This window comes from Nocardia colli (genome assembly GCF_008704205.1).
GTDB lineage: Bacteria > Actinomycetota > Actinomycetes > Mycobacteriales > Mycobacteriaceae > Nocardia > Nocardia colli.
In genome coordinates, this window is the sequence record NZ_VXLC01000021.1 from 172045 (window position 1) to 228898 (window position 56854).

The 56854-nt window shown below is 66.4% G+C and carries 57 protein-coding genes and 1 tRNA gene (1 of these 58 cut by a window edge); 27 read left to right on the plus strand and 31 right to left on the minus strand.

All coding sequences use genetic code 11. The features are described from left to right. Positions 1-985, minus strand: partial view of an MFS transporter gene (locus F3087_RS34670; RefSeq protein ID WP_150406335.1) — the 5' portion only. 362 nt of this gene lie to the left of the window's left edge; only the first 985 of its 1347 coding nucleotides appear in the window; its start codon is at positions 983-985; the stop codon falls past the left edge of the window. Positions 986-1284: 299 nt separating this feature from the next. Then, entirely contained in the window at positions 1285-2451 is a 1167-nt protein-coding gene (locus tag F3087_RS34675; RefSeq protein WP_150406336.1) for a pyridoxal-phosphate-dependent aminotransferase family protein, read from the minus strand. Positions 2452-2542: 91 nt separating this feature from the next. Here F3087_RS34675 and F3087_RS34680 point away from each other — a divergent pair, with 91 nt between their 5' ends. Continuing rightward, positions 2543-3280, plus strand: coding sequence for an IclR family transcriptional regulator (locus F3087_RS34680; RefSeq protein ID WP_150406337.1), 738 nt, complete (start codon positions 2543-2545; stop codon positions 3278-3280). Between the two features lie 334 nt (positions 3281-3614). On the opposite strand, the gene F3087_RS34685 is transcribed toward F3087_RS34680, so the two are convergent. Genes F3087_RS34685 through F3087_RS34700 form a run of 4 tightly spaced genes read right to left on the minus strand, consistent with a single transcriptional unit; the run spans position 3615 to position 8312 of the window. Beyond that, positions 3615-4781, minus strand: coding sequence for a glycerate kinase (locus F3087_RS34685; protein WP_150406338.1), 1167 nt, complete (start codon positions 4779-4781; stop codon positions 3615-3617). A 7-nt stretch (positions 4782-4788) separates the two neighbouring features. After that, the gene (gcl, locus tag F3087_RS34690) at positions 4789-6564 is read right to left on the minus strand and encodes a glyoxylate carboligase (protein WP_150406339.1); all 1776 of its coding nucleotides are present in this window, start codon (positions 6562-6564) and stop codon (positions 4789-4791) included. Between the two features lie 2 nt (positions 6565-6566). After that, on the minus strand, positions 6567-7457 hold the full coding sequence (locus tag F3087_RS34695) for a 2-hydroxy-3-oxopropionate reductase (protein ID WP_150406340.1): 891 nt from the start codon (positions 7455-7457) through the stop codon (positions 6567-6569). Between the two features lie 33 nt (positions 7458-7490). Further along, complete coding sequence (locus tag F3087_RS34700) at positions 7491-8312, minus strand: hydroxypyruvate isomerase family protein (protein WP_150406341.1); 822 nt, start codon at positions 8310-8312, stop codon at positions 7491-7493. Positions 8313-8457: 145 nt separating this feature from the next. Between F3087_RS34700 and F3087_RS34705 the strand changes: the two genes are divergently transcribed. Continuing rightward, on the plus strand, positions 8458-9222 hold the full coding sequence (locus F3087_RS34705) for an IclR family transcriptional regulator (protein ID WP_150406342.1): 765 nt from the start codon (positions 8458-8460) through the stop codon (positions 9220-9222). Positions 9223-9235: 13 nt separating this feature from the next. Here the strand turns inward: F3087_RS34705 and F3087_RS34710 are convergent, their stop codons facing one another. From F3087_RS34710 to F3087_RS34720, 3 genes are all read right to left on the minus strand, one after another. Next, entirely contained in the window at positions 9236-12016 is a 2781-nt protein-coding gene (locus tag F3087_RS34710; RefSeq protein WP_150406343.1) for a P-loop NTPase fold protein, read from the minus strand. Between the two features lie 82 nt (positions 12017-12098). Further along, positions 12099-12632: a DUF3145 domain-containing protein gene (locus tag F3087_RS34715; RefSeq protein ID WP_150406344.1), complete on the minus strand. Its 534-nt coding sequence runs from the start codon at positions 12630-12632 to the stop codon at positions 12099-12101. Between the two features lie 95 nt (positions 12633-12727). Beyond that, positions 12728-13561, minus strand: coding sequence for a serine hydrolase domain-containing protein (locus F3087_RS34720; protein ID WP_150406345.1), 834 nt, complete (start codon positions 13559-13561; stop codon positions 12728-12730). Positions 13562-13603: 42 nt separating this feature from the next. Between F3087_RS34720 and F3087_RS34725 the strand changes: the two genes are divergently transcribed. Further along, positions 13604-14797 (plus strand): serine hydrolase domain-containing protein, encoded by a 1194-nt coding sequence (locus F3087_RS34725; protein WP_150406346.1) that lies wholly within the window; start codon positions 13604-13606, stop codon positions 14795-14797. Here F3087_RS34725 and F3087_RS34730 read toward each other — a convergent pair. Continuing rightward, positions 14794-15081 carry a hypothetical protein gene (locus tag F3087_RS34730; protein ID WP_150406347.1) on the minus strand — a complete coding sequence of 96 codons (288 nt, stop codon included), beginning with the start codon at positions 15079-15081 and terminating at the stop codon, positions 14794-14796. The two genes, F3087_RS34725 and F3087_RS34730, sit on opposite strands and share 4 nt — an antisense overlap. A 192-nt stretch (positions 15082-15273) precedes the next feature. Here F3087_RS34730 and F3087_RS34735 point away from each other — a divergent pair, with 192 nt between their 5' ends. The 3 genes from F3087_RS34735 (at position 15274) to F3087_RS34745 (ending at position 16944) form a co-directional block, all read left to right on the plus strand. Beyond that, the gene (locus F3087_RS34735; RefSeq protein WP_150406348.1) at positions 15274-15774 is read left to right on the plus strand and encodes a GNAT family N-acetyltransferase; all 501 of its coding nucleotides are present in this window, start codon (positions 15274-15276) and stop codon (positions 15772-15774) included. Between the two features lie 86 nt (positions 15775-15860). Continuing rightward, entirely contained in the window at positions 15861-16208 is a 348-nt protein-coding gene (locus F3087_RS34740) for an iron chaperone (RefSeq protein WP_150406349.1), read from the plus strand. Between the two features lie 88 nt (positions 16209-16296). Next, a complete protein-coding gene (locus F3087_RS34745) occupies positions 16297-16944 on the plus strand; it encodes a peroxiredoxin-like family protein (RefSeq protein WP_150406350.1) in 648 nt (215 codons plus the stop codon). 31 nt (positions 16945-16975) lie between these two features. Here F3087_RS34745 and F3087_RS34750 read toward each other — a convergent pair whose 3' ends face one another. The 3 genes from F3087_RS34750 to F3087_RS34760 form a co-directional block, all read right to left on the minus strand. Next, positions 16976-18106 carry an NDMA-dependent alcohol dehydrogenase gene (locus tag F3087_RS34750; RefSeq protein WP_150406351.1) on the minus strand — a complete coding sequence of 377 codons (1131 nt, stop codon included), beginning with the start codon at positions 18104-18106 and terminating at the stop codon, positions 16976-16978. A gap of 146 nt (positions 18107-18252) precedes the next feature. Next, positions 18253-18783 carry a DinB family protein gene (locus F3087_RS34755; RefSeq protein WP_150406352.1) on the minus strand — a complete coding sequence of 177 codons (531 nt, stop codon included), beginning with the start codon at positions 18781-18783 and terminating at the stop codon, positions 18253-18255. Between the two features lie 72 nt (positions 18784-18855). After that, complete coding sequence (locus F3087_RS34760) at positions 18856-19911, minus strand: phosphotransferase family protein (RefSeq protein WP_378717398.1); 1056 nt, start codon at positions 19909-19911, stop codon at positions 18856-18858. A gap of 89 nt (positions 19912-20000) precedes the next feature. On the opposite strand from F3087_RS34760, the gene pabB reads away from it, so the two are divergent. Further along, positions 20001-22241 carry an aminodeoxychorismate synthase component I gene (pabB, locus tag F3087_RS34765; RefSeq protein WP_150406354.1) on the plus strand — a complete coding sequence of 747 codons (2241 nt, stop codon included), beginning with the start codon at positions 20001-20003 and terminating at the stop codon, positions 22239-22241. Positions 22242-22335: 94 nt separating this feature from the next. After that, positions 22336-24117 (plus strand): TerD family protein, encoded by a 1782-nt coding sequence (locus F3087_RS34770; protein WP_150406355.1) that lies wholly within the window; start codon positions 22336-22338, stop codon positions 24115-24117. A gap of 7 nt (positions 24118-24124) precedes the next feature. On the opposite strand, the gene F3087_RS34775 is transcribed toward F3087_RS34770, so the two are convergent. The 4 genes from F3087_RS34775 to F3087_RS46895 form a co-directional block, all read right to left on the minus strand. Further along, positions 24125-24850: a TetR/AcrR family transcriptional regulator gene (locus F3087_RS34775; protein WP_150406356.1), complete on the minus strand. Its 726-nt coding sequence runs from the start codon at positions 24848-24850 to the stop codon at positions 24125-24127. Positions 24851-24858: 8 nt separating this feature from the next. Then, positions 24859-26088: a cytochrome P450 gene (locus F3087_RS34780; protein ID WP_150406421.1), complete on the minus strand. Its 1230-nt coding sequence runs from the start codon at positions 26086-26088 to the stop codon at positions 24859-24861. A gap of 188 nt (positions 26089-26276) precedes the next feature. After that, on the minus strand, positions 26277-26450 hold the full coding sequence (locus tag F3087_RS46890; RefSeq protein ID WP_223885570.1) for a hypothetical protein: 174 nt from the start codon (positions 26448-26450) through the stop codon (positions 26277-26279). 154 nt (positions 26451-26604) lie between these two features. Next, positions 26605-27297 (minus strand): epoxide hydrolase family protein, encoded by a 693-nt coding sequence (locus F3087_RS46895; RefSeq protein WP_223885571.1) that lies wholly within the window; start codon positions 27295-27297, stop codon positions 26605-26607. Positions 27298-27391: 94 nt separating this feature from the next. Here F3087_RS46895 and F3087_RS34790 point away from each other — a divergent pair, with 94 nt between their 5' ends. Further along, positions 27392-27832, plus strand: a complete 441-nt coding sequence (locus F3087_RS34790; RefSeq protein ID WP_150406357.1) for a globin domain-containing protein — start codon at positions 27392-27394, stop codon at positions 27830-27832. Between the two features lie 2 nt (positions 27833-27834). Here F3087_RS34790 and F3087_RS34795 read toward each other — a convergent pair whose 3' ends face one another. Continuing rightward, positions 27835-29250, minus strand: coding sequence for a DUF1254 domain-containing protein (locus F3087_RS34795; protein ID WP_150406358.1), 1416 nt, complete (start codon positions 29248-29250; stop codon positions 27835-27837). Positions 29251-29332: 82 nt separating this feature from the next. Further along, positions 29333-29626 carry a hypothetical protein gene (locus F3087_RS34800; RefSeq protein WP_150406359.1) on the minus strand — a complete coding sequence of 98 codons (294 nt, stop codon included), beginning with the start codon at positions 29624-29626 and terminating at the stop codon, positions 29333-29335. Between the two features lie 385 nt (positions 29627-30011). Between F3087_RS34800 and F3087_RS34805 the strand changes: the two genes are divergently transcribed. After that, positions 30012-30290: a hypothetical protein gene (locus F3087_RS34805; RefSeq protein ID WP_150406360.1), complete on the plus strand. Its 279-nt coding sequence runs from the start codon at positions 30012-30014 to the stop codon at positions 30288-30290. A 73-nt stretch (positions 30291-30363) separates the two neighbouring features. On the opposite strand, the gene F3087_RS34810 is transcribed toward F3087_RS34805, so the two are convergent. Together F3087_RS34810 and F3087_RS34815 are read right to left on the minus strand one after the other, a co-directional pair. Further along, the gene (locus F3087_RS34810) at positions 30364-31668 is read right to left on the minus strand and encodes a carotenoid oxygenase family protein (RefSeq protein ID WP_150406361.1); all 1305 of its coding nucleotides are present in this window, start codon (positions 31666-31668) and stop codon (positions 30364-30366) included. 18 nt (positions 31669-31686) lie between these two features. Beyond that, on the minus strand, positions 31687-32241 hold the full coding sequence (locus F3087_RS34815; RefSeq protein ID WP_150406362.1) for a DUF3159 domain-containing protein: 555 nt from the start codon (positions 32239-32241) through the stop codon (positions 31687-31689). A gap of 105 nt (positions 32242-32346) precedes the next feature. Here F3087_RS34815 and F3087_RS34820 point away from each other — a divergent pair, with 105 nt between their 5' ends. Beyond that, positions 32347-32865: a PadR family transcriptional regulator gene (locus F3087_RS34820; RefSeq protein ID WP_150406363.1), complete on the plus strand. Its 519-nt coding sequence runs from the start codon at positions 32347-32349 to the stop codon at positions 32863-32865. Between the two features lie 13 nt (positions 32866-32878). Here F3087_RS34820 and F3087_RS34825 read toward each other — a convergent pair whose 3' ends face one another. Next, positions 32879-34147 carry a vWA domain-containing protein gene (locus tag F3087_RS34825; RefSeq protein ID WP_150406364.1) on the minus strand — a complete coding sequence of 423 codons (1269 nt, stop codon included), beginning with the start codon at positions 34145-34147 and terminating at the stop codon, positions 32879-32881. 141 nt (positions 34148-34288) lie between these two features. Between F3087_RS34825 and F3087_RS34830 the strand changes: the two genes are divergently transcribed. Both F3087_RS34830 and F3087_RS34835 read left to right on the plus strand, forming a co-directional pair. Beyond that, positions 34289-35665: an MFS transporter gene (locus tag F3087_RS34830; RefSeq protein WP_396897599.1), complete on the plus strand. Its 1377-nt coding sequence runs from the start codon at positions 34289-34291 to the stop codon at positions 35663-35665. Continuing rightward, a complete protein-coding gene (locus F3087_RS34835; RefSeq protein ID WP_150406365.1) occupies positions 35655-36074 on the plus strand; it encodes a MarR family winged helix-turn-helix transcriptional regulator in 420 nt (139 codons plus the stop codon). The genes F3087_RS34830 and F3087_RS34835 overlap by 11 nt, the downstream gene beginning before the upstream one ends. Positions 36075-36080: 6 nt before the next feature. Here the strand turns inward: F3087_RS34835 and F3087_RS34840 are convergent, their stop codons facing one another. Together F3087_RS34840 and F3087_RS34845 are read right to left on the minus strand one after the other, a co-directional pair. Continuing rightward, entirely contained in the window at positions 36081-36764 is a 684-nt protein-coding gene (locus tag F3087_RS34840; RefSeq protein WP_150406366.1) for a hypothetical protein, read from the minus strand. 161 nt (positions 36765-36925) lie between these two features. Then, positions 36926-37099 (minus strand): CsbD family protein, encoded by a 174-nt coding sequence (locus F3087_RS34845; protein ID WP_150406367.1) that lies wholly within the window; start codon positions 37097-37099, stop codon positions 36926-36928. Positions 37100-37325: 226 nt separating this feature from the next. On the opposite strand from F3087_RS34845, the gene F3087_RS34850 reads away from it, so the two are divergent. The 7 genes from F3087_RS34850 to F3087_RS34880 all read left to right on the plus strand — a co-directional run bounded on the left by F3087_RS34850 (position 37326) and on the right by F3087_RS34880 (position 43934). After that, positions 37326-37652, plus strand: coding sequence for a hypothetical protein (locus F3087_RS34850; RefSeq protein ID WP_150406368.1), 327 nt, complete (start codon positions 37326-37328; stop codon positions 37650-37652). Further along, a complete protein-coding gene (locus tag F3087_RS34855) occupies positions 37624-38340 on the plus strand; it encodes a chemotaxis protein CheB (protein WP_223885572.1) in 717 nt (238 codons plus the stop codon). The genes F3087_RS34850 and F3087_RS34855 overlap by 29 nt, the downstream gene beginning before the upstream one ends. Beyond that, a complete protein-coding gene (locus F3087_RS34860; protein WP_223885573.1) occupies positions 38337-40247 on the plus strand; it encodes a CheR family methyltransferase in 1911 nt (636 codons plus the stop codon). Before F3087_RS34855 ends, F3087_RS34860 begins: the two co-directional genes overlap by 4 nt. Positions 40248-40417: 170 nt before the next feature. After that, positions 40418-41170, plus strand: coding sequence for a GAF domain-containing protein (locus F3087_RS34865; protein WP_191094289.1), 753 nt, complete (start codon positions 40418-40420; stop codon positions 41168-41170). 15 nt (positions 41171-41185) lie between these two features. Continuing rightward, positions 41186-41941, plus strand: a complete 756-nt coding sequence (locus tag F3087_RS34870) for a GAF and ANTAR domain-containing protein (protein ID WP_150406370.1) — start codon at positions 41186-41188, stop codon at positions 41939-41941. Positions 41942-42118: 177 nt separating this feature from the next. Then, entirely contained in the window at positions 42119-42850 is a 732-nt protein-coding gene (locus F3087_RS34875; protein ID WP_150406371.1) for a phosphoribosyltransferase, read from the plus strand. Positions 42851-43031: 181 nt separating this feature from the next. Then, the gene (locus tag F3087_RS34880) at positions 43032-43934 is read left to right on the plus strand and encodes an STAS domain-containing protein (RefSeq protein WP_150406372.1); all 903 of its coding nucleotides are present in this window, start codon (positions 43032-43034) and stop codon (positions 43932-43934) included. A gap of 3 nt (positions 43935-43937) precedes the next feature. Here F3087_RS34880 and F3087_RS34885 read toward each other — a convergent pair whose 3' ends face one another. Beyond that, positions 43938-44618: a PAS and ANTAR domain-containing protein gene (locus F3087_RS34885; protein WP_150406425.1), complete on the minus strand. Its 681-nt coding sequence runs from the start codon at positions 44616-44618 to the stop codon at positions 43938-43940. A 192-nt stretch (positions 44619-44810) separates the two neighbouring features. Between F3087_RS34885 and F3087_RS34890 the strand changes: the two genes are divergently transcribed. Both F3087_RS34890 and F3087_RS34895 read left to right on the plus strand, forming a co-directional pair. Beyond that, on the plus strand, positions 44811-45293 hold the full coding sequence (locus F3087_RS34890) for an anti-sigma factor (protein WP_150406373.1): 483 nt from the start codon (positions 44811-44813) through the stop codon (positions 45291-45293). After that, positions 45283-46119: an RNA polymerase sigma factor SigF gene (locus tag F3087_RS34895; RefSeq protein ID WP_150406374.1), complete on the plus strand. Its 837-nt coding sequence runs from the start codon at positions 45283-45285 to the stop codon at positions 46117-46119. Before F3087_RS34890 ends, F3087_RS34895 begins: the two co-directional genes overlap by 11 nt. A 1-nt stretch (position 46120) precedes the next feature. Here F3087_RS34895 and F3087_RS34900 read toward each other — a convergent pair whose 3' ends face one another. Both F3087_RS34900 and F3087_RS46170 read right to left on the minus strand, forming a co-directional pair. Next, the gene (locus F3087_RS34900; protein ID WP_150406375.1) at positions 46121-46627 is read right to left on the minus strand and encodes a flavin reductase family protein; all 507 of its coding nucleotides are present in this window, start codon (positions 46625-46627) and stop codon (positions 46121-46123) included. Positions 46628-46753: 126 nt separating this feature from the next. Further along, positions 46754-47116, minus strand: a complete 363-nt coding sequence (locus tag F3087_RS46170; protein ID WP_191094290.1) for a MerR family transcriptional regulator — start codon at positions 47114-47116, stop codon at positions 46754-46756. A gap of 51 nt (positions 47117-47167) precedes the next feature. On the opposite strand from F3087_RS46170, the gene F3087_RS46175 reads away from it, so the two are divergent. Further along, positions 47168-47815, plus strand: coding sequence for an NAD(P)H-dependent oxidoreductase (locus F3087_RS46175; protein ID WP_191094291.1), 648 nt, complete (start codon positions 47168-47170; stop codon positions 47813-47815). Here the strand turns inward: F3087_RS46175 and F3087_RS34910 are convergent. Then, positions 47795-48217: a YdeI/OmpD-associated family protein gene (locus F3087_RS34910; protein WP_150406377.1), complete on the minus strand. Its 423-nt coding sequence runs from the start codon at positions 48215-48217 to the stop codon at positions 47795-47797. The genes F3087_RS46175 and F3087_RS34910 overlap by 21 nt on opposite strands. A gap of 152 nt (positions 48218-48369) precedes the next feature. Between F3087_RS34910 and F3087_RS46180 the strand changes: the two genes are divergently transcribed. The 3 genes from F3087_RS46180 to F3087_RS34920 all read left to right on the plus strand — a co-directional run bounded on the left by F3087_RS46180 (position 48370) and on the right by F3087_RS34920 (position 54525). Then, positions 48370-48807, plus strand: a complete 438-nt coding sequence (locus F3087_RS46180) for a hypothetical protein (RefSeq protein ID WP_191094292.1) — start codon at positions 48370-48372, stop codon at positions 48805-48807. A 71-nt stretch (positions 48808-48878) separates the two neighbouring features. Further along, positions 48879-51731: an ATP-binding protein gene (locus F3087_RS34915; RefSeq protein ID WP_191094293.1), complete on the plus strand. Its 2853-nt coding sequence runs from the start codon at positions 48879-48881 to the stop codon at positions 51729-51731. A gap of 67 nt (positions 51732-51798) precedes the next feature. Beyond that, positions 51799-54525, plus strand: coding sequence for an ATP-binding protein (locus F3087_RS34920; RefSeq protein WP_150406379.1), 2727 nt, complete (start codon positions 51799-51801; stop codon positions 54523-54525). Between the two features lie 331 nt (positions 54526-54856). On the opposite strand, the gene F3087_RS34925 is transcribed toward F3087_RS34920, so the two are convergent. Then, positions 54857-54930: transfer RNA gene (locus tag F3087_RS34925), tRNA-Ile, on the minus strand. A 119-nt stretch (positions 54931-55049) separates the two neighbouring features. Between F3087_RS34925 and F3087_RS34930 the strand changes: the two genes are divergently transcribed. Beyond that, positions 55050-55481, plus strand: a complete 432-nt coding sequence (locus tag F3087_RS34930; RefSeq protein WP_150406380.1) for a nitroreductase family deazaflavin-dependent oxidoreductase — start codon at positions 55050-55052, stop codon at positions 55479-55481. A gap of 6 nt (positions 55482-55487) precedes the next feature. Here the strand turns inward: F3087_RS34930 and F3087_RS46185 are convergent, their stop codons facing one another. Both F3087_RS46185 and F3087_RS34935 read right to left on the minus strand, forming a co-directional pair. Further along, positions 55488-55655 carry a hypothetical protein gene (locus F3087_RS46185; protein ID WP_191094294.1) on the minus strand — a complete coding sequence of 56 codons (168 nt, stop codon included), beginning with the start codon at positions 55653-55655 and terminating at the stop codon, positions 55488-55490. 55 nt (positions 55656-55710) lie between these two features. Then, positions 55711-56718: a zinc-binding dehydrogenase gene (locus F3087_RS34935; protein ID WP_150406381.1), complete on the minus strand. Its 1008-nt coding sequence runs from the start codon at positions 56716-56718 to the stop codon at positions 55711-55713. Between the last annotated feature and the right edge of the window lie 136 nt (positions 56719-56854).

The window sequence follows — 56854 nt, forward strand, 5'->3', positions numbered from 1 at the left end:
ACGCCGCCGTGCCCAGGATCATCGCCCCGAGCACCACCCACTTCTGTTCCGGCGAAACAAGACTCGCGCCGCCGAGAATGATCGCCGCGGACCCGAGCACCAGCGCCATATGCGCGATATGCCCACCACGGCGGTCCACCGACCGTCCGACGAGAATGATCGCGATACCCGCCGCGATCTGCGGCAGCATGGCGACGAGCCCCACCTTCAAATCGGTATGGAAGGCCTTCTTGAGCACGCTGGGCAGCCACAGCGTGAGCCCGAGCAAGCCCATCTGCGTACAGGTGTAGATCAGCGCGAAATGCCAGACGATCTTGCTCTTGAACGCGGCTTTGAACGTTCCGTGATGCTCGAGCGGCTCACCTTCCTCGAGCCGGGAACGCTCGATGTAGTCCCGCTCGGCCGCCGACAGCCAACCCGCCTTGGCCGGCGTATCGCGAACTACCGCCAGCCAGGCGATGAGCCCGACGACCAGCGGCGCACCGCCCTGAATGATGAACATCCAGCGCCAGTCGAAATAGGTCAGGATGATGCCGGAGAACGGCGCCGCGACGATGGCCGCGATCGGCGTGTACAGCTTGAAGATCGCGTAGGCCCGGCCGCGTTCGGCGAACGGGAACCAGGAGCGGATGGTCGCCATCAGCGCCGGCTGCACACCGCCCTCGGCGACCCCGAGCAGGAAACGCGCGATCAACAACTGACCGACGGAATTGGTGAGGCCTTGCGCCATCGCGGCCACGCTCCACAGCACCATCAGGATCGCGATCCACTGTCTGGCACTCCATCTTTCGGCCATATACCCGCCGGGAATCTGCAACAGCAGATAACCCCAGAAGAAAATGCCGCTCGCCAGACCCTGCTGAGCTTTGGTGAGTCCCATGTCGGTCTCGAGGTGCGGCAGCGCGAAACTGATGTTGGTTCGGTCGATATAACAGATGACGTAGATGAAGACGACGACCGGCAGAATATAGGTCCACCGCTTCATTTCGGACAGGCGTCGGGCTGGGGAAGTTCGCTCGGACAACGACCTACCTCCTCGTAGGTGGCCGACGAAAAGCGTCGGCGTATTGCGGATCCCGGCTCGTGGCGGAGCATCGGGAGAGTCACTCGGGGCGGAGCATCGAGGGGTCGAGATCAGGAGGCCGGTATCGCGGTGAGGCGCCGATCTGGCGGATCTGTCTTTGCGGCCCAACGCCGTTGCACGGCGGGGGCTTACGACTTGCCCAGCGGGGAGCGAGAGAATTCAGTTGGAATGGGCTGTATCCGGCTGCACCGGAGGGTATTTCACTCGGCGCGTAACACCGACAGTGCGGCTTGCAAGCCGTTGGGGTCGACGTTCACGCCGGCCAGTTCGAGACCCATCTGCACGCCGGAGAGGGTGCCGGCGAGGGTCAGGTCGTTCAGGTCGCCGAGATGTCCGATCCGGAACACCCGCCCGGACAGCTTGCCGAGACCGGTGCCGAGCGACATGTCGAAGCGGTCCAAGATGATTCGGCGCACCTTGTCCGCGTCGTGCTCCGCGCCGAGCAGCACGGCGGTCAGCGAGCTGGAGTACTCCCGCTCGTTGACGCACAGCACCTCGAGGCCCCAGCCGCGGACGGCCGCCCTGGTGGCGGCGGCGTGCCGGCTGTGCCGGGCGAAGACGTTGCGCAATCCCTCTTCTTCGAGGAGCTGCAACGCTTCGCGGAGGCCGTAGAGGAGGTTGGTGGCGGGGGTGTACGGGTAGAAACCGTGCTCGTTCGCGTCGAGGATCGGCGTCCAGTCCCAGTAGGACTTGGCCAGCCGCGCCGTCGGTGCGAGCGCGAGCGCCTTGTCGCTGATTGCGTTGAAGCCCAAGCCCGGTGGGAGCATGAGACCCTTCTGCGAGCAGCCGACGGTGACGTCGACGCCCCAGTCGTCGTGCCGGTAGTCGATCGAACCCAGCGACGAGATCGTGTCGACCAGCAGCAGCGCGGGATGATCGGCCTCGTCGATGGCGGCCCGGATCTCCGGGATGCGGCTGGTGACGCCGGTCGAGGTCTCGTTGTGCACGACCATGACCGCCGCGATGCCGTGGCCCTTGTCGGCGGCGAGCCGCTCGGCGACGACCGCGGCGTCGACGCCCCGGCGCCAATCCCCGGGCACGAAATCGACGACCAGACCGAGGCGTTGCGCCATGTCGCGCCACAAGCTGGCGAAGTGACCGGTTTCGAAGGCGAGCACGCGATCGCCGGGCGAGAGCGTGTTGACCAGCGCCGCCTCCCACGCGCCGGTGCCGGACGAGGGGTAGATGACGACCGGGCCGCCGGTGCCGAACACCGGTTTCACCCGCTCGCGCAGGTCCAAGGCGAGTTCGGCGAAGTCGGGTCCGCGGTGGTCGATGGTCGGTTGCGCGATGGCACGCAGCACCCGGTCCGGGACGTTGGTCGGGCCGGGGATTTGCAGGAAATGCCGTCCACTGTGAGCGGTCATTACATCGGTTCCATTCCGTGCCGTGATATGGCACACTGTGCCGTGAAAAGGTGCAGCAAGGGTAGGGATGTGTGATGAAGGAGTCAATACCTTGCGAAACGTTCTGAATACGCTCCGCGTGCTGGAGGAGGTCGCGGCGCGACAGCCGATCGGCGTCGGTGAGCTGGCGCGGGTGCTGGAGATGCCGAAGAGTTCGGTGCAGCGCGCGTTGCTGACGCTGGATGAGGCCGGATGGATTCGGCCTGCGTCCGGCGAGGTGACGCGATGGGCGCTGACCACGAAGGCGCTGGCGGTCGGCAGTCGCGCCGGCGGGGATCTCGGGCTGCGCGGAGTCGCCCTGCCGATCATGGAGAACCTGCGGCGGCAGACCGAAGAAACCATCCACCTGACCGTGCCCGAAGACAGCAAAATGGTGCTGATCGAGCGCTTGGAGACCGACAAACCGGTGCGCACCAACATGGCGCTCGGCCACTCGCTCCCCATGCATGCCTCCGCCAACGGGAAAGCGGTTCTCGCGCACAGCAATCCGGAGTTCGTCCGCCAACTCCTCGTCGCCGAATTACCGCGCTACACCGACACGACCGTCACCGACCCGGACGACTTACGTGCCGAACTGGCCGTGATCCGGGAAACGGGCTACGCGGTCAACCGCGGCGAATGGCGCTCCGACGTTGGAGCAGTCGCCGCAGTAGTACTGGGCGAAAACGGCACCCCAGTCGCCAGCCTCAGCGTAAACGTCCCCTTCAGCCGCCTAACCGAAGAAACCGAACCCATATTCGGCGCAGCAGTAAACGCAGCCGCAACCACCCTCACCGCCCGCCTCGGCTAACCAGCCTCGAACCCTTACCCACCACACCCGCACGCCTTCTGACACACGCACGCGTGTCAGGGCGGCGATTCGCTGTGCGGGACATCAGAACTGGTGCGGCTGTTGCTGGGGGCATCAGCCGGCGGGCGGGGTGATCGGCCAAGTTGTGGTCGACGGCGTGCACGCCAATGATTCGTTCCAGCGGTGACTCCACGATCGCTTCTCACCGAACGGGACCACACTGCGGTCGCTAGCGCGTGGATGCTCCGCCAGGTCCCGTTCCAGACACCTCCGTGTGTCGAGCGGGACAGAACCGGAGACGTATCAGCGCCCGAGAGGCGGACGGGGTTGGCGCTCAGTGAGTTGCGTGGTTCAGCGCTGGGTGTGGGGCGGTAGTTGTTTGGGTTAGGTGGTGCTTGGCGATGTGGGTGCCTAGGTGTTTCAGTAGTTCCTCACCCTCGGTGAAACAGCGGTTGATGTCAGGCTCGATTGCTAGTAGTGAATAGGCGGCTTTGAAGCCGGCGGACTGTAATCGGGTTTCGGGCAGTGTGTTTCGGCCACAGACTGCTATCACTGGGATGCCTGCTGTCAGGGCGGCGGTGGCCACGCCGGCGGGGGTTTTGCCGTGCAGGGTTTGTTCGTCGAGGGTGCCTTCGCCGGTTATGACCAGGTCTGTGTCAGTGAGGTGGTTGGCGAAGTCGGCTAAGTTCAGGATCAATTCGATGCCGGGGGCCAATGTGGCGTCGAGTATTGCTACGGCGGCGAAGCCGACTCCTCCGGCGGCGCCGGCTCCGGGGGTCTCTCGGTGGTCGGTGCCGGTGGTTGCGGTGACGACGTCGGCCCAATGGGCTAAAGCACCGTCGAGTGCGGCTATCTGGGTGTCATCCGCGCCCTTCTGAGGGCCATAAACGGTTGCCGCACCGCGTGGTCCGGTGAGGGGGTTATCTACGTCGCAGGCGATGGTGATCTCGACGTCGGCCATTCGGTTGCGTAGGGCCGTCAGGTCGATTGTCGCTATTTCTGCCAAAGCCGCACCGCCGTCGCCGATTTCGCTGCCGTCGGCGTCGAGTAGGCGGGCGCCGAGGGCGCGCGCCAGTCCTGCGCCGCCGTCGGTACCTGCGCTGCCGCCGATGCCGAGCACCACTCGGCGGCAGCCCGCGTCGATGGCTGCGGCGATGACCTCGCCGGTTCCACGGCTGGTTGCCGACATCGGGGCGAATGTGCCGCCGGGTAGGCGGAGCAGGCCGGATACGTCCGCCAGTTCTACGACGGCGAGGTTGTCGCGACGTGCGTAGGTGGTGTCGACCGGTTCTCCGGTCGGGCCAGTGGCGGTCACCGGAATCGCCTCGAAACCGGCTGCCAGGGCGGCGGCGACGGTGCCGTCGCCGCCGTCCGCGACAGGTACGACGGTCACCGACGCATGCGGCAGGACCTGTCGGATACCTGCCGCGACGGCCGCGCCGACCTGGGCGGCGGTCATCGAACCCTTGAACTTGTCGGGTGCGATGAGGACTCTGGTCATTGCGTCCTCAGTCCAGCAGTGCGGTCGCGGTGGGGGCGTCCGCGGCGGTTTGGGCCAGTTCCTCGAATTCGACGATGTTGTCGATTTCCAAGCCCATGGACACGTTCGTGACGCGCTCGAGGATGCATTCCACAACCACCGGGACTCGATGTTCGGCGAGCAGCTTCTTCGCATCCTCCAATGCGGGGCCGATGCCGTCCGGCTCGAAGACTCGAATTGCCTTGCAGCCCAAGCCCTCGACGACCTTGACGTGGTCGACGCCGTAGCCGCCGACCTCGGGGCTGTTGATGTTGTCGAAGTCGAGCTGCACATAATAGTCCATGCTGAACGCTCGTTGGGCCTGACGGATCAGCCCGAGATACGAGTTGTTCACCAGCACATGGATATACGGGATACCGAACTGGGCGCCGACGGCCAATTCCTCGATGAGGAACTGGAAGTCGTAGTCGCCGGACAGCGCGACCACGGTGGAGTCCGGGTCAGCCGTGGCGACGCCGAGCGCCGCGGGCAAGGTCCAGCCCAGCGGACCGGCCTGCCCTGCGTTGATCCAGTGCCGCGGACGGTAGACGTGCAGCATCTGCGCGGCTTGGATCTGCGACAGGCCGATGGTGCTGACGTAGCGAGTGTCCGGACCGAAGGCCCGGTTCATCTCCTCGTAGACCCGCTGCGGTTTGATCGGCACATTGTCGAAGTGAGTCTTGCGCTGACTCAACTGCTTTCGTGCACGCACCTGCCCGGCCCAATCGCTACGGTCGGACAGTTTCCCAGCCGCCGCCAGCTCGCGCGCGGCCTCGATGAACACCCTCAGCGCGGCACCGGCATCGGAGGTGATGCCGAAATCCGGAGCGAAGACCCGCCCGATCTGCGTCGGCTCGATGTCGACATGCACGAAAGTCCGGTCCTTGGTATAAGTCTCGACCCCACCCGTGTGTCGGTTGGCCCATCGATTACCGATGCCGAGAACGAAATCGGACTCCAGCATCGTCGCGTTGCCGTAGGGGTGCGAGGTTTGCAGCCCGACCATGCCCGCATACAGCGGGTGATCGTCGGGGATCGTGCCCCACCCCATCAGCGTCGGCACCACCGGAACGCCGGTCAGCTCAGCGAATTCGACCAACAAGCCCGCAGCGTCAGCGTTGACGATGCCACCGCCCGCCACGATGAGCGGACGCTCGGCCGCGTTCAACATGGCAATAGCCTTCTCCGCCTGCGCCCGAGTCGCAGCGGGCCGATGCACCTGCAACGGCTCGTAAGTGTCGATGTCGAACTCGATTTCGGCGAGCTGCACATCGATCGGCAGATCGATCAGCACCGGCCCCGGCCGGCCCTCACGCATCAGCTGAAACGCCTTCTGAAAGGTGCCCGGCACCTGCGCGGGCTCCAGAACAGTCACCGCCCACTTGGCCACCGGCCCAGCGATAGACGCGATATCGACAGCCTGGAAGTCTTCCTTGTGCAGCTTGGCCACCGGCGCCTGCCCGGTGATGCACAGGATCGGAATGGAATCCGCACTCGCCGAATACAACCCGGTGATCATGTCGGTGCCGGCCGGGCCCGAAGTACCGATGCACACACCGATGTTGCCGGCGGCAGCACGCGTATAACCCTCCGCCATGTGCGAAGCGGCCTCGACGTGCCGGGCCAGCACATGCTTGATCCCGCCATGCGCCCGCATCGCGCTGTAGAACGGATTGATCGCCGCCCCAGGCAGTCCGAACGCCTGTGTCGCGCCTTCCTTTTCGAGAATCAACACCGCGGCGTCCGCGGTACGCATCCGTGCCATCGTCAGTTCTCCTTGTCCGCACGCCCGCTCAGGCGCTCCACCCCGCGCAGCAGGGCACTGTGGTCGAGTCCGCCGTCACCGATCGCCCTGGCGGAGGCCATCAACTGCTCGACCAGCGAACCGATCGGCACCACCACCCCGGCCTCGCGCGCGGCGGCGGTCACGATGCCCATGTCCTTGTGGTGCAGGTCGATTCGGAATCCGGGCTTGAACGAGCGGGACAGCATGTTGCCCTGCTTCTGGTCCAGCACCTTCGAACCGGCCAGGCCGCCGCCGAGCACGCGCAGGGCCGCCTCGGTGTCGACGCCATACGCCTCGAGGAAGATCACGGCCTCGGCGAGCGCCTGCATGTTGGCGGCGACGATCAGCTGGTTGGCCGCCTTGACCGTCTGCCCCGAGCCGCTGGGGCCGACGTGCACAACGGTTTTGCCGACCGCGTCGAAGATCGGTTGCGCCGCTTCGAAGTCCGCGGCGTCACCACCGACCATGATGGACAACGCGGCGTCGACCGCGCCCTTCTCCCCGCCGGACACCGGTGCGTCGAGCATCCGGAAGCCCCGCGCGACAGCCTGTTTCGCGAGCTCGACGGTGACATCGAGCCGGATACTGGAGAAGTCGATGATCAGCGCGCCGGGTTCGGCGCTGTCGAACACGCCCTTCTCGCCGGCCAGCACGGCCTTGACGTCGGGCGAATCGGGCACCATCACGCAGATCACCTCGGCGCGATGCACCGCGTCGGCGATCGAGGTGGCGGCGCGGCCGCCCGCGTCGACGAGCGGTGCGGCTTTGGCGACGGTGCGGTTGTAGGCGGTGACGGTGTGGCCCGCCTTGGCCAGGTGGACGGCCATCGGGCTGCCCATTATGCCCAGGCCGATGAAAGCGATAGTGGTCATCTGTGATCCCTGAAGTCGTTCGTCGACAATGGTTTACGCGGTCGTGCGGCGCTCGCGCGGCAGCCAGTCGAAGCTGTCGGCCGAGGCCACGGACGGTTTGTATTCGAGTCCGACCCAGCCGCGGTATCCGCGGGTCTCGAGTTCGGTGAGCTGACGCTGCAACGGGAGTTCGCCGGTACCGGGCTGATTCCGGCCGGGGCTGTCGGCGATCTGCACGTGTGCGATGCGGGCGGTGTGCTCGGCGATGACCTTGTCCACGTCGTCACCGTTGACCGCGAGGTGGTACAGATCCGCGAGCAATCCCAGATTCGTTGCGCCCGTAGATGTTTGCACGCGATCGAGGACAGCGAGCGCGTCGGCGGCGGTCCGCAGCGGATAGCGATCCGCGCCGCTCACCGGCTCGACCAGCACGACGCCGTCGATGCGGGCGGCGGCTTCGGCTGCGCGCGCGAGGTTTTCGGTCGCCACCTCGTCCTGCTCGACGGCGGTGTTCTCCGCGGTCCGATTCCCGTAGAGCGCGTTGAACGCCCGGCAGCCGAGACGCTCGCCGATACCGATGGTGACGTCGATGTTGTCCCGGAACTCCGCGGAGCGGGCGGGCCAGGACAGCAGCCCACGGTCGCCGCCCGGCATGTCACCGGCGGCAAAGTTCAAGCCCACCAACGACACTCCCGCGTCCTCGACGGCGGCGACGAAGGCATCGACCTCCTTGTCGCCGGGCACCGCGCGGTCGAACGGCCACCAGAACTCCACCGCGTCGAATCCGGCCTGCCGTACCGCCGCCGGACGTTCGAGCAGGGGCAGCTCGGTGAACAGGATCGAGCAGTTGACCTCGTATCGGAGTGAATGACTCATGGATCCCTCCAGATTTAATTCCACAATGCGGAAAAACTATTCTGATATACGGAATAGCTTAAGAGCAGGCTCTGACCTGGTCAAGGAAAGTGCCGGTCGATCACCGCCGGTAGGCTTCCACCATCCGGAAACATGGAGGCAGGCAGTGACCGCAGCGAACGAAACCAAGGGACGCACCGGCGGCGTCCAGTCGATCGAGCGTGCGTTCGGCCTGCTCGAGACCATGGCCGACGAGGGCGGCATGATGGGACTCTCGCAGCTCGCCACCGCCTCCGGCCTGCCGCTGCCCACCATCCACCGCTTGGTCCGCACGCTCGTCGACCTCGGCTACCTGCGGCAGGAACCGTCGCGCCAATACGTCCTCGGCCCGAAGCTGATCAAGCTCGGCGAGAGCTCCGCGCACATGCTGGGCCTGCGCGCCCGCCCGCACCTGGCACGACTCGTCGACGAACTCGGCGAGTCCGCCAACATGGCCATGCTCGACGGCGACCAGATCGTCTACGTCGCCCAGGTCCCGTCCCGCCATTCGATGCGCATGTTCACCGAAGTCGGCCGCCGGGTCCTCCCCCACTGCACCGCGGTAGGCAAAGCCCTGCTCGCCGGCATGCCCGCCGAACGAACCCGAGACCTGTTGCAGCGCAACGGGATGCCCCGCTACACCGAGCACACCATCACCGACCCCGAAGAATTCACCCGCCAACTGGAAACCGCGGCCCGCAACGGCTACGCCATCGACGACGGCGAACAAGAACTAGGCGTCCGCTGCGTAGCCGTCGCCGTCCCCCAAGCGCCCGCTCACCTGGCCATTTCCATCTCCGGCCCGGTAGGCCGCATGTCCGAACAGCTGGTAGACCGGGCCGTCCCGCTCCTCACCGAGGTGAGCCGAGCCCTCTCCACCGATCTCCGCTGAAATCAACCGACCGTCAGGCGGTCTCGCCGGTCATGAGGACGTAGGAGAAGCGGCGGATTCGAGGGAGCCAGGCTTGGAGGGCGGTGAGGTCTTGCAGGTCGACGGTTTCCGAGAGTTTGCTCAGACCTCGGTGGAGTCGATTCCAGTGCGGGAGATGGGGATTCGGGAACGGTCCGACTACCCGGTTGGACCAGGTCGAGTCCGTGCGGCGAGGTTCGAGATCGTGCACGAACTGGGTCCAGGAGGTGTCGGGTGAGCGGTGGGCGATTCCGCCTTCGACGCCGTTGACGGGGTCCGGTGCGGTATCGAGGACGCCGCCGAGCAGGCGGGCGTGCGCGGTGAGCAGGCCGAGCAGCAGGACGACGGCCTGGTATTCGCCGGGGTGGCCGTCGGTGCCGAGGAATCGGGAGGCCTCGGAGAGGTCGCGGGTGGCGCGCACCATGCGGTAGAGGTTGAAGAGGCGTTTGGCTTCGCGTGGGGTTTCGATCAGGAGATCCAGTGAAGTCAGCAGGGCCAGTTCGGGTTCGGTGAGCGGCCTCGGTGGGGCTGGGGTGGCTCGCGGCTGGGTGTCGACCTCGGATCCGGGCTCGATGATGGTGAAACCGCCCTCGTTGTACACGCGGTTCGTGGAATTGGGCAGGAGTTGCCTGCGGGTATTCGCCTGGGCCACTACTTGTTCGGGCGGGGGCGGAATATCGCCGGGATCCTGATCGATCGATCGGAGCAGTCGGCCGAGACTTCCTTCCGACATGGCGGGCAGGGCGAGCGGGATATTGAGGATCTTCTCCAGGTAATCCTCGGGCGTATGCCAGTCATCGGCCATTCCGTCATGCAACAGGTCCGCGTACTGACTGCGCAGCGAACGCAGCAACCACCTCGGGTCGACGCCGACGACGACTACGAACAACTTGAACGCCAGTAGGAGATGGACTGCCTGCAAAACGGCGACAACCTGGTCCGGACGGCAGCGGTCGAGATCATCTATGTACAAAACGATTCGGTCCGCAGGGCATTGGGTACCAGCCCATTCCTCCGGATTCTTGCGCCATTCCTCCATCAACTGAACGAGTTGCGCGAGGTCCTTACGGATTGTCGAAACCAGGCCCAGATTTCCGGAGTAAGAGTTCCCTTGCGCGCGATCGGCGAGGAACGAGTACAACCGTCTGCCGGGCGCTAGCTGTGCCAGCTGCCGGCCGAGCTCGCCGACGTGCGCGACCACGTCGTCGAGTTGGGCCTGGGCGACCCGCTGTTCGGCCTCGGCCGTGCGCAGTTCGGCGAGCTTGTCGGCCAGTTCCTCGACGGCCGAGCCCCGGGTCGCCTGGCTCAACTGGGACTGCACGTCCTCGGTGACCTCGCGCAGATTCCGCAGTCCCGCACGGGTGCGGGCAAGTAGCCCGATCCCCATGCTGCTGAAGACCGCCACCGTGGCGGCGACCGGAGCCACCCACTCGCGGACCACCGGCGCCACCATCGCCACCACCACGCCGGACAACAGCAGCACGACCGCGACCGCCAACGACAAGCGGCCCCAGCGGTCATACGCCCCGCGCCGCAGCTGAGCCGCCTCGGTCAAGGTGCCGTGCAATTGGGCGGTGAACAGCTGCGTCTGTTCCACCTGATCGTCGACGCCCAGCTGACTCCACAGCTGACCGACCCGGCTGCCGAACACCGGCGATGCCCGCAGCGCCGTCATGAGATCGGCTGCCGTGGTTCGTCGTTTGGCGATCGCCCGGTCCACGTCGGCCTGTAGGCGAGCCGCGGTCACCCCGGCCTGCTCCGTCACGAATTCCAGCTGATCTCGCTGGTCGAGCCGCTCGGCCAGTTCGGAGCGGATCTGCTTCGCGTGCTCCTTCGGGTCGAAGGCCGGTCCGGCGAGCTGCCGGAAGATCTCGTCGCCGAGACTCGCCCACAGGTTGGTATCCGCGTAATGCCATGCGTTGAAACCGATTTGCGCGACTTGTTCGCAATATCGAGTGCCGTCCGATCCGGCGAGTATGGTCACTCTGTCGCGCAGCATCGCCATGAAAGTGCTCTTGCCCGAGCCCCATTCGCCGAAGACGCCGATGGACAGCGGCAAAGGTGTTGTCTTGTCGGCGATTACGGTCGCCAGCATGCTGACGTAGGGAGCGAAGCCCAGTTGGTCGCTGGAGAGTGGGAGTCCCTCGTTGGGGTCGACCAGATCGCGGGCGGTTCCGCCGGCCAGCTCCGATCCGCCCTGTTGCAGATAGCGGGTGAACTCCCGGTTGATCAGTTCCTCGTCTTCGGTTGTCCGACACACGAAGACGAGGAAATCCGGGTGCTCGCTCGGCAGCGCCTGCACCGCATCCAGGACGGCGGGCACGAGCACGGCCGCGATGCCGTCCGCGGGTTGGGCCATCGCACCGGTGCCCAGCAACGGGAACCCGAGCGCCCTCGACCCATGCGCCGCGGCGGCGGCGGCGGCGCTCTTGGCAACGAGACGCAAGGAGTCCTCGGTGATTTCGCCGAGGTCACCGACCTGATCCCGCGGAGTGGCCAGGATCGCCCGCTGCAGATGCGTGACAGCACTCGACGAATTCCCCGACAACTCCAGTACGGCCGGAGCATCGGCGCGGATCTCGTCGAATCGAATGGAATCCCAAGCCGCGTCCGGGAATCGGCCTTCCAGTGCCCGCCCCAAGTTTCCGAGACTGCTGCCCAAAGACACCACGATCGTGTCGATCTCCAGGTCCCACGGCCGACTCGTCCGCGCGACCGAACACAGCACATCCCCGATCAGACCGAGCGCGATTCCGGACGGGACCTCTTCAGGCACGTGCAACCCCCTGCCGACCTGCGTTCACTAGGCCGAAAGGGATTGTAGTGCAGTAGACATCGGCAAAGCGGGGAGTTGCGGACTAACCCACGTCCCGCCGCAACCAGGTCACCTCGGCCCCCGATTCGGTCCCGTACCGATAGATCTCCAGATCTTCGTCCCACGGCGTCCCGAGCGCCCGATCGATCTCGGCGGCCAGGTCATAGGTGTTGTACTTCCCGAGTTCCCCCGCGGCCTGCAACATTGCCCGCAACCGCATCTCACCGAGGGTGACATCACCGTTGGCACTCGTGGAACCGTGCCAGAGCCCGAGTCCGGGCACGAAACAATAACGTTCGCCGTCGACTCCCTCGCTGGGATCCTCGGTCACCTCGAACCGCAGCACCGGCCAGGAGCGCAGGGATTGGGCAATCCGCGCGGCGGTGCCGACCGGGCCCAGCCATTCACTGGTTGCGCGCAGTTGGCCGTCGGCGGGTTGGGCGGTCCAGCGCAGCTTGGCGGTCGAGCCGAGTGCGGAGGCGAGCGCCCATTCGACGTGCGGGCACACCGCAGCGGGCGACGAGTGGATGTACACCACACCCGCCGTCACGTCCGCGAACTGACTCGATGCGCGCACTACTAACACCTCCAGCGTCGACGGGGGACGTCTTCCCCAACGAGCCCGTCTGCTGGTGTTGCCTGAGTGTACTGGAGTGCCCGATGTTACGTGTGTTACTTCACCGCCGTGTTGCGTGGGATTGTCGCCTCCGCAATAACGGCATCACTGAGGGGCGGCCAGGCCGCTCTCGCCCAGTCGCCGAAATTCTGGTCGGTCAATACGAGACACGCCAACGACGACGCGGGGTCAACCCACAAAAACGTGCCGGATTGCCCGAAATGACCATACGTTTCCCCCGAATTGGCGCTACCCGTCCAATGCGGAGTCTTCCCGTCCCGAATCTCGAAACCCAGACCCCAGTCATTGGGGCGCTGCGACCCGTAACCGGGCAGCACCCCATTGAGCCCGGGAAATTGGATGGAGGTCGCCTCGGCGTGGGTCTGCGCGGAGATCAACCGCGGGTCCAGCAATTCCGCCGCGAAACGCGTCAGATCGGCGGCGGTGGATCGCCCGGCGTGACCCGCGGGCCCGGCCAGAATCGAACCTTTCATGCCGAGTGGCTCGAACACCGCGTCGTGCAGATATTCGTCGAACGCGATCCCGGTCTGTTCGGTGACAAAACTCGCGAGCACCTCGAATCCGGCGCTGGAGTAGATGCGGCGGGTGCCGGGCGCGGCCTGGATCTCGGTGGTGTCGAAGGCGAGTCCGGAGGTGTGCGCGAGCAGGTGCCGCACGGTCGAGCCGGGCGGGCCGGCGGGCTGATCGAGTTCGACCGCCCCCTCCTCCACCGCGACGAGCACCGCATAGGCCACCAGCGGCTTGGTCACCGACGCCAGCGGGAACACCCGGTCGAGGTCGCCCTCGGTCACCGTCTCCCCGTCCCGGACGACGACCGCCGCCGCGGCGTGCCGAACCGGCCATTCCTTGATCTGCTCGAGTGCGCCCACTCAGCGAGCGTACGAGAAGAACGCCGTTACCATCGAAACACCATGAGTGAACAGCTAACGATCCACGGCGAGGTCGAGTCCGGCTTCGGGCCCGTCGCCGACGCTTTCCGGCGCAACTTCGCCCAGCACGGCGAGATCGGTGCCGCGGTCGCGGTGTACGCGGGCGATCGGGCGGTGGTGGATCTGTGGGCCGGTCACCGCGATCGGCGCCGGACGCTGCCGTGGGAGCGGGACACGATCGTCCCGGTGTTCTCCTCGACGAAGGGGCTGGCGGCGTTCACGGTCGCGTCGGCGGTGTCGAAGGGGCTGCTCGATTACGCGGAGCCGGTGGCGAAGTACTGGCCGGAGTTCGCCGCGCACGGCAAGGGCGCGGTCACCGTGCGGCAGCTGATCGACCATCAGGCCGGACTGTCCGGCCTCGATTCGGTGGTGCGGCTGAGTCAGGTCGCGGATCTGGACGGGCTCGCGCCGATCCTGGCCGCGCAGAAGCCCGCATGGAAGCCGGGCACCCGGCACGGTTATCACGCGATCACCCTGGGTCTCTATCAGGGCGAGCTGCTGCGCCGGGTCGACCCGCAGCACCGCACGCTCGGCCGAATCTTCGCCGAGGACATCGCGAAACCGCTCGGCCTGGATTTCTTCATCGGCCTGCCCGCCGAGCAAGGGCTGGAACGCATCGCCACCATGGCCGCCACCCGCGGCTTGGACGCGCTGCGCTACGAGCGCGACTTCCCGCTGCGCATCGGCGCCGAGATCGCCGCCAAGCGCGGGTTCGCCTATGCCGCCCTGACCAATCCGCGCACCGGCAGTCCCGCGCGGGCGACGCGACGCGAATTCCTCGAGGTGGAGCTGCCCGGCTCCAACGGTGTCGGCAACGCCCGATCGCTGGCCCGCGTCTACGGTGCCGCGGCAGGCCGCACGGGCGTCCTCCCGATCGACGACACCCTGCTCGACCGGCTGGCCGCCGCGGACACCGCCGACGATGTCCCCGCCGGAGATCTGGTGCTGCACATCAAGACTCGCTACCACCTCGGCTTCCGCAAGTCCGGCGGCGAGTTCCGCTTCGGCTCGGACAAGCGCGCCTACGGCACCACCGGACTCGGCGGCTCCTTCGGATTCGCCGACCCCACAACGGGTCTCGGCTTCGGCTACACGATGAACCGCCTCGGCCTTGCCGTCCTGGACGACGTCCGCAGCCGCAACCTCCGCGAAGCCCTGCTCCGCAGCGCGGGCTAATTACTCAGCGCCACACAGAGATCCTCGTACGGTCCCACCAAGGCGAGCTGCTGCCGCACGGTCTGGCCGTTCTTCGACGTGACCCGGACCGACATGAACCCGCGCGAGATGTACCAGTGGTGTTGCGCGGAGGCGGGTAGGTCCGTCCCGTGCATGCCTGCGGCCCAATCCCGGCCGCTCAGGATGAAATCGCTCGGGTCCCGCATCGGATACACCAGGGAGCCGTCACCAGAAATGTCTCGTTCGACGGTCCACACGGTGCCCAGTTTCGTCGCACGCAGCACCAACGCCCCTCTCTCCGTGCCGAATAGCGGCCGCCCCTGCCCGTCATACCAGACGCTTTGAGTCAGATCGCTGCGCATCACGCGCACGCCGCGCACACAATGGCCGGGCGCGCATGAGATCGTCAGCGATTTCGGGCGCACGGAGACGATCGGTGCGCGGCGGGCAGGTGTCGTCGCCGATAACCTGACGCGATGACTGCTACGGGTGGGTGGGCCGTTAGTGCTGAGTGCTTCGACTCGGCGGACGCCGTTATGTTGTGGCGGGCCTACTACACCGAAGTCAGTGACCGGTGGTATCAGGTCCACGAGGGACGTTCGACCGATCCGGCGGAGCTCGAGCGCGAGATCGCGGCGGCCACGGGGGCCGAATTCACGCCGCCTCGTGGCGTATTGCTGGTCGCTCGATATGCGGGTGAACCCGCGGGAACGGCCGGCGTGCGCCTGCTCGACGATACGACGGCGGAACTCAGCCGCGTATTCGTCCTCCCGGCTATGCGCGGAAAAGGCGGGGCGGAACTTCTCGGCACCGCCGCCGAACAGCACGCGCGCACCCTCGGCGCCGCGCGAATCGTCCTCGACACCCGCCGCGACCTGGTCGAGGCCCGGGCCCTGTATGCCCGGCTCGGATACGCGGAGTCGCCACCACACAACGACCAGATGTACGCCGAGTGCTGGTATCAGAAGAAGCTGTGACCGAGCGGCAGTCCTGCTTACACTGACGATGCTCCACCCGCTTCAGCGATTCGAATCACCACTCGAGCACGGAATCGAGGGACCTCGTGGCAGAGCAGCCCACCACCGTCGACACATACATCGCCGCGTTTCCCGAAGACGTGCGCGGCATCCTCGAGGAAATCCGGCACACCATTCAGCGCGCCCTGCCGGAGGCGACCGAGGCGATCAGCTACGACATTCCGACCTTCAAGGTGAACGGCCACAACACCGTCCATTTCGCCGGCTGGAAGAAACACATCAGCGTCTATCCGATCCCGGACGGCGACAAGGCCTTCAATCGCGCCGTGGAACCCTATCGGGCGGGCAAGGGAACGCTGAAGTTCCCGCTGACCAAGCCGATCCCGTACGAGCTCATCGCGCAGATCGCGGCCACCCTCGCCGCCCGCTCCTGAAGGCCCACAACTAATGGGTCTACGCCGTCATCACGGTAGGCGGCATCATGATCGACGTCTCGATGTCGATCAGCGGTGAGGATTTCTGATGTCAAGTGGTCGCTATGGATACGACCGGCTGCCCCCGATCCGGGACCGCCTGGTCGAGATCGACGAAGCGATCGCCGAGCTCAGCCAGACGCACATTCGCAGTGCCGTGATCGTCACGGAGAACTCGGTCCCGCTCGGCTACACCGTGCCCGCCTTCGCCATGGTCGATGACGCCTGCCAGCGGGTCACGCTCGACGACATCGTCGCGCACGGCCCGGCTGTGCTGATCTTCTACCGCGGCGCCTGGTCGCAGCGCTGCACCGAATCCTTGCGCCGATACGAGCGGGAACTCCTGCCCGAACTGTCCCGGCGCGGCGTGAATCTGGTCGCGATCAGTCCCCAACTCCCCGACGGATCGCAGTACACCAGGGTGTTGAACAACTTGACCTTCCCGCTGCTGACCGACGCGGGCAACGTGATCGCCCGCACGCTCGGCATCGCCCACTTCGCGGACCCGAAGACCATGGACGCGATCGAGCTGGCCGGCTACGCGGTCGGCAGTCGCAATTCCGACGGCGAGTGGGAGCTCCCCCATCCCACGACGCTCATCCTCGACCAGCAGCGCTCAGTGCGCTTCATCGATGTCCGCATCGAGGGCCTGCCGCCCACCCACCCCAAAGACATTCTGGCCGAACTGCATTCGTGACCTGGCCGGGCCAGGTCACGAACACGCTCGGTTACCAGTCGGCTTCGGTGTACTTGATGATGCCGCGAATGTTCTTGCCGTCCAGCATGTCCTGGTAGCCCTGGTTGATTTCCTCGAGCGCGTAGGTGCGGGTCACCATATCGTCGAGGTTGAGCTGACCGGCCTTGTACAGGCGGAGCAGGTTCGGGGCGTCCTGGCGGGCGTTGCCGCCGCCGAAGATGGTGCCCTTCACCGTCTTCTGCAACATGGACAGCAGGAAGCTGTTCATCTTGACGTCGCCGGCGTCCATCCGGCCCATCGAGGTGACCACGAGCGTGCCCGCCTTGGCGGTCAGGATCAGGCCCTCTTCGACGTAGTCGCCGTGCATTTCGCCCATGGTGAGGATGACCTTCTCGGCCATCCGGCCCTCGGTCGCCTCCAGCAGCGGCATGATCGCCGCGGCCATGCTCTCGTAGGTGTGCGTGGCGCCGAACTTCTGCGCCTGCTCGCGCTTCCACGGATTCGGGTCGATGGCAACGACTTTCGACGCGCCGGAGAGCACCGCGCCCTGCAGCGCGCTCATGCCGACGCCGCCGATGCCCGCGATCACCACGGTCTCACCGGGCTCGACCTGCGCGACATGGGTGGCCGAGCCGAAGCCGGTGGGCACGCCACAGCCGACCAGGCAGGCGACCTCGAACGGGATGCTCGGGTCGATCTTCACGACCGAGGTGTGATGCACCGTCATGTACGGCGAGAACGTGCCAAGCAGGCACATCGGGATGACGTTCTCCCCGCGCGCCTGGATCCGGTAGGTGCCGTCGCTGATCGCCTGGCCCATCAGCAGGCCCGCGCCCAGGTCGCACAGCGCCATGTTGCCGCTCACGCAGGACGGACAGCGCCCGCACGCGGGAATGAACGACAGGATGACGTGGTCGCCCACGGCCAGGTCGGCGGGGCAGTTCGGCCCGAGCTTGGTGATCACGCCCGCGCCCTCGTGCCCGCCCATCACCGGGAACGCGGGCATCGGCGTCGCGCCGGTCACGATGTGATGATCCGAATGGCACATGCCGGCCGTTTCCAGCCGGATCTGCACCTCGCCGGAGACCGGATCGCCGACCTCGATCTCTTCTACCGACCATGGTTGGTCGATCCCCCACAGGATCGCGCCCTTCGTCTTCATTCCTGTCGACCCTCTCGCATGCACGTGCTTATATGTGACTGCACCCACACTAAGCCAAAAGTGGAACGCGTTCTAGTACCGAGTTGGAAATTGAGCGGTATCGGCACTCGAGGGTTCGGAACACGTTCTAGTCTTGGGCGCGAATATCAGCCACGCACGTCGTGCACGTGGTGGACCAGATCGTGGATGAAGTAGAGCGCGAACGAGTCGACGGTGAAGTCCGCGCCGTCGCTGCGCTCGCCACGCAGGCCGCGCCGATCGAGCGGGACGGACTCGAAGGCGCGCGCGATGGTCTCGGCCGCGCCGGCGAGTTCGGTAGCGACCCGCGCCGGGTCCTGCCGGTCGTAGCGGTCGGCCACGGCCGTCTCGTCTTGATCCCAGTTCGCGAAGCGCGGAACCGTGCCGTCCGGCGTGCCGCGCAGGATCTGCGCGAGGCGGTGATCGAAGAGGCGGCACACGTCGCGCACGTGCGCGCCGTACTCCAGCGGCGACCAGGTCGCGTCGTCCGGACGGACCCGGACATCGGGCCGGGCGAGCACCTCGGCGAACCGCGTCGCGGTGTCCCGGGTCAGCACCGGAACATCCGCGTAGCCGGTCGCGGCGGGGTCGAAACCGCAATCGGCACAGGCACGTTCGAGCACCCAGGTCCAGTTCTTCACATCAGGAACGATCGGCATGCGGCAAACCTAACCTGGCTGGATATCACCGGCCACGGATATTCAGCCAACTGTCGGCAACATTCCGACAAATCACTCCATCAGTCGGTGCGCGCGCTCGAACAACTCCAGCGTGATCGCGTGCAGGAAGTCGCCGACCTGCTTGGGCGCCTTGCCCGCGAAGGCGCGTGCATGCGTCCCCTCCAGCACGATGCCGAGCTTGAAACAGGCCAGCACGGTGTACCAGGGGACGGCGCTGAGGTCGCGATCGGAGAACTGCCCGTAGTGCGCCACCATCTCCTCCGGCGTCGGCAGCCCGCCCGCGGCGCCGAGCTTGCCGACCAGCGCCGCACCGGTGGTGCCCGGTTCCGGCCTGGTCGCGATCTGCCAGCCGAGGTCGAGCAGCGGATCGCCGATGGTGGACATCTCCCAGTCGACCATCGCCGCGACCTGCGGGCCGTCGTAGGCGAACATCATGTTCGCGAGATGGCAGTCGCCGTGCAGGATGCCGGGCGTCCACTGCGCGGGCCGATTGCGGTCCAGCCATTCGCCGGTCCGTTCGACGCCGGGGATCTGCGGGCCGGGGTAGCCCTCGTTGGCCGAGTACGACTCCAGCTCGCCGAGCCAGCGCGGGACCTGCCGCTCCAGGAAGCCGTCCGGCTTGCCGTAGTCGGCCAGGCCGAGGGCCTGATAATCGAGCGCGCCGAGCCGGGCGATGGCCTCGACCGCGGACAGGCCCATCGCCTTGCGCACGGCCGGATCGCCCGCGTGCAGCTCCGGCAGCTCGTTGGCCGGGTTGAAGCCGTCGATCGGCTCCATCAGATAGAAGACGGCGCCGATCACCGAGTCGTCGGGGCAGGCCGCGATCACCCGCGGCGCACGCACGTCGGTGCCGTTGATCGCGGCGAGCAGGCGGGCCTCGCGGCGGATCACGTCGTTGCTCTTGGCGCGCAGATGCTTCGGGCCGCGGCGCAGCACGTAGTCCGCGCCGCCGCGACCGAAGCGCAGCATGACGTTCTGCGTCCCGCCGCCGAGGGCGGTCACGTCCTCGAATTCCCCTGCGGGCAAGCCCTGCTCATCCATCCACTTGCCGACGAGGGCGAAATCGACGAGTGCCGGATCGACGCCGACTGGTTGCGCAACAGACATGTCCCACATTGTGCACCACCCGCCGAACCGAACTGAGGGCACTGGACAACAGTTGGGCCCAACCTGGGCGGCGTAGGGTTTCGAGCACCATGCGCACGTTGTTGATCGACAATTACGACTCGTTCACCTATAACCTGTATCAGCTGATCAGCGAGGTGAACGGCATCGAGCCGACTGTCGTGCGCAACGACGAGGCCGGCGAGCTGGAATTGGCCCGCTTCGACAACATCGTCATCTCCCCCGGACCCGGTCGGCCGGACGTCGCGCGCGATGCCGGCATCTCGGCCGCGGTGATCCGCGAGACGGCCCTGCCGCTGCTCGGCGTGTGCCTCGGGCACCAGGGCATCGTGGTCGCCGCGGGCGGGACCGTTTCCGTCGCGCCGGCCGCACGGCACGGCTACCTGGACCGGATCGAACACGACGATCGGGACCTGTTCGCGGGCCTGCCCCAGGGCTTCACCGCCGTGCGCTACCACTCGCTCGCGGCCGAGCAGCCGCTGCCGGACAGCCTGGAGGTCACCGCGACGGCCGCCGACGGCGTGATCATGGGGGTGCGGCATCGCACCCGGCCACAGTGGGGCGTGCAGTTCCACCCCGAGTCGATCGCCAGCGAGTGCGGCGCCGCGCTGCTGCGCAACTTTGCGAAACTCACTGCGGCACACCGGGCCCGGGCGACCGTCCGGGAGACCGCCACGCAGCGAGTGGATCCGGTGACCATGCGGCTGCGGCCCGTCACCGTCGCGCAATCGCGTTCCGCGGCAACCCAATCCACCACCTCGACGTTGACCCACGAGCAGTTCCCCGCCCTGGTCGAGCAATTCGGCGCGCTGGGCAGCGACCTGCTGACCGGTACCGCCCGGCCCGACATCCTGGATCGCTACGGCGGTGCGCCGCGGCATTGGCAGCTCCAGCACGCGGTGCTCGACCGCGCGATCGATACCGAGAGCGCGTTCGTGCGGCTGTATGGCAACTCCCCCACCGCTTTCTGGCTCGACAGCGAGCACGTCGAGCCGGGACTGGACCGGTTCTCGTTCCTGGGTGACGCGAGCGGACCGCTGGCCGAGGTGGTGCGTTACCGGGTCGGCACGGGCGAGGTGACCGTCGAATCGTCGGACGGGAATCGGCGCGTCGTCGCCGGCGGGATCCTGGATTATCTGGCCGCCGAGTTACGGCTGCGCCAGCTCGAACTGCCCGATCTGCCTTTCGATTTCGCGGGCGGGTACGTCGGCTACCTGGGGTACGAGGTGAAGGCCGACTGCGGCGGGCCGTCCGCCCATCGGGCGCCGACCCCGGACGCGCAATGGATCTTCGCCGACCGGATCGTGGTGGTCGATCACGTCGGCGGCCGCACTCATCTACTGTCCCTGACGGATTCGACGGCGGACTCGCTGCGCGCGGGCGCCGACTGGCTGCGCGACACCGGCGAAACCCTGGAAACCCTTCCCACCTGGGCGAATCCACCGACCCTGGAGATGCCGTCGGACGGCGAGGCGGTCGAGCCGCTGCTGACCCGCGGCCGGGAACGCTATCTCGCCGACATCGCGATCTGCCGGGAACGGCTGCTGGCCGGGGAATCCTACGAAATCTGCCTCACCGACAGCGTGACCGTGCCCGCCGCCGAGGACGGCGGCCTCGACTTCTATCGCACACTGCGGCGCTGCAACCCGGCCCCCTACGCGGCCTTCCTGCGCTTCGACGACCTCGAAATCGCCTGCTCCTCACCGGAACGCTTCCTGAAGGTCGACCGGAGCCGCACGGTGGAGAGCAAGCCGATCAAGGGCACCGCCGCGCGCGGCGGCACGCCCGCCGAGGACGAACGGCTGGCCCGCGAACTGGCCGACAGCCCGAAGACCAGGGCCGAGAACCTGATGATCGTCGACCTGCTGCGCAACGATCTCGGCCGGGTCTGCGAGATCGGCAGCGTGCACGTGCCGAAGCTGATGGCCATCGAGTCGTACATGACCATGCACCAGCTGGTGTCCACCGTGCGCGGCACGCTGCGCCCCGGCGTCGGCGTGATCGACTGCCTGCGTGCGTGTTTCCCCGGCGGCTCGATGACCGGCGCGCCGAAGTTGCGCACCATGGAGATCATCGACGAGCTGGAGACCGAGGCGCGCGGCATCTACTCGGGCACCATCGGCTTCCTCGGGCTCGGCGGCACCGCCGATCTCAACATCGTCATCCGCACCGCCGTGCGCTACGCCGGGCGCTGGCGGATCGGCGCGGGCGGGGCGATCGTGCTCGACTCCGACGCCGAGGACGAGTACCACGAGATGGTGCTCAAGGCCGCCGCCACATTGCGGGCGGCGACGGACCGCGTCGCTCGCTGACCCCGGCGAATCCGGCCGTTATGCGGCACGGCCCGCCGAGTGGAGGGGTCGGCGGATTCGGCGTGTCGGTGGGTCGTGGCATAGTTCGGTCACGATGAAACTCAGCAAAGGCGCCAACGCAGCGGTACCGACATCCCTTCTTGCCGTGGTTGTTTCGTGGCGGTCGGACCACACGGTGGACGCGCATGCCCTCTTGCTGGGCGAGTCCGGGACGGTGCGCACGGATCGCGATCTGGTCTTCTACAACGCCCCGCGCCACGTTTCCCAGGCGGTGATCCTCGATCAGGAGCCCGCGCCGCGGACCGCCCGGCTCAGCGTGTCGCTGCCGCGCACCGAGGCGGACGTGGACCGGATCGTGATCACCGGCTCGGTCGACGACGGGACCTTCGGCGATATCACCGGCTTGTCGCTCACCATCCACGATGCGCACGGCCCGATGGCCGGGTTCGCCATCGAGGACGCCGATCCGGTCACCGCGCTGATGTTCGGTGAGTTCTATCGGCGCGACGGACAGTGGCGATTCCGGGCCATCGCGCAGGGGTGGTCCACCGGATTGCCCGGTCTGGTCACCGAATTCGGGGTCAGCGTCGACGAGCAGCCGCGCGCGCAGCATCCGGCGAATCCGTTCGGCGGGCGGCCGACACAACCCCCGACGCTGGAGCGCCTGCCCGTCGACGACGGTGCAATCGACCAGAGCGCCGTGACGAATCCGCGGCTGCGGCAAACAGATCTGATCGACCACCGCCCCCACCAGCGACCGATCGATCTCGGCCGCCGCCTCGCCGACCCGGTGCCGCCACCGCCCCCACCGCCGAATCCCGAGCTGGCCGACTGGCATTCGGACCCGGAGAACCCGGCCCGCCTGCGCTGGTGGGACGGCACCGAATGGACCAGCGCCACCCACCACCGGCAGCAGCCGCGCGACCGGCACTGTGACCGATGCGGAAACCTCCGGCGCCGCAAGCTGTTCGGCGGTCTGGCCCCGTGCGAGTCGTGTGCGCTGGAGATCGAGGAGTTCCTGACCCACTGGCACACCCAGGCCTGGCGGGTGCTCACCGTGCACGGGCCGCGCGGCCCCGAATGGGCCTCGCTGTGGGCGTCGTTGCGGTATCAGCGAATCGACGAGAACGTGGGCCGGGCGGCGCTGCGCGACGGGGCGCTCAGCTATGTGGAGCGGTTGGTCACGTTCACCTTCGCCGACGGCGAGGTCGAGCAGGCCGAGCTGGCCGCCTTCGAGCACGCCGTCGCCGAACTGGCGCTGGACGGTCCGCTGATCGAAGACCTGCGCCGGCGAATGCATCGCGGCCGCACCCTGTCCCGGCTGCGCGCCGGCGATCTACCGGTGGTGCGGACACCGGGCCTGCATCTGGATCCCGAGGAGAAGGTGCACCTCGATCTGCCCGCGGTACACGTCCGGCAACTGGCCCGCGGGCCGCGGCTCACCGAGGGCCGGTTGATCGTCAGCAACAAGAAGCTGCGCTTCGTCGGCGACGGCACGGGCACCGAATTGCCATGGTCGCGTGTCGTTTCCGTGCACACCGAGCAGAACACGGTGGTGCTCGCGGCCACCTCGGCGCGCGGCGGCGCCAGCTTCACCGTCAGCGACCCGGACTACGTCGCCGCCGCGCTGGAGGGCGCGCTTCGAGTGGCCAAGCGGCTGATCCTCACGCCGGGCCAGCTCGACACCCGCAGCATCCCGCAGGAGGTGAAAGCCGAAGTGTGGCAACGCGACGGCGGCAAATGCGTCGAATGCGGCGACAGCCACTACCTGGAGTTCGACCACATCATCCCGCTCAGCCGCGGCGGCGCGACCAGCGCGACGAACCTGCAAATCCTGTGCCGCGCGTGCAACCGCGCGAAGGGCGCGCGGATCTGACCCGGGTCTACTCGATCAGCAGGCCCGCGGTGTGACCGAGGTCGACCAGCATCGCGTCGAACAGGATCTCCGGGTTCGACAGCGGAACCGGGTAGTTGCCGAAGACCTCCAGCGTGACGTGCCCGTACAACCGCGCCCACATCTGGATCATCAGGTACATCACCCCCAGATCGAGCTTCTCCGCCGGGAACTTCTGCCCGGTCTCCGACAGCGCCGCGAGCAGCTCGGTCTGGAAGTGCACGAGGTCTTCGCGCAGCTCCGGCGGGATGACGTCGGTGGGCGGGGTGACGATGTCGTAGTTGGCCAGCAGCCGGCCCGCGGCGGCGAGGAAGATCCGGCCGAAGGGTTCGTCGAATCGGCGCAGCGCGCGGGCCTCGCCGCCGCCGGGCGAGGCGAACACCAGGGTGAATTCCCTGGTGTGCGCCAGCGCCCAGCGGCGAAAGCCCTTGCAGATGGCGAAGAACTGGACCACGCCGTCGTCCGGCAGCGTCGCGATCTCGGCGGACAACTCGTCGGCGAGGTCGGCACAGAACTCCAGGCGCAGCCGTTCCAACAGGTCGTCCAGCGACCCGTAATAGCGGTACAGCGCGGGTGCGGTGATGCCGAGCTCGCGCGCGATCGCGCGCAGGCTCACGGCTGCTTGTCCATGGTCGACTAGCAGCGTCCTGGCCACCCGCCGGATCTCAGCGTCGGTCACGATCGGCGAGCGGCCCCGGGGTTTGGGGTTACTCATCCTGTGATTCAAGCGTATTCGACATCCCACCGCTTGATGCCGTTCAACCAGCCGGAACGCAACCGCACCGGTTCGGCGACCTGGCGCAGGTTCGGCATGGCGTCGGCGATGGCGTTGAACATCAGATCGATCTGCAACCGGGCCAGGTTCGCGCCGACGCAGTAGTGCGTGCCGGTGCCGCCGAAGCCGACGTGCGGGTTGGGGTTGCGCAGCACGTCGAAGCTGAACGGATCCTGGAACGCTTCCTCGTCGAAGTTGGCCGAGCCGTAGAACAGCCCGATCCGCTGGCCCTTCTTGATCTGCTGGCCGCCGAGCTCGAGGTCCTGGGTCGCGGTGCGCTGGAAGGCATTCACCGGGGTGGCCCAGCGGACGATCTCGTCGGGCGCGGTGCGCGGGCGCTGCTCCTTGTACAGCTCCCACTGCTCGGGGTTGTCCACGAAGGCCTTCATGCCGTGGGTGATCGAGTTGCGGGTGGTCTCGTTGCCGGCCACCGAGAGCAGGATGACGAAGAAGGCGAATTCGTCGGAGGCCAGGCCCTCGCCGTCGATGTCGGCGTTGACCAGCTGGGTGACGATGTCGTCGGCCGGGCACTTGCGCCGGTCCTCGGCCATGTTCCAGGCGTAGCCCATCACCTCGGCGGTGGCCACCTGGTGATCGCCCTCGAATTCCGGATCGTCGTAGGAGATCATCTGGTTGGACCAGTCGAAGATCTTCTTGCGATCCTCCTGCGGGATGCCGATCAGCTCGGCGATCGCCTGCAACGGCAGTTCGCAGGCGACCTGCTCGACGAAGTCGCCGCTGCCGTTCTTCTTCGCCTCGTGCACGATCTTTGCCGCCCGCTCGGTGAGCGCGGCGCGCAGGCTCTCGATCGCGCGCGGGGTGAAGCCCTTGGAGATGATCCGGCGGACCTTGGTGTGCTTGGGCGGATCGAGGTTGATCAGCAGCATGTCGCTGAGCATGCCGATCTGCTCCGGGGTGACCTCCTCGTTGAACCGGATGATCGACCCGTTCTCGTGCGAGGAGAACAGCTCCGGGTGCTTGGAGATCTCTTTGATGTGGTCGAGCTTGGACACGACCCAGTAGCCGCCGTCGTCGAAGCCGCTGGCCCGGCCGGATTGGGCGCACCACCAGACGGGGGCGGTGCGGCGCAGCTCGGCGAACTCCTGCACGGGCAGTCGGCTGGCGAGCACGTCGGGGTCGGTGAAGTCGAATCCTGCGGGAATCGCGGGCGTGGTCACGGTCACGGGGCTATCTCCTACCGGTCTGGACTGCAGACCTCACAACATTGTGTGGAACACGTTCCAGAAACGATGGAACCACAGAACCGGGGTCGGTGAACAGTGTTTAGTAAAACCCGTTTACTTGATTCCGCTCGATGGACGTCCGCGTGCCCAGCCCCGTCCGGCTGGGCGCGCGGGTGCCCGGCTCACCCGAGTTTGCCGAAGAATACGCGCAGGTCGTCGACTACCGCCTGCGGATCTTCCATCGATAGGAAATGCCCGCCGCGACCGAGTTCAGTCCAGTGCACGATGTGGTGATCGCGTTCGGCCCAGCGGCGGATGGGCACGTCATGGGCGGAGACCAGCACACCGGTCGGCACAGTCGAGCGCGTCGCCCAGTCGGGGTTGCCATCCGCCGCTTCGACACCCCAGTTGCCTTCGGATTTGCTCAGTTGCTTCCTCGGCCGAACTCCAGTCGTTCGCCGAGATCTCCTCGTAGTAGATCTGCGCCGCCGAACCCGCGGTCCCGGTCAGTCAGTACAGCGACACCTCGAGCAGTATCCGATCGCGATCGATGCTGTCCTCGGGCAGACCGTCCATCTCCCCTTCGATCCCCATCGGGAAGGTAAGCAGCCCGTTGACGTGCACGCCGACGACCCGCTCCGTGTCCTGCTTGCCCACCTGCGGCGCGACCCACGCCCCGGTGTCGTACCCGTGCACTCCGTATCGGTCGTACCCGAGCCTGGCCATCACTTGACTCAGTGCCCTAGCCATTTTCGCCGCGCTCATGCCCGGTCCGGCCAGCGGAACCGAGAAGCCGAAGCCGGGCAGCGACGGAATCACCAGGTGGAAAGCGTCGTCCGGATCGCCGCCGTGTGCACCCGGGTCCGACAGCGGGCCGATCACGTCGAGGAAGTCGGCGACTCCGCCCGGCCAGCCGTGCAGAAGCAGCAGCGGTGTCGCGTCCGGTTCGGGCGAGCGCACGTGCAGGAAGTGGATGTTCTGGCCGTCCACATCGGTGACGAACTGCGGGTGTGCGTTGAGCCGGGATTCCTGTGCCCGCCAATCGAATCCGGACCGCCAGTAGTCGGCGAGCCCCTTCAGGTAGTCGACCGGAACGCCACGGCTCCAGCCGACCTCGGGCAGCTCTGTGGGCCAGCGGGTGTTCGCCAGTCGCGCGTGCAGGTCATCGAGTTCGGCCTGCGGGATGTCGATGTGGAATTCCACCCCGAGCGAAACCCGAGTCGTCCGGAATCGCGCTCCTTCGCCGAAAGATGGGCATGTAATGGTGTGGAGTACCCGCACCTGTTCGGGAGGTTCCATGCCCAGTATGTACGAGCACGTCGGCGGCGCCGAGGTGCTGCATCGCGTCGAGGCGGCGTTCTATGACAAGGCGCTCGCCGACCCGGTGCTGAAGACCCTGTTCACCGAGCGGCGGCCGGATCATGTCGACCATCTCACCTGGTTCACCTCCGAATCATTCGGCGGACCTGAGCAATTCAGCCGTGAGCTGGGTTTCGATCACCTCATCGCGGTGCACCGCGGCCTGGCCATCACCGACGAACAACGGGAACGCTTCGTCGCGGCGTACCTGGAAAGTTTCGAGGAGGCCGGACTTTTCGAGAACCCGGACTTCCGCCAGGCGGTTTTCGAACACGTCGCGTTCGGAGCGAAAGTAGCCCAGCAGAACTCGCACGCGACAACTGACGCGGAACTACATCCGATCCGTGAAGTGCCGCACTGGACGTGGGCGGGCGACTGACCTCAGGACACCGGCGTCAGCGGCGGTGGTTGCCAACGTCCCTGGATCGCTTCGTCTTTCGGTGCGTACAGCCGCATGGTGAGGGAGAACTGTCCGGACTCCGGGATGGGCAGCCAATTGCCCGGCGGCACGGCCGGACCGGGGTCGGCGTGCTGGACCGCGAGATCGACGGATCCGTCGGGGTTGGGCACCACCGGCACTTGATGGCCGATCGCATAGATCCCCGCCGGGTTGGGCATCAGATAGCTGTCGGCGTCGTAGGCGGTCAGTGACCAGAAGGCGTCGACCGGCGGCAACTGCCCCGCCGGGAAGTGCAGCCGGAACCTCCCGGTGCTGCCGTTGGCGCCTGCCGTCGCGAACAACGTCGGATAGATCGCGTCCTGAGGCAGGTTGGCGCCCAACCCTTTCCACGCGACGCCGGCCCGTTGCAGATAGTTGGTGCCGTAGGCGCCGATGGCGGGATCGAAGGTCCAGCCGTTCTCGTTCACCGACTTCGGATCGAGGTAGACCGGAATCTGTTGCCGCGCAGTGCTGACCGCGGAGCCGAGCTCGCGATCGGAGAGCCCGGCGAGCTTGCCGCCCGGCGTCAGGCCGATCGTGGCGAAACGTTTCATCGCGGCCGCGTCGTCGGGGGCGGGCGGGTTGATCGTCAGCAGCGCGGACATCCGGTCGAAGAAGGCCCGCGCGTCCAGGTCGGCGACCTGCTTGGCCGGTGGCGTCGAATCAGCTTGCGGCGCAGGTGGAGTAGGCGACACCGGTCGACCCGCGGTCCAGTCGCTCAGCGGTACCAGCTGCAACTGCCGCTGGAGCGCGTGCACCGCGGGCAGGTCGTCCGCGCCGTTTACCTGGATCCGGCCGAGCAGCCACACCGTCGGCGTCGGCATAGGCAACGCGGTGACATCCTCGGGCAGCGTGCCGGACCAGCCGGGCCCGACGATCGCGTAGGTGAACGGAGCGCCCGACTTCGCTTGCGGCCGAACGCTGCTCGGGTTGTGCACGGTGTTCGACCACGCGTCGAGCAGCTGCATCAACCAGTACCGTCCGCCGTCCATGGCCGGTACCTGCAACACCATCGGCTCGGCGCGCAGATCGAGCCACGCGGACGAATACAGCGTATCCAGGTTGAGCCGCACCACATCCCGGCGCGCGGGCGTCGGCAGCGCCGCGGCGTGCTGGAACCGATTGGCCGGGGCGCTCGCCTCGGCGGCCGCCCTGGTGACGTCCATCAGCACCAGCGGAAAGCCGAAGATGTAGGCGTCCTTGGCGATCGACTCGGTGCTGCTGAGCGCCGCGGTGGTGGGCGAGGCCGATGTCTCGTCGGCATCGCCGCACGCCGTCAACCCGAGCGCGGACGCCGCCGCGGTTGCCGCCAAGCCGAACATGGTCCGGCGCGACACTCCGCCGTCGGTCTCGCTCATAGGTCTTTCTCCTGCTTCCGATCCGATCGGACATTGCGAGAGATCCGCGCAGGAGTATAGCCAAACGTTTGCCGCGTACGGCTCAGGTGCCCAGTACGGCGTTCATGATGGTGCCCGCGCTGGTCGCGATGACGCCGCCGATCATGGCTCCGGCGATCATCTTCGGCGATTGCAGCGCGCCACCCTGCCACTTCTCCCAGGCGAACTTGCCGCCGGCGAAGATGATCGCGAGGATTCCCGAGAGCAGCGCGAACCAGGTGAGGTAGCGGACCATCTGTAACAGCTTGTCCGACAACGGCGGCGCTTCCGGGGTCGGGTTGCTCACCTGCGCCAACGTCGTGAAGCTGTCCCCGATCGACGTCAAAATGATGCTCACCGTCTGCTCCCTACGCTTCACTACAACTTCACCGCCGCCGAGCTGCCACGCGAAAGTTGTTCAACCACCGATGAATTCGATCTTGGATGAGGATACTGGCACGCGGACTGCCGCGTGACCGCCGTGTGCATAACCACACGGCTCCTGCGCAATCGCCCCCAAGCGGTAGTAAGCGACACCCGCCGACGGACCGGCGGCGCGCGGCGACCGGGTCATCGAGCACCCCGCCCCACCCATCATCCCGACGGATGGCAACCCCGGCAAGGGCACAGCGACACCGAACTTCACTGCGCTGCACCGACCCGACTGCATTGCAGCGAACAAACCGATACCATCGCAGTCAGCGAATCTTGCCCTGTCCCGAATCCAGAATGAGCTGACCACGATGATCCTGCTCGCCGTGCACGACACACTGCTTGCTCAGATCGGCAACCCCAGCCCCGAGGCTCCGCCGATCTCGGACAAGTTCCTCCAACTGGTCCGCTACTTCACCTGGTTCGTCCTCTTGGCGGGCATCACCGCCATCATCTACGCGGGCGGCAAGTTCGCGTGGGAGAAGTGGACCGGCGGCGGACTCGACTCCCCGAAGATGGTGGCGGGAGCCATGATCGGCGGTGTCGTCGCCACCAGCGCGGGCACCATCATGAACGCCGTCATCGGCTGACCTACCCGAATTCGCTGGTCAACGCGCGCGAAACGGCCGCAGCGGTAGCTGACCGCCGCGGCCGTGCGTCGAACTACCGGTCCGCGAGCCAACTTCCGTGGAACCCGAACGGGACACGGCGTGGAAGGTGGATCGTGGCGACCGATTCGGCGGCCACGTCGTCGGCATTCAGGATGGTCAGATCGCTGCGGTCGGTCTCCGCGTTGTAGACGTAGGTCATGAGATAGCCGGGGCCGCCCGGGTTCTGGTCGGCAGGGGCGAAAGCAGCCTCGCCGGGGATCTTGCCGGGGCCGAACTCGTGCGCGGTCTGACCGCCCGTATGCAGGTCATAGCGGATAAGGGCACCGGAATCGCCGGACACCGCGGCATGTCCGAAACGGGAATTCAGGCCGACCAGGCGATCGTCCACCCGCGGGAACTCGGCGTTGCGATCGTCCAGCTGATCCTCGGTGACGGTGCCGGCGGTGAGATCGATGGTCCAGCGCCACAGGGTCGACTTGTCGAAGCCGTCCGACGTTCCGCGCCACAACTCCGGGTAGCGCATCACGTACAGCACGATCTTGCCCGGTTCGTCATAGGCGTTGAGCGAGTGGAAGACGTAGCAGGGGTCGATCGGGAACCAGCGGACCTCGCCGAACGGGTCGTCACGCCGCAGCACGCCGAGTCGGGCCTGGTAGTCGTCGCTCCAGCGGAACGGCATGCCGTCGCCGGCGGCCGCGCTGGCCAGGTCGAAAACGACCGGCAGATCCATGAATACGACATGCTCGGCGGTCAGGTTGAAGTCGTGCTGCATCGTCGCGGCCGGCACATCGATGGGACGGCTGAGCAGCAGGTTGCCGTCGGCGTCGGCGCGGTGGTAGGTCAGGAAGGGCTCGCCGACCACCTCGTAGCCGAAGAAGTGCAGTTCGCCGGTGACCGGGCAGGTCTTGGGGTGCGCGGTCATCGCGGTGCGCAGCTTGCCGTCGAAATCGTAAGGGCCGACGGTGTCCAGCTCGCGGGTCAATTCGTAGGGGTAGGACGTTTCGACCAACGCCAGGGTGCGTCCCGCGTGCCGGATGACGTGGGTGTTGGCGACGCCGGCGGTGAAGGTCCGCTCGCCGGTTTCGCCGTAACTGCGGGCCCCGTCGGTGAAGGTCGAGGTGCGGACCCAGCGATTGCGGTAGGAGACCGCGCGGCCGTTCTCGATCCGCACCCCGTGCACCATGCCGTCGCCGGCGAACCAGTGCCGGGCGGCCGCGGCGTGCGGGTTGGGGCCGTTGCGCAGGTACCAGCCGGTGAGCTCGGGCGGGATCTGGCCGGTGACCGGGAGGTCGTGCGCGGTCAGTTCCTCGGTGACGGGGGCGAAGTTGCCGGCGAGATAGGGGGCTGAAGTGGTCATGGGAGACAACCGATCTGGTCAGGCTTCGGCGCCGGCCGGCGCCTTGGACTGGATGTAGGCGACGTAGCGGATGGTGAAGACCACCGGGATCACGAAGGCCAGGACCTGCGCGATGGTCCGCAGGGTCGAGTCGGCGTGCGCGAGCACGGTCAGCACGACGCAGCCGATGGTGAAGCTCGCGGCCCAGACCGAGGTGAGCACGTAGGCGGTCCGGATGAACACCGGATTGTCCCAAAGCTCTTTCGGGGCGGACTGTTTCGCGATACCGAGGGTGAACGGCTTACGCACGGCCAGCGAGAAGAGCGCGATCAGGGCGAGCACACCCGAGGACAACGCGGGGCTGTAGGGATGCAGGGCGGTGTTCGGATCGGCGAAGGCGAGCACGGTCAGCGCCGCGAAGAAGACCAGCGATCCGAGGTCGATCATCAGGGCGTCGAGGGTACGGCCGGCCCGGAGTTGACGGGTCACCTCGACCACCGACAGCAGCAGCGCGATCAACGCGGCCCACTGCCAATGCGCGGCCGGAATGATCGCGTAGACGATCCAGGGGGCGAAAGTGCGCAGGTACGACATGTCCGAAGCTCCTCGACTCGCGTTACCGCGACGTTCCAGTTGTGACATGTCAAAACTAGAGTCTCCGAGTTCGACCTGTCAATAGTGGAATGTAGAGTGAGGGGCATGAGTCTCCGGTACGCCATGCTCGGACTGCTGGCCGACCGCCCGGCCAGCGGATACGACCTGCTGCAGCGGTTCAAGTTCTCGCTGGCCAATGTCTGGTCCGCGACACAGAGCCAGATCTATACCGAGCTGGGCAAGCTCGCCGAGGCCGACCTGATCGCCGTGTCCGACGAAGGCCCGCGCGGCCGTAAGGAATACACGATCACCGAGGCCGGCCTCACGGAGCTGCGACACTGGCTCACCGACACCAGGCCGAAACGGGTGATCCGCAACGAGACGCTGCTGCGCGTCTTCTTCCTCGGCGTGGTGTCGCAGGCGCAGGCCGCCGACTATCTGGACGGCATCGCGAACACATCCGGCAAGGGGCACAAGGAACTACTCGCACTCAAAGAGACCATCGACTGGGACGACAACGACTTCTCCCGGTACGGCCGCATCGCGATGGAGTGGGGCGAACGCTTCTACGCGATGAACGAAGAGTGGGCCAGGTGGGCGATGGAGCAGCTCCCCGAGGACTGAAATCCGTTGCGGCTCAGCGCAGGATGCCTGCGGCCTTGGCGGCTCGCAGCCAGTCCGGGAATTCCCCGAGCAGGCGGGCGTACAGCTCGCCGTCGTCGACCCGATCGATGTCGTCGAGTGCGAAAAAGCCCGCGTTGTCGACGATTCGGTCGGTCATCTCGTCGAGCGAGCGCAGCAGGCCGTAATTGGCCCGGCCGAGTCCGATGAACTGCCAGAAGGCGGGCAGGTGCGAGGCCTCGCGCATGAGCGCGGCGATCTCGCGCTTGTTCGCGAAGCCGCCATCGGTGAAGAACAGGATCAGCGTCGGACCGTCGCCGGGGCGCAGCGACGCCATGATGTCGCGCATGATCGGCAATTCGTCGTTGCGGCCGCCGATTCGGGTGTAGTCGATGCCCGCGTGGGTGCCACTGAGATGCAGAAAGGTCTGCGCCCATTCGTCGCTGCGCTCCACGGTGATGTCGGGCAGCTTGGCGAACGAGAGGGCATAGAGGTACGCCTCGAGTGCGCCGTTGTCGTCCAATTGGGTTGCCACCGGGACCATCCGCTGCACCACGCGATGCACCACCTGGTTGCGATACTGCTTGAGCATGCTGCCGGTCTTGTCGATCACCAGCACCACGCGGGCACGAATTCCGAAGGCGTCCTTGCTGATCAGCACCTTGGCGACGGCGCGCTTGCGCAAGTCCAGTTTCTCCCGCTTCTCGAACGAGAGCGCGGCCTCGCCGGGGACGGTGCGCACCTGGAGATCCGATCCGGACGGCATCGAGACAGGCTGCGGTGCCGCAGTTTCGGGCGTATCGTCCACGCGCACACCATGATCGGTGACCAGATCGGCGAATCCGCCGGCGTATCCCTGCCCCACCGCCCGCACTTTCCACTCGGCACCCCGCCGGTACAACTCGAGTGCAATCACCACGGACTCACTGCCGAGACCCTCGATCCGGTACTCGTACAACGCATTTCCGGACGCATCGGCCACCGTAGCCACCGGCGCGGCGAACCGGCCGAACGTAACGCCCGGATCATCCAACGTGACCACCGCCCGCAACTGCGCGATCTCCGTCGGCACTTCAGCGAACGAAACCTCCAGCACCCCAGACCGCAGCACAACCCCGGGAGCCTCGGGCTGATTGAAGAACACGAAGTCGGCATCCGAGCGCACCGTGCCCGCCGCGGTCACCAGCAACGCCGACACATCGACCGCCGCCGCGCTGCGCACCGACACCACCACCCGCGGCTGCGCCAGCGCCCCGTTCTGCCCTTTGACCAGTGCAGCACCCACCGCGACTCCCTATTCCGGACCTACGAACGTACAGGTTAGGGCAGTCCCTACCCGAGCGCCGAGGGATCCGGCCGCCAGCCGGTCGTGCGACTCAGGTCACAGCCCTTGCGTTCGGAACAGTTGTAACTACACAATAGTTGTGTGATTACAACCGTTCCGGAGATGACCGCGCGGCGTAAAACGCTCGTGCTGGCCACCTGTTGCCTCAGCCTGCTGATCGTCTCGATGGACTCGACGATCGTGAATGTGGCGATACCCGCGATCCAGACCGATCTGGACGCGCCGCTGTCCCGGTTGCAGTGGATCGTCGACGTCTACACGCTCACGCTGGCCAGCCTGTTGATGCTGGCGGGGGCCACCGCGGACCGGTTCGGGCGGCGGCGGGTGTTCCGGATCGGGCTGGTCACCTTCGCGATCGGGTCGCTGCTGTGCAGCCTCGCGCCGTCCATCGAGATCTTGATCGGCGCCCGGTTCTTGCAGGCGATCGGCGGCTCGATGCTCAATCCGGTGGCGATGTCGATCATCACCACGGTGTTCACCGGACGGATGGAACGCGCCCGCGCGATCGGTGTCTGGGGTGCGGTGGTCGGCATCTCGATGGCTCTCGGGCCGACGGTCGGCGGCGTGCTGATCGATGCGCTCGGCTGGCCGTCGGTGTTCTGGATCAACCTGCCGATCTGCCTGATCGCGCTGGTGTTCACCGTGCTGTTCGTGCCGGAGTCGAAGTCGGCGACGTTCCGCGGCATCGACCCGATCGGGCAGGTGCTCGCGGTGGTGTTCCTGTTCACCACGGTGTTCGGGCTGATCGAACGGATGCCGCTGATCTTCGTGGTCTCGGCGCTCGCGCTGGCCGCGTTCGTCTACTACGAGTCGCGCCGTGTGGATCCCTTCATCGATCTGCGGTTCTTCCGCAGCGTGCCGTTCGCCTCGGCGACGGTGATCGCCATCTTCTCCTTCGCCGCGCTCGGCGCGTTCCTGTTCAGCTGCTCGCTGTATCTGCAGAACGTGCGGCACTACACGGCGGTGCACACGGGTCTGCTGTATCTGGCGATGGCCGTCGCCGTGGTGATCGTCTCGCCGCTGTCCGGTCGCCTGGTCGGCCGGGTCGGGACCAAGCCGTCGCTGATCGGCGCGGGCATGATGATGACGCTGGCCGCCGTCCTGCTCACCACACTCGACGCGCATACCCCGGTGTGGGCACTGGTGATCATGTTCGCGCTCTTCGGGATCGGATTCGGCGCGGTGAACGCGCCGATCACCACCACCGCGGTCAGCGGGATGCCGCTGGATCGGGCGGGCGCCGCGTCGGCGGTGGCCTCGACCAGCCGCCAGGTCGGTGTCAGCATCGGTGTCGCGCTGTGCGGCGCGCTGGCCGGCGCGGGACTGTGGTGGGTGATCGCGGTGTTCACCGCGGGCGTCGCCATACTCGGCGTAGTCGCGAACACGCCGTGGGCCAAGCGGTCCAGTGACCGCGTCGCCCCGCTACTGGAACAGAAAGTGCCCGTTCATGCCGCATGACAATCCCACCCCCGACGAGGTGTGGGCCCTGCTCACCCGCATCGTGATGTATTCGCGCGACCCGTGGCGGCGGGCCGCGAGCGAGCGGGCCGGGGTGTCGTTCAGCCGGATCCGGGTGCTGCGCCGGCTGCGGACCGGGCCGATGACGGTCAAACAGCTGGCGCACGCCGCGGCCATGGACGCCCCGGCGGCCACGGTCGCGGTGAACGATCTCGAGGAACAGGGTTACGTCGTCCGGGAGATCGATCCCACCAACCGGCGGCAAAAGCTGGTGTCCATCACCGATGCGGGTCGCGCGGTGCTCGCCAAGGCGCTGGCGACCCCGGATCCCGCGCCGGAATCGGTCACCGCGTTGTCCGCCGACGAACTGCGCGCGCTACGCGACATCCTCAGCCGGATCGAGCACTGAAAACATTCAGGCGCTGACGAATTCGCGATCACCGTACTGAACACCGGCCGCATCCCAGGTACCGCCGAGACCCGCGACGAAGTGTTGCGCCAACACCATATCGGCGACATCGGCCACGAGAATCAACGTGCCGGCCTCGGTGACCGAACCGCCGACGAGCCGTTCGCGAGCCACCGGATCGGCGACCAGCGAGTCCCGGAACCGCTGCACGTCGACCCCGGCGACGGTGACCGTAAAGGCATCCACCCCAGGCGAATTCGCGGCGAGCCGCTGGAAGGTCAGCACCGATTCCTGCTGATACCGGGTACGTACCTGGTCGGCGATCTGCCGGAGCTCGGCGCTGTCGACACAGGCGAGATGGAACTCGCGGGACCGCTCATAGGTCGCCTGCTGCCGCTCGTCCGACCAGAACACGCCGCTGACCAACGTCGAGCCGACGGGTAATCCGATGTGCTGCACCGCGATTGCGTCGACGGACAGTTCGAACCCGTCCAGCCGGTTACGCAGTCGCTCATCCTGCGGGTCGGTGATGGTCGCGGTGTTGTCGGTGGCGAACAGTTCCGCGGTGGGCTGCAACGGATTTCCCGCCGCACACGCCGCCGGTCCGGCCGCGGCCGGCCCCACTCCCCCGAGCAATCCCGCACTGACGAACACCGACGCAACGACTGCCACCATCCGTGCCGCGATCATTCCGATCCTCCCGAGTCGCTGATCAACGCGATAGACCACAGCACCCTATCGCCGGACTCGGCGAACTCGCGACGTTTTTTACGCACGCCCCCGGACATGGACGAGCGGGTGGCGCCCGGTAGGGCGCACACCCGCTCGACAGCAGTCGACCGAACTATCGGTCAGTTGCGGAAGGCATCCTTGATCTTCTCGCCTGCATCCTTGAGGTTGGACTTGACCTGGTCGGCCTTGCCCTCGTTCTTCAGGCCCTGGTCGTCGGTGGCGTCACCGAACTTCTCCTTCGCCTGGCCGGCGAGATCCTCAGCCTTGTTCTTGGCCTTGTCAGCTGTGCTCACTTGTCTAACCCCTTCCGAATCGGGTTCGACCGACCTGCCTTTTTCGGGCCAGTCGAGTGCCGGATAACCGGCTCGCGCCGTCGCAAACACCCGCGGGTCAGTTCCGGTACCGCCGGCATTCCGCACGCAGCCCTCCGAGCTGGGGATACGGCGTGGAGTTCGAGGTGAAAATCCCTCGAGTCCAACCGTGTGGCCCCCCGGGTCCGCGACCGGACCCGGAGGAATCATGGCCCGCGTATCTCGCGGCGACCGCGTCCAGCACGCGGCCTCGCGTCCGCTACCCACCACCGCGCAGCTGTACGACACCACCGAGTTCGCCGAGCTGGGCGATCGGCTGGTTCGACAATTGTTCGATACCGGCCTGCGCCTGGACACGATCCGCATGGCCTTCGACCAAGACGGGTTGACCACGGCGGAGCTCGACGAACACCGTGGCGCCATCGTCGACATCCTCACCCGCCTCGATTCGATGATCCGCACGACCGGCCTGGCGATGCTCGACTTGACCGCGACCGCACCCATGGGTGAACTACGCAGCAGGCGACGGCGATAAGACCCCCGGCCACGCCGCGCCGGACCGCAGCCGTCACTGGGCGGGTAACCGCCACCGCGTTACGCTGACCTCGTGCATCTCACGGCTGGTCGGTTCGACCATGACCACGAATGATCAATACGCCGTCGTCGCCATAGCCTCGTCGGCGGGCGGTATCACCGCACTGTTCAAAGTTCTCGGCGATCTCCCGGCCGCGCTGCCGGTCCCCGTCCTCATCGTTCAGCACCTCGATCCGCGCCACAAGACCGTGCTGGCCGAATTGCTCTCGCGCCGAACCGAATTGCAGGTAAAGCTGGCCGAGTCGGGCGACGTCGTCCAGCCGGGCGTCGTGTACATCGCGCCACCGAACTACCACCTGCTGGTGGAGCCGCGCGGCATCCTCGCGCTGTCCGGCAGTGAGCTCGTCCACTTCGTCCGGCCCTCGGCCGACCTGCTGTTCGAATCGGTGGCCGGCGCATACGGTTCACGCGCGATCGCTTGCGTGCTGAGCGGCACAGGGCGCGACGGCGCCAGTGGAGTCAGCGCAGTAAAGTCACGAGGCGGCACGGTAGTCGTGCAAGATCCCGACAACGCGGAATTCAACGGCATGCCGCACGCGGCTGTGGCGACCGGCAGCGCGGATCTTGTTGTGCCACTTGACGAGATCGCCGACGTAATCCGAGGCCTGGTAATAGAGAGCGCATTATGACCGAGTCGAACGAGGAGATCATGGCGGCACCGGGTGAAGACATCGACACCGGCAGCCCGGCACTCGAGGATCTGCTGCTGTTCATACGCGATTCGCGTGGCTTCGATTTCACCGGCTACAAGCGCACGTCGCTGACCCGGCGTATCCGCAAGCGGATGCAGGAGGTTCAGGTCGCCGACTACCTCGACTACCGCGATCTGCTGGAAAGCAACGCGGATGAATTCCGCAACCTGTTCAACACCATCCTGATCAATGTCACCAGCTTCTTCCGCGACCTGGAGGCCTGGCAATACCTTCAGCGCGAGGTGCTGCCGGAACTGATCGCGAATACCTTGCCGGACAGTGAGATCCGGATCTGGAGTGCGGGCTGTTCGAGCGGCCAGGAAACCTATTCGCTGGCAATCGCTTTCGCCGAGGTGCTCGGCCTCGAGGAGTGCACGAAACGGGTCAAGCTCTACGGCACCGATGTCGACGAGGAGGCCCTGCGCGAGGCACGCTCCGGCATCTATCCGGCGAAGGCGCTCGGTCATCTGTCCGAGGAGCTCCGGGACCGGTATTTCGAGCCGATCGGCGACCGGTTCGCGTTCCGCTCGGACCTGCGCCGCCGGGTGATCTTCGGCAGGCACGACATCACCCGCGACGCGCCCATCTCCCGGCTCGATCTGCTGGTGTGCCGAAACACGTTGATGTACTTCAATGCCGAGACGCAGTCGCACATCCTGGACCGATTCCGGTTCGCGCTGCGCGAGGGTGGCTTCCTCGTCCTCGGCAAGGCGGAACTGCTGCTCTCCGAGGGTGGGCGGTTCTCGGTGACGAGCATGCGCCAGCGCGTCTTCCGGCGCCGGGCCGGCGAGGCCAGGCCGCCGCGCCAGCCGCTCCCGGCGCGAATCGATGTCGACCTCGGCCAGGAGGTGCAGGGTTTGGTCCGGAAACGCCAACTCGGTGAGCTCGCCTTGGAGGCCGCTCCGTTCGGGGTGATCGGCCTGGACACCGAGGGCAAGGTCGCCATCCTCAACCACCAGATGCGCACACTGTTCGGCCTGACGCCACAGGACATCGGCAGGCCGCTGAGCGAACTGGAGATCTCCTATCGGCCCGTCGAATTACGCTCGCTGATCGAGCAGGCAGTGGCCGAGCGCCGCAGCATCAGAGTCAACGCGGCGGAACGTCAACTCGGCTTGGATGAACCCCAGTATTTCGACGTGGATGTCCAACCGCAATGGGGCAGCGAAGGCTCGGACGTCGGGGTCGTGGTCAGCTTCATCGATACGACGGTGTCCACGCGGCTCTCGCTCGAAGTAAAAGGCAAAAGAGAGGAACTCGAGACAGCGTACGAGGAGCTCCAATCGACCAACGAAGAATTGGAGACAACCAACGAAGAACTCCAATCAAGCATCGAGGAATTGGAGACCACCAACGAAGAACTCCAATCGACCAACGAAGAACTCGAAACCACCAACGAAGAACTCCAGTCCACCAACGAAGAGCTGGAGACGATGAACGATGAAATGCGGATTCGCACCGATGAATTGAACGAGACCCGCACCTTCCTCGAGGGCGTCCTGTCCAGTGTCGCGGCCGGCGTGGTCGTGCTCGATGAGCAGTTGCGGGTCCGCAGTTGGAACCGCGGCGCCGAGGAGATGTGGGGCCTGCGCTTCGATGAGGTGCATCGGCAAGGGTTCATGGCACTGGATTTCGGGCTGCGCGCCCAGTCACTGCACGAATCCATCCAGTCCTGCCTCAACACAGGACGCCGCAGCGCGCCGGTGGAGATCCCGGCGGTCAACCGCATCGGACGGTCGATCGTCTGCGCGGTGACCTGCTCACCGCTGGACGGCACACGGGAGGGCGTGGTCTTGCTCATGGAAGAAGTTCAGTCGGCAACTAATTCGATACAGGGTCATTGACTCATTTACCGGCGCAAGCCGGTAGGCTCGACAGCGTGCGGTCACCCTCGGACGCTCACCAGGAATTCGCTCGCGAGTGGCGAAAATTCGACGCTGAGCAACAGCGCGCCGCTCGTGCGGCCGCGGTGGCAATGAAATACGAGGCAGCGACTAGTTCGCAACAACAATCAATGCAGGCATTCCGGCAACGCATGGCGGAGCTGTATCGAAGTATCGAAAGCCGCCATCTCGCCTGCGCGCGACTGCATCGATTACACGCCCTGCGCCTGCGGCGGTGGCATTTCGGCGACCAGACCACGCTCCGTCCCGTCTTCATGGCCGCAGTAGCCCAGCACCTCGGCATGGACGGCGCCGCGGTCACCCTGTTCGGCCAGACGGGCGAGGAATTGCTCGTCGCGGCCTCGGACGTGACCGCACGTGCCGCACACGATCTCGAGCAGCTGATCGGCGAGGGTCCGGCCCACGACGCGCTGGACGGACGGGAGCTCGTCACCGCGGGCAGCGCCGGCTTGGCCGCACGCTGGCCCCAGTACGGTCCGGCACTGTCCGAACTCGGCGTCCGGTCCGTGGTCGCCGTCCCGTTGCGCACTTCCCGCCTGCTCGGCTCCCTCTGCGCGTTCACCAGCCGCGGTGGCGTCCACACCGGCGCCGGGCCGGCCACCGAGGAGGTGGCCGACGCCCTCGCCAACACGGTGCTGCTCGCCTCCTACGGGGCCACCGACGACAACGCACCGCACGGCACCTTGTTCGATGACGCCGACTACTTCGGCGCCGTACACCAAGCCGTCGGCATGGTTGCCGTGCATTGCGGTTGCGATATCGACACCGCGCTGGCGATGTTGCGCGCACGCGCCTTCGCCGACAGCCTCGACGTCGCGGAGATCTCCCGTCGGGTAGTGGAAGACGGATACCAATTATGTTGACCGTCAGGGTATTCCATGGCCGATGAGCTGGCGTTGGGCATGTCCGAGCTGACCGCGCTGCTGTTGAGCGGTGACGATGTCGCCGAATCACTATGCGCTGTCGCCGATACCGTGACGCGAATGCTGCCGGATCATCCGATGGCGGGGGTCACTTTGACTCGCGCACACGGCACCATCGTCGGCGGTTCGATCGGCGCGCACGAGATGCTCATCGAGGAATCCAGGTTCAGCGAGGGTTACGACCCGTGCCTACAGGCAATCGATACCGCACAACAGGTTTCGGTGCCCGATGTCGCGATGGAGCACCGTTGGGGCGGATACTCGACCCGGATACTCGCCTACGGCATCAAATCCGTGTACGCCCAACCGCTTTCGGTGAACGGCGAAGCACTGGGCGCACTGTCGCTCTACTCGACCCGGCCGAACGGCTTCACCGACCGGACCAGACAAGCCGCCACCTTGACCGCCGAGCACATCGGCACGCTGCTCACGGTCGCGGCCGATACCGCCCAGCAGGTCAAGCTGACCGAGCAGCTGCGGGCGACCCTGGCCTCCCGATCCACCATCGATCAGGCCCTCGGCATCGTGATGGCCGAACGCCGGTGCGACCGCGACGCGGCCTTCGAGGTGCTGCGCGACATGTCTCAGCGCCGCAATGTGCGCGTCGCTGATTTGGCCGCGGAGATCATCGAGACGGTCACCGGCAGTAAACCCGCCTCACCTCGTTTCATCGAACCGGGCCAGTCGTCGCGCCAGCACCGGCGGTCGTGAGTAATCCACTCCCCCAACCTAGTTCACGAACTCGACGCCGGCGGCCCAGCCGGCCGACAAGCCGGCGCGCACCGGCAAACCGACGACGGAATCGGTACTGCCGAGTAGAATTGACGATGTCCTCCTGAGTCCTGAAGCGCGGCTCCGGATTCCGCCACTCGATACTCGGGGGACGACATGGATGATTCCGCCTTATCCAGCGCCCACACCGACCAGCGCGCGCATCGGCGTTCGCTGTTCATCGACCGGCGCGACGCGGGTCGCCGTCTCGCTGATCGGTTGCAGGCCTTCCGCGGCCCGGATGTGGTCGTCCTCGGCGTCCCCCGCGGCGGCGTTCAGGTGGCCTGCGAGGTCGCCGCTAACCTGCAACTGCCGCTCGACACGATCGTCGTCAACAAGCTCCGCGTCCCCTATCGGCCCGACCTGTCCTTCGGCGCGATCAGCGAGGACGACACCCGCATCATCGATGAGGTCGTCGTCCGCAGCGCCCTGCTGACCGCCGAGGAGCTGGCCGAGACCGAATCCCACGAGCGCGCCAGCCTGTACCGCCGGTCCCAACGGTTCCGTGTGCACAGTCCGCCGGCCGAACTGGACGGGCGCACGGCGCTGGTTGTCGACGACAGCGTCGCCACCGGCATCACCGCGCAAACCGCCTGCCGCGCCGCCTATCGTCGCGGCGCGGTCCGGGTGGTCCTGGCCGTCCCGGTGGCGCCGCACCGGATCGTGCGCGCGCTGGCTTACCACGCGGACAAAATCGTGTGCTTGGAGACGCCGCCGCATCCTCGCCCGCTGGACGAGTCCTACCTGCACTGCGATCCGGTCACCGACACCGACGTGGGCCAATTGCTCGGCGGCCAAGCCGCCCCTGCCCGAATTCGCCTGGCGGAGAGCAGATACGGAAACCGGTAAGTGGGTTACCCCGGTCGCCGCGCCCGGAAACCGGGCCTAGATCCTTTCGATGGCTCCGACGCCGACGATAGGTATACGATCCTGCGGACGGTGGAGCGGTCCAGCAAGCGGCCGACCATTGCATTTTTCGAGCACGCGATTCCGAAGTGCGTGGGATGGACCGGAGGCGGCATTGTCCGAGATGTCGATTACTGCTTTCCCGACTGAGATCAGCTCCAACGGTGTCAGCGAGGGTCTGCTCTCCGAGCTGGTCGAGCACCTGCGGCAGAATCGCACCGTCCTGCGCGAAGAATGGGCGCGCCGCATCACCGAGGCGCAGTTGCTCACCGCGATGACGCCGGACGAAATGTTCTCCGAAGCCACCTCCGTCTATGACAACTACGTGGCCGTGCTGGAAACCGGATCGGTGGAAGCGTTGCAGGATTACGCGCGCGACCTGTCCGAGCGCATCATTCCGCGCGGCGTCGAAACCGACGAGGTCCTCGGCATCGTGCTGCTGCTGCGCGATGTGCTGGCCCGCTCGCTGTTCGAGAAATATCAGACCGATTTCCAACTGCTCAACGCCGTGCTCGACGCGTACGAACCCGCCGCCAACCGGATCGCCAACACCGTGGGCGTCTCCTTCGTCGAGGAACGTGAGCGCATCATCCGCCAGCAGCAGGAGGCAATCCGTGAGCTGTCCACGCCTGTTCTCCAGGTGCGTGAACAGCTGCTGATCCTGCCGATCATCGGTGTGCTCGACGGGCAGCGGGCCCGTCAGCTCACCGAGCAGCTGCTGCGCGCGATCCGGGCCAACCGCGCCAAGGTCGTCGTCATCGACATCACCGGCGTGCCGACCATCGACTCCACCGTGGCCAACCACCTGGTGCAGACCGTCGACGCCTCGGGACTGATGGGTGCGAGCGTGATCATCACCGGACTGTCCTCGGAGATCGCGCTGACCCTGGTCACCATCGGACTGGACCTGTCCAAGATGAACGCGGTCGGCGACCTCCAGGGTGGCATCGAGGAGGCCGAACGACTACTCGGCTACGAGGTCAGCCGGAGCAGCACCGGAGACAACACCCGGCGACCGGAGAGCTGACGGCTAGTCCGGTCCGGTGTTCTCGTGGACGGTCAGCAGCAGATGGTCGAACGCGGTCTGCACCTGCGGCGGCGCGGGCGGCAGTGAGTCGAGTTCGGCCATGAGCCGCGCAGCCAGCGTGCGCAGCTTGACGTTCGTTTCCTGCGAGCGCCACTGCAACACCCGGAACGCCTGCTCGGCGTTGAGCCGATATACCCGCATCAGCACGCCCTTGGCCTGCTCGATCACGGCCCGCGCCTCGAACAGTTCCGGCAGTGCGCCGTCCAGCAGGTCTTGGCGCTGTTCGTCGATAGTCTCGGTCAGGTCGACGTAGTAACCGGTGGTGCCGATCACCTTGCCGTCCTCGGTCATGGTGTCGCCCAAGACGATCACATGGCGCATCTGACCGGCGGTGTCGATGATGCGGTGCCGGCTACAGAACGGTTCGGCGTTGCGCAGCGACTTGGCGATCGTCTCCGCGACCTGCGCGCGATCGTCCGGATGTTTGTGCGAGAGCAGCAGTTCCGTCGTCGGTGTCACCGTCCCGGGCTCGTATCCATGCATCACGGCGACCTCGTCCGACCACTGCCACCGTTGATCGGCGAACCAGAAACCGAAGCTTCCGGTCGCCTGCGGCGTGCCGCCACCGACCACCTGGACGACCGCGTGAGTCGCCGCCTCGGTGGCCGTCGCGCCTGTTTCCATCACCGGGTAAGTATGCGCCCTACCTGCGGTTTTCGCTCCGTCTCGGCGGTCGCACGCTCGTGTCTTTGGGCCCTGTTCGCGGGGGACCTTCTGCCCTGCCGGCGGTGACCTTGTGCCCTATCCGAAGGGTAAGACGAGTCACACCGCCGCGCCGAGATGCAGGCTATCGGGTTGGGCACAGACTTCGCGGGTATGGCATCAGTGAATCGTTGGGAGGCGGTGAACATGATGAAGGTGGTTTCCAAGACATCGACACCACACCAAACGGCCGTAGTCGCACACCGAGTGGCCTTCGAACTGGCCGCGGAACCGCACGAGCTGGGGATGCTGCGTGCGCTGACCGATACGACCTGCATGATGGCCGATGTCACGCTCGATGCGATCCCGGACATCCGGCTGGTGCTCAGCGAAGCGGCGACCGCGCTGATGCTCGACGCGGTGCCCGCATCGACGCTGCGGTGTGCGTTCACCTACAACAAGCGACGGATCGGCGTGCGGCTCAGCGCGGTCACCACCCGCGATGTCGAAGTCAGCCGCGACCCGCTGAGCTGGCAGTTGGTGCAGGTGCTGACCGATTCGGCCGAGTTGTTCCAGGATTCGTTTGATCTCGACTCGGGTGGATATCCGACGGCCATCGAATTCAGTTGGGAGCGAGGTATATCCGATGCAACGTGAGTTCACCGCCGACCGGACCGAGACATCGCGGCGCAGCAGTTCGCACGGTGACAGTTACGACAACATCGAGCCTTGGTTCGAGAAGATGGCCACGCTCACCGCACAGGATCCGCACCGGAATGAGTTGCGCGAGGAAATAACCCGGCTGTGCCTGCCACTGGCCGAACACATCGCGCGCAAATTCTCCGGCCGCGGTGAGGCTTTCGACGATCTGCATCAAATCGCCAGGGTCGGTTTGATTCTCGCGGTCGACCGGTTCGATGTCTCGCGCGGGAGTTCGTTCCTGTCCTTCGCCGTGCCGACGATCATGGGCGAGGTGCGCAGGCACTTCCGGGATCGCACCTGGGCGGTGCGAGTTCCGCGTCGGCTCAAGGAGATTCAGCAGCTGATCGGGCCGGCCACCGAGGCGTTGACGAACCGGCTCGGCCGGGTGCCCAATGCCAGGGAGATCGCCGCCGAGCTGGACGTCGAACTCAGCGAGGTCACCCAGGCGTTGATCGCGCGTAACGGGTACCAGACCAATTCGATCGAGGGCATCACCCGCGACGACGGCGAGAACGCGACGTTGTCCGTCGTGGCCGGCCTCGGTGCCGAGGAACCGTGCTACGAACTGCTGGAGCAGTCGATGACGGTGCGTCCGTTGATCGCGGCGTTGCCCGAGCGCGAGCGGCAGGTGCTGATCATGCGGTTCTTCGAATCGCTGACGCAGGCGCAGATCGCCGAGCAGCTCGGGGTTTCGCAGATGCAGGTCTCGCGCATTCTGACCAAGACGTTGAACACCCTCCGTACGCAAGCGCTGGACGACCGGCCCGCCCAGGTGGCCTGAGCTACGCCACGTGTCCCGGCTTCAAATCGGCGACGAGGTCGTAGCGCAGCGATTCGGTGTGCGGTGGCGGCGCGGAGGACTCCTCCGGCGCGATGAGCATGCCGACATGATCACCCAGATCGTGGCGTTCGAGGATGCGGCCGGTGAACCAGCCCGCGGCGGCGGCCAGGATCGGCAAGTCCGACGGGCCCGGTTGCCATTTGCAGTGCGCGAACTTGTTGATGTCGTCGCCGGTCTCCGCGCCGAAAAGCGCCGCGAGCGAGGACTGTTCGCGGCCGAGCAGATGAACGGCGAGGTGCTCGGCGGCCATCGCGACGCCGAAGGTGAAGTTGTTCTTGGAGATGCCGACCAGAAAGCGCGGCGGCTCGATGCTCACCTGTGAGGTGAAGCCGACCAGACACCCGGCTTGGCGGCCGTCGGCCCGGGCGGTCACGACGAACACCGGGTAGTCGGCGGCCGCGATCACCGCGTCGAAACCGGTTCTGGCTGCTGTGACGTTGTCCGACATGGTCCTCGCGCTCGGCTCGGCCGGGATCCGTCGCCGCGGGTTCGACACGGCTCGGGACCACGGCAAGTGGGCAGTCCGTAACCCACACTACGAGACATCGGCGGTGATCAGGGCGGCGAATTTTCGTCAACGCCCGGTCATGACGTCTTCGCGGAGTTTGAGGATGTTCGCTTTTTCGGCGAGGAGTCGTTCGATGCCCGCGTCCAACTGGCGGGTGCGCTCGTCGAGCTGCGCCAGCACATCGTCGCGGTCCTGGTCGGTGGCGCTCTGCGGGGCGGTGCAGGCGATGTGGATCAGCGCGGCGGCCTCGGACAGGGACAGGCCGGAGGCGAGCAGGCAGCGGATGTCGTGCACCGTCTTGACGTCTTCCTGGCGATAATGCCGGTAGCCGTTCGGATCGCGCTGCGGGGTCAGCACGCCGGCGTTCTCGTAGTGCCGCAGCATCCGCGGGGTCGCGCCGGTGAGCTCGCTCAAATCCTTGATCCGCACCGCGGGCTCCTCCTTGACATTGACGTTAGTGTCATACTTTACCTTGGCCGTATGACGAACGAACGGAGTCGGCCGAACGTCCTGCTGGTGGTCGCGCACCCGGACCACGAGTCCGCCACCTGGGCCATCGCCCGCGCGGTGGAGCAAGGCATCCAGGCGGACGGAAACACTACTGCCACAACGCATGACCTGACCAAATCGGGATTCGATCCGGTGTTCAGCGCGGCGGATCTCGCGGTCCACCGGCTGGTCGGCGAGGTGCCCGAGGATGTGCGGCGCGAGCAGGAGCTGATCGAATCGGCCGACGTCGTCGCGCTGCTGTTCCCGGTCTACTGGTGGTCGATGCCCGCGCTCGCCAAGGGGTGGATCGATCGCGTCTTCAGCCGCGGTTGGGCTTACGAGAACCCTTCCCCGAACGGGCCCAGCGCGATCGACGAGCTGCACTTCATCGCCCTGGCGGGAGTCAACCAGCGCACCTTCGATCGCCGCGGGTACAAGGACTCGATCTCGCTCCAACTGCAACACGGCATCGCCGACTATTCCGAGATCGCCGAATCATCGATCGAGATCCTCTACGGCACCGAAACCAGTGATCCGCAAGCACATCAGGAACTGGCGGCCCAGGGGTACAAGCTCGGTGCCGATCTGGCGCAGCGGGCACAAGCGGCGTTCGATCGGTCAGCTCACTCGCGCGAGTGACGTCCCGATCCGCGCGGCGCGGGCGCCCGGCGTCCGCGCCTTCGCGGCCGTCCATCGCCCGTCCGCCTCGGCCGCTTCGATCGCCGCATATCCGGGTTCCCGCATCCGACCCGCCGCGATCAATGCCTCGGCCTTCGACATATTCAGCTGCGACCACGGGCTTTTCGCGCGGCGCGGTGAGTACCGTTGCAGAAAATGCCGCTCGTCCAAGGCCTTTCGGTGGCTGTCGATCCACCCGAAGCAGAGCGCGACATCCAGCGCCTCGCCGATCGTGAGCCCTTCGGCGCCCTTCTTGGCGATCACCAGCCAGACGTCCGCCGCGTCGTCATGCCGGTCGGCCAGCCACGACTCCCACTGCGCTGAAGTCGAAAACCGATGAGAACCTGCGTCGATGCTTTCCATAAGCTCATCATCCGCACTTAAGTGCTCACCGAATGAGCACTTTTCTGCCGAGGTCTGCCGATGATCACGGACGCGACCAATCCAAAGACCGACTCGGGTCCGAATAGCGGGGTGTTCCACGCCGGAACCCTCACAGAATCGAGGCCCACCCAGTGCCAAGCCGCCCCGCCCAGCTCGCCGCCGGCCTCACCACCGTCGCCTCGCTGGTCTTTCTCGCGCCCAGCGCGCACGCCGTGACGTCTCCGAGTTACCGATGCAAAACCATCGAGCCCGGCAAGGAAATCAGCGACAACCTCGGCCCGGTGACGGCCGACAAGTGCACCGCAACCAACAAGGCCCCCAAGGACGGCGACATCACCGGCCTCTTCTTCATTCTGGACGCCACCAAGAAAGAGCCGTACTACCTCTGCGGCGTCAACCCCGACGGCAAACTCGCACCCACGACGGCCACGACCGGCACCGCCATCCAACCGGGCAAAGTCACCGCCAAAGGATGCAAAACCTTCCCGAAGGGCGAGATCAAGTTCACGCCCGAACAGTTCGAGCAGGAACTGGCCAAGCAGACCAGGGAAAAGGGCGCGACGCGTTAGCCGCTGGTCCAGCGTCGTCCCGGGAGGCAGGCTCATATCCGCGACCTGCCGAGGCCCTTATCGTGTGGGGGGTGCGTGGCGAGACTAGCGAGACCGGTGGCGGCGAGGGCTCTTCGCCGCGGGCACTTTTCGTGACCAGGTTGGCCGAGCTGTGGGACGCCGCAGGAAATCCCACCTTGCAACGAGTCGCGGCCACCACCGAGACACGGCTGAAAGCCGCGCGCACACCGGCACAGAGTCAGCGTTCATCGATGCAACGCATCAGCGACTGGCGCAGCGGACGCAACGTGCCCTCCCGATTCGAAGCACTGGACCCCGTACTGGTCACACTGATCGCACTCGCCCGACAAACATCCGGCCCGATCCCCCCGGTCTTGTCCAACCGCTCGACCTGGCGACGACTGTGGAAAGCGGCCAGCACACAACCCGTACGCCCCGCGGTACTGACCTCGCTGCGACGCGACGTTCCGATGTTCGTCGGACGCGACACCGAAGTACAACGCATCCTCGACGCCGCCGGACCCGGACGAGTGGTCTCCATCCACACCATCGACGGCATGCCAGGCGTCGGCAAAACCGCGCTGGTCACCCGCGCCGCACACCTCCTGTCAGAGACATTCCCCGACGGCAGATTCTTCGTCGAACTGAACTCACACACCCCAGGCCAGACACCCGCAGACCCCACCGAAGTACTCGCCACCCTGCTCACCGGCCTCGGCATCGCACCCAGCCACATCCCCGACTCCCTCCACGCACGCCGCGACCTATGGCGCGACCGCGTATCCGCCAAACGGATCCTGCTGATCCTCGACGACGCCCGAGACCACGCCCAGATCGAACCCTTACTGCCGGCCGGGCCGGAATGCCTCACTTTGATCACTAGCCGCCGCCGACTCGTCGCCCTGGACGACGCTCTGCCGCTCCCCCTGGACACCCTCGATCCGGACAGCGCGATCGACTTGTTTTGCCGCTTGGCCCAACGAACACCGCAGGGCGACGACATCACCGCGGTCGCCGAAATCGTCCGATTATGCGGATACCTCCCGCTGGCAATCGTTCTACTGGCCGGCCGCCTCGCCCACCACCCAGCCTGGACACTCGCCGGCTCAGCGGAGGAATTCCGTACCGCCCAAGACCGGCTCGACGAACTCGACGCCGGCCAACGCGCAGTCCGCGCCGCATTCACCGCCTCCTATGACAACTTGCCACCCAGCAGACAACAGTTGTTCCGCACCCTGGGCCTGCACCCCGGCACCGACTTCGACGCCCACGCCGTAGCCGCACTGAACGACATACCGCTCACCGAAGCACGAACCCACCTCGACGCCCTCTACACCGACAACCTCATCCAGGAGAGCGCACCCGGCCGGTACCGCCTACACGACTTGGTCCGCGAGTACGTCCGCGCCCTCGCCTCGACAGCGGCGTCCATCGACGCCGCCAACACAATTCAGCGACTGCTCGACTACTACCGGGATACCGCCGCAGCCGCGGACCGATGGTTGACCCGCAGGCCCCGCCCGGCCGACAACCACCGCACCCCCGGCGTGACCGGTGCCCTGGCGCGGGAATTCGACGACGAGATGCATGCGCTGGCGTGGATGCGGACCGAACGAGCCAACTTGCTCGCCTGCATCGAGTACACCGCCGACCACGATCCCGCGCGGATGGTCGAGTTGACCGAGGTGCTGGCGGCGTTGCTGGAGCGCGAAGGGCCGTGGTCATCGGCCCGGCGGCTGCACCAGCGCGCGGCCGCGGCGGCGAATCGCCTCGGCGACCGGCTCGGCGAGGCGAACGCCCGGACCGACCTCGCCATCGTGCTGTGGCAGACCGGAAAGTTCGAGCAACCCGTCGACCTGCTCCGGCAGGCCCTCGCCCTCTACCGGGAGACCGGCGAACCGGTAGGCGAAGCCGACACCCTGGCCAATCTCGGCGGGTTACTCCGCAACGCCGGTAACCATGAGCAGGCCGTCGATCTTCTCCGGCAGGCGCTCGCCCTGTATCGGACGACCTGCCACCCCATCGGCGAGGCCGACACCCTGATCAGACTCGGTGGGGTACTCCGAGACACCGGCGATTATCAGCAGGCCGCCGACCTGATCCAGCAGTCCTTGATCCTGTTCCGAAAGACCGACTACCACCTCGGCACGGCCGGCGCGCTCAGCATGCTCGGCGCCGTGCACCTCCAGACCGGAGACTATGGACAGGCGACCGACTTACTTCTGCGTGCTATGGCGTTGTTCCAGGAGATCGGCCATCACAAGGGTGAAGCCAGGTGCCTCGGCAACCTCGGCCTCGTGTGCCGGGAGACCGGAGATTTCGAGCAGGCCGCCGACCTGATCCAGCAGTCCTTGGACCGATTTCGGGAAATCGGCCACCGTGCGGGCGAAGCCATCAATCTCAACAACCTCGCCACCGTGTGTCGAGAAACCAAGGATTATCAGCAGGCCGCCGATCTGTCCCGGCGTGCGCTGACCTTGTTTCGGGAGACCGGCTACCGGATCGGCGAAGCCGAAGCACTAGCCAACCTCGGCGTCGTGTACCAGGAAACCGGAAACCATGAACAGGCCGCCAACCTCTCCCGCCAAGCTTTGGCCCTGTTTCGGAAGATCGGCTATCGCATCGGCGAAACCGAGGCACTGAACAACACCGCGAAGGCCCTGTCGGCAACCGGCGAGCCGGGTGCCGCGCTGACAATGTTCACCGACGCGCTGGCCATAGCCCGAGACATCGACAGCCGAATTCAGCAAGCCCGCGCCCTGGAAGGCATCGCCCGCTGTCAGGCCGATCTCGGTGAAACCACAGACGCCGCCACCCACCTTCGCCAAGCCGTCGACCTCTACCGCCACCTCGGCGCATCCGAAACCGATACCGCGACAACCTATCTCGCCACGCTCGAACCCACACCGCCCGAGCCCCAGTGATCAACTCCCGCACACAGCGTCCGCCCAGACCGTCGTCAAAGGCCGGACCAGCCATTATCTTGGGTCGGTGCGTGGTGAGATCAGCGAGACCGGAGGTGGCGGCGAGGGATCTTCGCCGCGAGCGCTCTTCGTGACCAGGTTGGCCGAGCTGTGGGACGCCGCAGGAAATCCCACCCTGCAACGAGTCGCAGCCACCACCGAAGCACGACTGAAAGCCGCACGCACACCGGCACAGAGCCAGCGTTCATCGATGCAACGCATCAGCGACTGGCGCAGCGGACGCAACGTGCCCTCCCGATTCGAAGCACTGGATCCGGTACTGGTCACACTGATCGCGCTCGCCAGGCAAACAACCGGTCCCGTTCCGGCGGACTTGTCGAACCGGTCTACGTGGCGGCGCGTGTGGAAGGCCGCCATCGCTCAGCCCGTACGCCCCACGGTGACGACCTCACTGCGACGCGATGTCCCGACATTCGTCGGCCGCGACGCCGAAGTGCAGCGGATACTCGATGCCGCCGGGCCGGGGCGGGTGGTCTCCATCCACACCATCGACGGCATGCCTGGTGTCGGGAAGACGGCGCTGGTCACCCGGGCGGGACATCTGCTGACGGATCGGTTTCCCGACGGCAGATTCTTCGTCGAACTGAACACCCACACCCCGGGACAGACACCCGCCGATCCCACCGACGTGCTGGCTACCCTGCTCACCGGCCTCGGCATCGCACCGAGCCACATCCCGGACACTCTTGCTGCCCGCAGTGACCTGTGGCGTGACCGCGTCGCGGCCAAACGGATCCTGCTGGTTCTCGACGACGCCCGAGACCACGCCCAGATCGAACCCTTGCTACCCGCCGGACCCGAATGTCTCACGCTCATCACCAGCCGCCGCCGACTCGTCGCCCTGGACGACGCCCTCCCGCTCCCCTTGGACACCCTCGAACCCGACAACGCGATCGACCTGTTCTGCCAGTTAGCTCAACGGAATCCGCAAGGCGACGACGTCGCGGCAGTCGCCGAGATCGTCCGGTTGTGCGGATACCTGCCACTGGCGATCGTGCTATTGGCGGGCCGCCTCGCCCATCATCCGGCGTGGACGCTCGCCGGCTTGGCCGAGGAATTCCGCACGGCACAAGACCGCCTCGGTGAACTCGACGCAGGCCAGCGCGCGGTACGTGCCGCGTTCACGGCCTCGTACGAGAGCCTGCCACCGCAACGGCAGCAATTGTTCGGCAGGCTCGGGCTGCATCCCGGCCTCGATTTCGACGCTTATGCCGTCGCCGCCCTGAACGACATACCACTCACAGAGGCTCGGTCCGAACTCGACGCTCTTTACACGGACAACCTGATCGAGGAGACGAAACCCGGCCGCTATGGCATGCACGATCTCGTGCGTGAATACGTCCGTGCTCTCGGTGCGGCAGCACCACTCAGCACCGAGGCGGTTCAGCGGGTACTGGATTACTACCAGGCCACCGCCGCAGCCGCAGACCGATGGCTGACGCGAAGACCTCGACCCGCTGACGGCAACTACCCACCCGGCCGCACCAGTGCCTTGGTGCGGGAATTCGACGACGAGCGGCGCGCGCTGGCGTGGATGCGAATGGAGCGAGCCAACCTGCTCGCTTGCCTCGAGTACGCCGCCGACCACGATCCCGCGCGCATGGTCGGGCTGACCGAGGTACTGGCGGAACTGCTGGAGCGCGAAGGGCCGTGGCCAACGGCCCACAAGCTGCATCAACGCGCCGTCGAGGCCGCAGGGCAGCTCGGCAATCATCTCGGCCGAGCGAACGCACTCACCAACCTCGCTATCGTGCAATGGCAAAGCGGGAGGTACGAATACGAGCAAGCCGCCGACTTACTCCGGCAGGCACTCGCCCTGTACCGCGCGACCGGCTACCCCATCGGCGAAGGCAACACGCTGATCACCCTCGGCGGCTTACACCGATACACCGGCGACTATCGACAGTCCGCCGACCTGATCCAGCAGGCCCTGACCTTGTTCCAGGCGACCGGCCACCGCATCGGCGAAGCCGACGCCCTCGCCAGGCTTGGCGGCTTACATCGAGACACCGGCGACTATCGACAGTCCGCGGACCTGATCCAGCAAGCCCTGATCGTGTTCCGGGAGACCGGCTACCGCCTCGGGGAAGCAGGTGCGCTCAGCATGCTCGGCGGCGTGCACCGCGAAGCCGGAGACTATGGCGAAGCCACCGACCTGCTGCTGCGTGCGGCCGCACTATTCCGGGAGATCGGCAATCCGAGCGGTGAAGCCACCGCCCTCGGCAACCTCGGGCTCGTGCGCCGCGAGATCGGCGATCACGCGCAGGCCGCCGACCTGATCCAGCGGGCACTGGCCGTGTGCCAAGAAATCGGCCACCGTCTCGGCGAAGCCATCAATCTCAACAACCTCGCGACCGTGCGTCGGGAGACAGCCGACCTCGAGCAGGCCGCCGATCTCTCCCAGCAAGCCCTGATTTTGTTCCGCGAGACCGGGTTCCGGATCGGCGAAGCCGAGGCCCTCGCCAATCTCGGCGCGGTCTGTCTGGAGACCGGCGATCACGATCGGGCGGCCGATCTGTCTCGGCAAGCTCTGAACCTGTTTCGGGAGATCGGCTATCGGGTCAAAGAGGCCGAGACTCTCAACAATCTCGCGAGGGCGCTGTCGGCATCCGGCAAACCGGGCGAGGCGCTGACGGTGTTCACCGAGGCGTCGACGGTGGCAGCCGACACCGACAACCGAACCGAGCAAGCCCGCGCCGCGGAAGGCATCGCCGACTGCCGGGCTGCCCTCTGATCACACCTCGTCGAGCCCATCCGAAACCGAGGCCGCGGCAACCCATCTCGCCACGCTCGAACCCCACCGTCCGAACTCCGAGATCGACTCCCGCGCACCGGCCCGGAAAGCTGGGACCGCCGCTGATCCCCTCCACCTGCGGCGCCCCTGCCACCACTCCCTTGTGGCGCGGCAATCATCACTGAAAACACTGAAGTACCGCCAAGCCAGATCAGCCGTTCACCTACTGAACCCGCAGGTCAGGACCTATGAATCAGATTTCCGGACCGGAGAAGACCGGAAGCAGGAATCGGCGGGGGAAGCCGAGGAAAGAAGACCGAGAAGATGGTTGTGGGGCGGGCGGGGCTCGAACCCGCGACCAATGGATTATGAGTCCACGGCTCTAACCGACTGAGCTACCGCCCCGCTTCTGCGGGTGTACCGCAGGCGTGGGGGATGCTACCGGCTGGGGTGGGGCTTGCACCACTTGGACCCGGGGTGGCGGTTAGGGTTGGGCGTCCGGCAACCGTACTGGAGGGTCGAGCATGGCGAGTTTGTTCGCGAATGTGCTGAAGGTGCACCAGTGGGTGTACGAGAACAGCGGTGGGTTGGTGGGGCACCGGGTGCTGTTCGGGAATCCGACGTTGCTGCTGCGGACGGTGGGGCGCAAGACGGGGCAGGCGCGGACCTCGGCGCTGACGTACGGGACGGATGGGGCGGACTATTTGGTGACGGCGTCCAATGGTGGGTCGCCGCGGCCGCCGGGGTGGCTGGCGAACGTGAAAGCCAAGCCGGAGTGTGAGATTCAGATCGGGCGGCGCACGATAGTGGTGGTCGCGCGGCCGACTTATCCGGACGATGCGGATTACGCTCGCCGGTTCGCGATCGTCGACAAAATCAATAAGGGGCGCTACAGCGCTTACCAGAAGATGACCAAGCGGCCCATTCCGGTGGTCGTGCTGTCGCCGGTCGGCTGAGTTCGGTCAGTCCCGGTAGTCGTCGTCGCGCTCCTCCCAGTGCTCGTCGTAGTCGTCGGGATCATCTCTGTCCCAACGCCTCCCGTCTTTCGGGGGTCTGCTGGCGATTTGCACGACAACGATGACCAGGGCCAGTACCACGAGGACCACACCAACAACGATCAGAGTCTCCACCCAGGGCACCCTAGCGCCGAGCCAGGGTGCCCGCCAGGGCTGAAACCGAACGGTCTCAGCGGGCAGAACCCACGGTCAGCAGGGTGCGCCCGACCGCGGTCCTGGATTCGATGGCGGCGTGCGCACTTTCGGCGTCGTCGAGCGGAAAGGCTTGGCCGATCACCACTTCCAGCCGCCCGGCGGCGGCCTCGGCGAGGGAACGTTCGGCGAGCCCGGCCCAATCGGTGTTCGCGTCGGTGATGTCGAAGAGTCCGAGGACGGTGATGCCGCGCGCCGTCGTCGCCTCGGCGTCCGGTGCCGCGAATTCGCCTGCCGAGGCGCCGTATCCGAGGAATCGGCTGTTGTCTGCCGCGGCGTCGAGCGCGTCCTCGCCCAGCACACCACCCGCGCCATCCAGCACGACATTCGCGCCCGCACCACCGGTCGCCGCACGAGCCTTGTCCGACCAGCCCGGTTCGGAGTAGTCCACGACGGCGTCGGCACCGAGGCGCTCGGCGAGTTCCAGCTTGGCGTGCCCGCGCGCGGCGGCGATCACGTGTGCGCCGGCCGCGTGCGCAAGCTGAATCAGCAAGGTGCCCAGGCCACCTCCGGCCGCGGTGATCAGCACCCACTCCCCCGGCTGGATCGCGGCCCGGTCGAATACCGCGAGTGCCGTCTTGCCGTCGTGGGCGAGCGCGACCGCCTGCGCCAGGCTCAATCCGTCCGGCACCGCGGTCAGCGATTCGGCCCTGGCCAAAGCCTTTTCGGCGTAACCACCGATCGGCTGGCCGCCCCCGATCTTGCTCGCCGCGGTCGCGGTGGCGACGCGCTTGCCGATCCAGGCCGCGTCGACCCCGGCGCCCACCGCGCTGATCACGCCGGCGACGGCGCCACCGGGCACGTACGGCGTCTCCAGCTTGAAGTAGTCGCCGCCCCAGCCGCTGCGCAAGCGGGTGTCCAGGAACATCACGTCGGCGGCGGCCACGTCGACGACCACCTCACCCGGCCCGGCGCTCGGTTCCGCCACCTCACGCACGGTGAGCACGTCGGGTCCACCGAATTCCATTGCCTGCACAGCCCGCATGACCATCCTCCATCGCTTCCCTGTTCCGACTGACAGGACCAAGCATGGAACCTCAATCAACGTTGAGGTCAAGTCGAGCGATTATGCCGACCGCGAAATCACTCCGAGCTCAGGAGCTTCCGCCGCCACAGCTACT

Coding starts and splice junctions, on each gene's coding strand:
- F3087_RS34675 (WP_150406336.1), bottom strand. CDS start 2,451: ATGACCGCTCACAGTGGACGGCATTTCCTGCAAATCCCCGGCCCGACC.
- F3087_RS34685 (WP_150406338.1), bottom strand. CDS start 4,781: ATGACCAGAGTCCTCATCGCACCCGACAAGTTCAAGGGTTCGATGACC.
- gcl (WP_150406339.1), bottom strand. CDS start 6,564: ATGGCACGGATGCGTACCGCGGACGCCGCGGTGTTGATTCTCGAAAAG.
- F3087_RS34695 (WP_150406340.1), bottom strand. CDS start 7,457: ATGACCACTATCGCTTTCATCGGCCTGGGCATAATGGGCAGCCCGATG.
- F3087_RS34700 (WP_150406341.1), bottom strand. CDS start 8,312: ATGAGTCATTCACTCCGATACGAGGTCAACTGCTCGATCCTGTTCACC.
- F3087_RS34725 (WP_150406346.1), top strand. CDS start 13,604: ATGAGTGAACAGCTAACGATCCACGGCGAGGTCGAGTCCGGCTTCGGG.
- F3087_RS34735 (WP_150406348.1), top strand. CDS start 15,274: ATGACTGCTACGGGTGGGTGGGCCGTTAGTGCTGAGTGCTTCGACTCG.
- F3087_RS34745 (WP_150406350.1), top strand. CDS start 16,297: ATGTCAAGTGGTCGCTATGGATACGACCGGCTGCCCCCGATCCGGGAC.
- F3087_RS34750 (WP_150406351.1), bottom strand. CDS start 18,106: ATGAAGACGAAGGGCGCGATCCTGTGGGGGATCGACCAACCATGGTCG.
- F3087_RS34755 (WP_150406352.1), bottom strand. CDS start 18,783: ATGCCGATCGTTCCTGATGTGAAGAACTGGACCTGGGTGCTCGAACGT.
- F3087_RS34760 (WP_378717398.1), bottom strand. CDS start 19,911: ATGTCTGTTGCGCAACCAGTCGGCGTCGATCCGGCACTCGTCGATTTC.
- pabB (WP_150406354.1), top strand. CDS start 20,001: ATGCGCACGTTGTTGATCGACAATTACGACTCGTTCACCTATAACCTG.
- F3087_RS34770 (WP_150406355.1), top strand. CDS start 22,336: ATGAAACTCAGCAAAGGCGCCAACGCAGCGGTACCGACATCCCTTCTT.
- F3087_RS34775 (WP_150406356.1), bottom strand. CDS start 24,850: ATGAGTAACCCCAAACCCCGGGGCCGCTCGCCGATCGTGACCGACGCT.
- F3087_RS34790 (WP_150406357.1), top strand. CDS start 27,392: ATGCCCAGTATGTACGAGCACGTCGGCGGCGCCGAGGTGCTGCATCGC.
- F3087_RS34795 (WP_150406358.1), bottom strand. CDS start 29,250: ATGAGCGAGACCGACGGCGGAGTGTCGCGCCGGACCATGTTCGGCTTG.
- F3087_RS34805 (WP_150406360.1), top strand. CDS start 30,012: ATGATCCTGCTCGCCGTGCACGACACACTGCTTGCTCAGATCGGCAAC.
- F3087_RS34810 (WP_150406361.1), bottom strand. CDS start 31,668: ATGACCACTTCAGCCCCCTATCTCGCCGGCAACTTCGCCCCCGTCACC.
- F3087_RS34815 (WP_150406362.1), bottom strand. CDS start 32,241: ATGTCGTACCTGCGCACTTTCGCCCCCTGGATCGTCTACGCGATCATT.
- F3087_RS34820 (WP_150406363.1), top strand. CDS start 32,347: ATGAGTCTCCGGTACGCCATGCTCGGACTGCTGGCCGACCGCCCGGCC.
- F3087_RS34835 (WP_150406365.1), top strand. CDS start 35,655: ATGCCGCATGACAATCCCACCCCCGACGAGGTGTGGGCCCTGCTCACC.
- F3087_RS34840 (WP_150406366.1), bottom strand. CDS start 36,764: ATGATCGCGGCACGGATGGTGGCAGTCGTTGCGTCGGTGTTCGTCAGT.
- F3087_RS34850 (WP_150406368.1), top strand. CDS start 37,326: ATGGCCCGCGTATCTCGCGGCGACCGCGTCCAGCACGCGGCCTCGCGT.
- F3087_RS34860 (WP_223885573.1), top strand. CDS start 38,337: ATGACCGAGTCGAACGAGGAGATCATGGCGGCACCGGGTGAAGACATC.
- F3087_RS34865 (WP_191094289.1), top strand. CDS start 40,418: ATGCAGGCATTCCGGCAACGCATGGCGGAGCTGTATCGAAGTATCGAA.
- F3087_RS34870 (WP_150406370.1), top strand. CDS start 41,186: ATGGCCGATGAGCTGGCGTTGGGCATGTCCGAGCTGACCGCGCTGCTG.
- F3087_RS34875 (WP_150406371.1), top strand. CDS start 42,119: ATGGATGATTCCGCCTTATCCAGCGCCCACACCGACCAGCGCGCGCAT.
- F3087_RS34880 (WP_150406372.1), top strand. CDS start 43,032: ATGTCGATTACTGCTTTCCCGACTGAGATCAGCTCCAACGGTGTCAGC.
- F3087_RS34885 (WP_150406425.1), bottom strand. CDS start 44,618: ATGGAAACAGGCGCGACGGCCACCGAGGCGGCGACTCACGCGGTCGTC.
- F3087_RS34890 (WP_150406373.1), top strand. CDS start 44,811: ATGGCATCAGTGAATCGTTGGGAGGCGGTGAACATGATGAAGGTGGTT.
- F3087_RS34895 (WP_150406374.1), top strand. CDS start 45,283: ATGCAACGTGAGTTCACCGCCGACCGGACCGAGACATCGCGGCGCAGC.
- F3087_RS34900 (WP_150406375.1), bottom strand. CDS start 46,627: ATGTCGGACAACGTCACAGCAGCCAGAACCGGTTTCGACGCGGTGATC.
- F3087_RS46175 (WP_191094291.1), top strand. CDS start 47,168: ATGACGAACGAACGGAGTCGGCCGAACGTCCTGCTGGTGGTCGCGCAC.
- F3087_RS34910 (WP_150406377.1), bottom strand. CDS start 48,217: ATGGAAAGCATCGACGCAGGTTCTCATCGGTTTTCGACTTCAGCGCAG.
- F3087_RS34930 (WP_150406380.1), top strand. CDS start 55,050: ATGGCGAGTTTGTTCGCGAATGTGCTGAAGGTGCACCAGTGGGTGTAC.
- F3087_RS34935 (WP_150406381.1), bottom strand. CDS start 56,718: ATGCGGGCTGTGCAGGCAATGGAATTCGGTGGACCCGACGTGCTCACC.